Source organism: Flavobacterium amniphilum, assembly GCF_023634845.1.
Classification (GTDB): domain Bacteria; phylum Bacteroidota; class Bacteroidia; order Flavobacteriales; family Flavobacteriaceae; genus Flavobacterium; species Flavobacterium amniphilum.
In genome coordinates this window covers 346,027-403,697 of the sequence record NZ_JAMLJL010000001.1, presented here as the reverse complement: position 1 = coordinate 403,697, position 57,671 = coordinate 346,027, and the positions used below count along the sequence as shown (strand labels likewise).

52 protein-coding genes (2 of these 52 only partly in view) are annotated in these 57,671 nt (G+C 38.4%); 18 read left to right on the top strand and 34 right to left on the bottom strand.

The genetic code is table 11. The annotated features are described in order from the left end of the window. The 3 genes in view from NAT51_RS01755 to NAT51_RS01745 are tightly spaced (at most 56 nt apart) and all read right to left on the bottom strand, a layout consistent with a single transcriptional unit that may run on beyond the window. Positions 1-1,193, bottom strand: partial view of an OmpA family protein gene (locus NAT51_RS01755; protein ID WP_250594462.1) — the 5' portion only. It extends 679 nt beyond the left edge of the window; the window shows 1,193 of its 1,872 coding nt (coding positions 1-1,193); it begins with the start codon at positions 1,191-1,193; its stop codon lies off the left edge, out of view. Positions 1,194-1,204: 11 nt separating this feature from the next. Beyond that, positions 1,205-2,125, bottom strand: a complete 921-nt coding sequence (locus NAT51_RS01750; RefSeq protein WP_250594460.1) for a PorP/SprF family type IX secretion system membrane protein — start codon at positions 2,123-2,125, stop codon at positions 1,205-1,207. 56 nt (positions 2,126-2,181) lie between these two features. Then, positions 2,182-7,641, bottom strand: coding sequence for a T9SS type B sorting domain-containing protein (locus tag NAT51_RS01745; protein WP_250594458.1), 5,460 nt, complete (start codon positions 7,639-7,641; stop codon positions 2,182-2,184). Positions 7,642-7,813: 172 nt separating this feature from the next. On the opposite strand from NAT51_RS01745, the gene hflX reads away from it, so the two are divergent. Beyond that, positions 7,814-9,037 carry a GTPase HflX gene (gene hflX, locus NAT51_RS01740; RefSeq protein ID WP_250594456.1) on the top strand — a complete coding sequence of 408 codons (1,224 nt, stop codon included), beginning with the start codon at positions 7,814-7,816 and terminating at the stop codon, positions 9,035-9,037. A gap of 44 nt (positions 9,038-9,081) precedes the next feature. Here the strand turns inward: hflX and NAT51_RS01735 are convergent, their stop codons facing one another. From NAT51_RS01735 to NAT51_RS01710, 6 genes are all read right to left on the bottom strand, one after another. Further along, on the bottom strand, positions 9,082-9,975 hold the full coding sequence (locus NAT51_RS01735; protein WP_250594454.1) for a DUF3078 domain-containing protein: 894 nt from the start codon (positions 9,973-9,975) through the stop codon (positions 9,082-9,084). A gap of 46 nt (positions 9,976-10,021) precedes the next feature. Further along, on the bottom strand, positions 10,022-10,528 hold the full coding sequence (locus NAT51_RS01730) for a DUF2480 family protein (RefSeq protein ID WP_250594452.1): 507 nt from the start codon (positions 10,526-10,528) through the stop codon (positions 10,022-10,024). Between the two features lie 74 nt (positions 10,529-10,602). Next, positions 10,603-10,926 (bottom strand): SUF system Fe-S cluster assembly protein, encoded by a 324-nt coding sequence (locus NAT51_RS01725; RefSeq protein ID WP_250594450.1) that lies wholly within the window; start codon positions 10,924-10,926, stop codon positions 10,603-10,605. A gap of 8 nt (positions 10,927-10,934) precedes the next feature. Further along, a complete protein-coding gene (locus NAT51_RS01720) occupies positions 10,935-11,354 on the bottom strand; it encodes a SufE family protein (protein ID WP_250594448.1) in 420 nt (139 codons plus the stop codon). Positions 11,355-11,364: 10 nt separating this feature from the next. Then, positions 11,365-11,910 (bottom strand): hypothetical protein, encoded by a 546-nt coding sequence (locus NAT51_RS01715; protein ID WP_250594446.1) that lies wholly within the window; start codon positions 11,908-11,910, stop codon positions 11,365-11,367. Positions 11,911-11,928: 18 nt separating this feature from the next. Beyond that, positions 11,929-13,143 (bottom strand): aminotransferase class V-fold PLP-dependent enzyme, encoded by a 1,215-nt coding sequence (locus NAT51_RS01710; protein ID WP_317245435.1) that lies wholly within the window; start codon positions 13,141-13,143, stop codon positions 11,929-11,931. Between the two features lie 148 nt (positions 13,144-13,291). Here NAT51_RS01710 and NAT51_RS01705 point away from each other — a divergent pair, with 148 nt between their 5' ends. Further along, positions 13,292-14,635: a serine hydrolase domain-containing protein gene (locus NAT51_RS01705; RefSeq protein ID WP_250594444.1), complete on the top strand. Its 1,344-nt coding sequence runs from the start codon at positions 13,292-13,294 to the stop codon at positions 14,633-14,635. Positions 14,636-14,700: 65 nt separating this feature from the next. Here NAT51_RS01705 and NAT51_RS01700 read toward each other — a convergent pair whose 3' ends face one another. The 7 genes from NAT51_RS01700 to NAT51_RS01670 form a co-directional block, all read right to left on the bottom strand. Then, on the bottom strand, positions 14,701-15,438 hold the full coding sequence (locus tag NAT51_RS01700; protein ID WP_250594442.1) for an RloB family protein: 738 nt from the start codon (positions 15,436-15,438) through the stop codon (positions 14,701-14,703). Next, positions 15,431-16,714, bottom strand: a complete 1,284-nt coding sequence (locus tag NAT51_RS01695) for an AAA family ATPase (protein WP_250594440.1) — start codon at positions 16,712-16,714, stop codon at positions 15,431-15,433. Before NAT51_RS01695 ends, NAT51_RS01700 begins: the two co-directional genes overlap by 8 nt. Before the next feature lie 88 nt (positions 16,715-16,802). Then, positions 16,803-18,119 (bottom strand): Fe-S cluster assembly protein SufD, encoded by a 1,317-nt coding sequence (gene sufD, locus NAT51_RS01690; protein WP_250594438.1) that lies wholly within the window; start codon positions 18,117-18,119, stop codon positions 16,803-16,805. A gap of 75 nt (positions 18,120-18,194) precedes the next feature. Continuing rightward, positions 18,195-18,932, bottom strand: a complete 738-nt coding sequence (sufC, locus tag NAT51_RS01685; protein WP_250594436.1) for a Fe-S cluster assembly ATPase SufC — start codon at positions 18,930-18,932, stop codon at positions 18,195-18,197. Between the two features lie 24 nt (positions 18,933-18,956). Continuing rightward, positions 18,957-19,340: a hypothetical protein gene (locus NAT51_RS01680; RefSeq protein WP_250594434.1), complete on the bottom strand. Its 384-nt coding sequence runs from the start codon at positions 19,338-19,340 to the stop codon at positions 18,957-18,959. An 11-nt stretch (positions 19,341-19,351) separates the two neighbouring features. Then, a complete protein-coding gene (gene sufB / locus NAT51_RS01675; RefSeq protein ID WP_250594432.1) occupies positions 19,352-20,800 on the bottom strand; it encodes a Fe-S cluster assembly protein SufB in 1,449 nt (482 codons plus the stop codon). 63 nt (positions 20,801-20,863) lie between these two features. Next, a complete protein-coding gene (locus NAT51_RS01670) occupies positions 20,864-21,193 on the bottom strand; it encodes a HesB/IscA family protein (protein ID WP_250594430.1) in 330 nt (109 codons plus the stop codon). Between the two features lie 188 nt (positions 21,194-21,381). Between NAT51_RS01670 and NAT51_RS01665 the strand changes: the two genes are divergently transcribed. Then, positions 21,382-22,644 carry a hypothetical protein gene (locus NAT51_RS01665; RefSeq protein ID WP_250594428.1) on the top strand — a complete coding sequence of 421 codons (1,263 nt, stop codon included), beginning with the start codon at positions 21,382-21,384 and terminating at the stop codon, positions 22,642-22,644. 50 nt (positions 22,645-22,694) lie between these two features. Here the strand turns inward: NAT51_RS01665 and NAT51_RS01660 are convergent, their stop codons facing one another. The 8 genes from NAT51_RS01660 to NAT51_RS01625 form a co-directional block, all read right to left on the bottom strand. Next, positions 22,695-23,477 carry a hypothetical protein gene (locus NAT51_RS01660; protein WP_250594426.1) on the bottom strand — a complete coding sequence of 261 codons (783 nt, stop codon included), beginning with the start codon at positions 23,475-23,477 and terminating at the stop codon, positions 22,695-22,697. A gap of 3 nt (positions 23,478-23,480) precedes the next feature. Beyond that, a complete protein-coding gene (locus tag NAT51_RS01655; protein WP_250594424.1) occupies positions 23,481-24,017 on the bottom strand; it encodes a hypothetical protein in 537 nt (178 codons plus the stop codon). Between the two features lie 14 nt (positions 24,018-24,031). Then, complete coding sequence (locus tag NAT51_RS01650) at positions 24,032-24,592, bottom strand: HEAT repeat domain-containing protein (RefSeq protein WP_250594422.1); 561 nt, start codon at positions 24,590-24,592, stop codon at positions 24,032-24,034. Continuing rightward, positions 24,593-26,056, bottom strand: a complete 1,464-nt coding sequence (locus NAT51_RS01645; protein WP_250594420.1) for an FAD-binding oxidoreductase — start codon at positions 26,054-26,056, stop codon at positions 24,593-24,595. Between the two features lie 98 nt (positions 26,057-26,154). Beyond that, positions 26,155-26,877 (bottom strand): phytanoyl-CoA dioxygenase family protein, encoded by a 723-nt coding sequence (locus tag NAT51_RS01640; protein WP_250594418.1) that lies wholly within the window; start codon positions 26,875-26,877, stop codon positions 26,155-26,157. 96 nt (positions 26,878-26,973) lie between these two features. Further along, positions 26,974-27,453 (bottom strand): hypothetical protein, encoded by a 480-nt coding sequence (locus NAT51_RS01635; RefSeq protein WP_250594416.1) that lies wholly within the window; start codon positions 27,451-27,453, stop codon positions 26,974-26,976. Between the two features lie 5 nt (positions 27,454-27,458). Next, positions 27,459-28,223 (bottom strand): alpha/beta hydrolase, encoded by a 765-nt coding sequence (locus NAT51_RS01630; RefSeq protein ID WP_250594414.1) that lies wholly within the window; start codon positions 28,221-28,223, stop codon positions 27,459-27,461. Positions 28,224-28,277: 54 nt separating this feature from the next. Further along, positions 28,278-29,183 (bottom strand): fatty acid desaturase family protein, encoded by a 906-nt coding sequence (locus NAT51_RS01625; protein WP_250594412.1) that lies wholly within the window; start codon positions 29,181-29,183, stop codon positions 28,278-28,280. Positions 29,184-29,215: 32 nt separating this feature from the next. On the opposite strand from NAT51_RS01625, the gene NAT51_RS01620 reads away from it, so the two are divergent. Beyond that, the gene (locus NAT51_RS01620) at positions 29,216-30,088 is read left to right on the top strand and encodes a CPBP family intramembrane glutamic endopeptidase (RefSeq protein ID WP_250594410.1); all 873 of its coding nucleotides are present in this window, start codon (positions 29,216-29,218) and stop codon (positions 30,086-30,088) included. Between the two features lie 58 nt (positions 30,089-30,146). Here the strand turns inward: NAT51_RS01620 and NAT51_RS01615 are convergent, their stop codons facing one another. Together NAT51_RS01615 and NAT51_RS01610 are read right to left on the bottom strand one after the other, a co-directional pair. Then, positions 30,147-30,719 (bottom strand): DKNYY domain-containing protein, encoded by a 573-nt coding sequence (locus tag NAT51_RS01615; RefSeq protein ID WP_250594408.1) that lies wholly within the window; start codon positions 30,717-30,719, stop codon positions 30,147-30,149. A gap of 41 nt (positions 30,720-30,760) precedes the next feature. Continuing rightward, a complete protein-coding gene (locus NAT51_RS01610) occupies positions 30,761-31,021 on the bottom strand; it encodes a hypothetical protein (protein WP_250594406.1) in 261 nt (86 codons plus the stop codon). 505 nt (positions 31,022-31,526) lie between these two features. On the opposite strand from NAT51_RS01610, the gene NAT51_RS01605 reads away from it, so the two are divergent. The 3 genes from NAT51_RS01605 to NAT51_RS01595 all read left to right on the top strand — a co-directional run bounded on the left by NAT51_RS01605 (position 31,527) and on the right by NAT51_RS01595 (position 35,985). Next, positions 31,527-32,387, top strand: a complete 861-nt coding sequence (locus tag NAT51_RS01605) for an MBL fold metallo-hydrolase (protein WP_250594501.1) — start codon at positions 31,527-31,529, stop codon at positions 32,385-32,387. A gap of 62 nt (positions 32,388-32,449) precedes the next feature. Continuing rightward, positions 32,450-34,057, top strand: a complete 1,608-nt coding sequence (locus NAT51_RS01600; RefSeq protein WP_250594404.1) for a S8 family peptidase — start codon at positions 32,450-32,452, stop codon at positions 34,055-34,057. Positions 34,058-34,116: 59 nt separating this feature from the next. Beyond that, complete coding sequence (locus NAT51_RS01595; RefSeq protein ID WP_250594402.1) at positions 34,117-35,985, top strand: M1 family metallopeptidase; 1,869 nt, start codon at positions 34,117-34,119, stop codon at positions 35,983-35,985. A 58-nt stretch (positions 35,986-36,043) separates the two neighbouring features. On the opposite strand, the gene NAT51_RS01590 is transcribed toward NAT51_RS01595, so the two are convergent. From NAT51_RS01590 to NAT51_RS01580, 3 genes are all read right to left on the bottom strand, one after another. Then, positions 36,044-36,940: a CPBP family intramembrane glutamic endopeptidase gene (locus NAT51_RS01590; RefSeq protein WP_250594400.1), complete on the bottom strand. Its 897-nt coding sequence runs from the start codon at positions 36,938-36,940 to the stop codon at positions 36,044-36,046. Between the two features lie 88 nt (positions 36,941-37,028). Then, positions 37,029-37,826 carry an AraC family transcriptional regulator gene (locus NAT51_RS01585; RefSeq protein WP_250594398.1) on the bottom strand — a complete coding sequence of 266 codons (798 nt, stop codon included), beginning with the start codon at positions 37,824-37,826 and terminating at the stop codon, positions 37,029-37,031. A 148-nt stretch (positions 37,827-37,974) separates the two neighbouring features. Further along, a complete protein-coding gene (locus NAT51_RS01580; RefSeq protein ID WP_250594396.1) occupies positions 37,975-38,673 on the bottom strand; it encodes a S24 family peptidase in 699 nt (232 codons plus the stop codon). A gap of 253 nt (positions 38,674-38,926) precedes the next feature. Between NAT51_RS01580 and NAT51_RS01575 the strand changes: the two genes are divergently transcribed. From NAT51_RS01575 to NAT51_RS01555, 5 genes are all read left to right on the top strand, one after another. Continuing rightward, the gene (locus tag NAT51_RS01575; RefSeq protein WP_250594394.1) at positions 38,927-42,628 is read left to right on the top strand and encodes a hypothetical protein; all 3,702 of its coding nucleotides are present in this window, start codon (positions 38,927-38,929) and stop codon (positions 42,626-42,628) included. A 378-nt stretch (positions 42,629-43,006) separates the two neighbouring features. Continuing rightward, positions 43,007-46,678 carry a hypothetical protein gene (locus NAT51_RS01570; RefSeq protein ID WP_250594392.1) on the top strand — a complete coding sequence of 1,224 codons (3,672 nt, stop codon included), beginning with the start codon at positions 43,007-43,009 and terminating at the stop codon, positions 46,676-46,678. Between the two features lie 54 nt (positions 46,679-46,732). Continuing rightward, positions 46,733-49,366 carry a hypothetical protein gene (locus tag NAT51_RS01565; protein WP_250594390.1) on the top strand — a complete coding sequence of 878 codons (2,634 nt, stop codon included), beginning with the start codon at positions 46,733-46,735 and terminating at the stop codon, positions 49,364-49,366. A 2-nt stretch (positions 49,367-49,368) separates the two neighbouring features. Beyond that, positions 49,369-49,791, top strand: a complete 423-nt coding sequence (locus tag NAT51_RS01560; RefSeq protein WP_250594388.1) for a hypothetical protein — start codon at positions 49,369-49,371, stop codon at positions 49,789-49,791. Positions 49,792-50,144: 353 nt separating this feature from the next. Next, positions 50,145-50,576, top strand: coding sequence for a hypothetical protein (locus NAT51_RS01555; RefSeq protein ID WP_250594386.1), 432 nt, complete (start codon positions 50,145-50,147; stop codon positions 50,574-50,576). A 132-nt stretch (positions 50,577-50,708) separates the two neighbouring features. On the opposite strand, the gene NAT51_RS01550 is transcribed toward NAT51_RS01555, so the two are convergent. Together NAT51_RS01550 and NAT51_RS01545 are read right to left on the bottom strand one after the other, a co-directional pair. Then, positions 50,709-51,005 carry a hypothetical protein gene (locus NAT51_RS01550; protein ID WP_250594384.1) on the bottom strand — a complete coding sequence of 99 codons (297 nt, stop codon included), beginning with the start codon at positions 51,003-51,005 and terminating at the stop codon, positions 50,709-50,711. Positions 51,006-51,044: 39 nt separating this feature from the next. Next, a complete protein-coding gene (locus NAT51_RS01545) occupies positions 51,045-51,407 on the bottom strand; it encodes a hypothetical protein (protein ID WP_250594382.1) in 363 nt (120 codons plus the stop codon). Between the two features lie 148 nt (positions 51,408-51,555). Between NAT51_RS01545 and NAT51_RS01540 the strand changes: the two genes are divergently transcribed. From NAT51_RS01540 to NAT51_RS01525, 4 genes are read left to right on the top strand one after another with little or no spacing between them, the layout of a single operon-like run. Continuing rightward, on the top strand, positions 51,556-52,032 hold the full coding sequence (locus NAT51_RS01540; protein ID WP_250594380.1) for a M15 family metallopeptidase: 477 nt from the start codon (positions 51,556-51,558) through the stop codon (positions 52,030-52,032). 15 nt (positions 52,033-52,047) lie between these two features. After that, the gene (locus NAT51_RS01535) at positions 52,048-52,461 is read left to right on the top strand and encodes a hypothetical protein (protein WP_250594378.1); all 414 of its coding nucleotides are present in this window, start codon (positions 52,048-52,050) and stop codon (positions 52,459-52,461) included. A gap of 3 nt (positions 52,462-52,464) precedes the next feature. After that, positions 52,465-52,785, top strand: coding sequence for a hypothetical protein (locus tag NAT51_RS01530; protein WP_250594376.1), 321 nt, complete (start codon positions 52,465-52,467; stop codon positions 52,783-52,785). Between the two features lie 2 nt (positions 52,786-52,787). After that, a complete protein-coding gene (locus tag NAT51_RS01525) occupies positions 52,788-53,828 on the top strand; it encodes a patatin-like phospholipase family protein (protein WP_250594374.1) in 1,041 nt (346 codons plus the stop codon). A 24-nt stretch (positions 53,829-53,852) separates the two neighbouring features. Here the strand turns inward: NAT51_RS01525 and NAT51_RS01520 are convergent, their stop codons facing one another. Next, the gene (locus tag NAT51_RS01520; protein WP_250594372.1) at positions 53,853-54,458 is read right to left on the bottom strand and encodes a hypothetical protein; all 606 of its coding nucleotides are present in this window, start codon (positions 54,456-54,458) and stop codon (positions 53,853-53,855) included. 98 nt (positions 54,459-54,556) lie between these two features. Between NAT51_RS01520 and rnpA the strand changes: the two genes are divergently transcribed. Next, positions 54,557-54,934 (top strand): ribonuclease P protein component, encoded by a 378-nt coding sequence (rnpA, locus tag NAT51_RS01515; protein ID WP_250594370.1) that lies wholly within the window; start codon positions 54,557-54,559, stop codon positions 54,932-54,934. Positions 54,935-54,983: 49 nt separating this feature from the next. Here the strand turns inward: rnpA and pckA are convergent, their stop codons facing one another. Together pckA and NAT51_RS01505 are read right to left on the bottom strand one after the other, a co-directional pair. After that, positions 54,984-56,609, bottom strand: coding sequence for a phosphoenolpyruvate carboxykinase (ATP) (gene pckA / locus NAT51_RS01510; protein WP_250594368.1), 1,626 nt, complete (start codon positions 56,607-56,609; stop codon positions 54,984-54,986). A gap of 68 nt (positions 56,610-56,677) precedes the next feature. Continuing rightward, positions 56,678-57,064 (bottom strand): DUF423 domain-containing protein, encoded by a 387-nt coding sequence (locus tag NAT51_RS01505; protein ID WP_250594366.1) that lies wholly within the window; start codon positions 57,062-57,064, stop codon positions 56,678-56,680. 116 nt (positions 57,065-57,180) lie between these two features. On the opposite strand from NAT51_RS01505, the gene NAT51_RS01500 reads away from it, so the two are divergent. Beyond that, a protein-coding gene (locus tag NAT51_RS01500; protein WP_250594364.1) for a saccharopine dehydrogenase family protein crosses the window boundary here: on the top strand, positions 57,181-57,671 show its beginning. The gene runs 862 nt beyond the window's last position; the window shows 491 of its 1,353 coding nt (coding positions 1-491); it begins with the start codon at positions 57,181-57,183; its stop codon lies off the right edge, out of view.

Sequence of the window (57,671 nt, the reverse complement as noted above, 5' to 3'; positions counted from 1 at the left end):
CTGGAAACAAAAGCTGTTTTCTTCGATTCATTATAAGCAAAAGCAAAGTCATCTTTTTCAGTATTCACCGGAGCACCTAAATTAGATGGTTGTCCCGATCCGTTTAAATCAGCTGCAAATACATCCAATCCACCAAGTCCTTTGTGTCCGTTTGAAGCAAAATAAAGTGTATTGCTTTCCGTTACCGAAGGAAATTGCTCATTCCCTTCCGTATTGATCCGTCTGCCTAAGTTTTCAGGTGTACCGAAAGTTCCGTCTGTATTCACGGCAACTTTCCAGATATCGCTTTTACCGATACCTCCAGGACGGTCAGATGTAAAATATAACGTGTTACCGTCTGCACTTAACGACGGAGATGAACTGTTAAAGTCTTTTCCGTTAAAAGGAAGAGCAGTTACATTTGTCCATTTTCCGTTGTCATTAGTTGCTTTGAAAAGGAACATTTTACCCATTTTAATTTTCTTGTCTGAAGATTTCACAAATTGTTTTTCTGCAAAACTTTCTCTTGAAAAATAAATAGTGTTTCCATCTGCCGAAACCGTAACCGGCCCTTCGTGGTATTGTGTGTTCAATCCCGCTACCTCAACCGGTGTCTGTCCCAATGTACCATCAGTAAAATCAACACTGTACAAATCCAGAAAAGGCTGATCATTCCATTCATACGTTTTACGTGACTTATTGCGGGCGCTTGAGAAGTAAACTTTGTCATTGTTCAGGTAAGCCCCGAAATCAGAATATTTGGAATTGACCGATACAGTCTTTACTTCCCACTTTTTTGAATCACGCTGTAAATTAGACAAAGTTCCTTCATCCAAAACTTTCGCACGCTCATCATTTGGCGCCATGGAAGCAAATTTTTCCATCACCTTTTTGGCCTCATCATACTTCTTGTTAGCCTTTAACATTTGGGCATAGTTGAAGTATGTTTCCGCGTCCTGATCTTTGGATTCAATTGCTTTAGCATACCATTTCTCCGCTTCAACCGTATTGAAAATATTATAATAACAATCACCCAACTGTTTGTATACGTAAGCATCTGCCTTACCCTTATCTTCTAGCTTTAAATACTCCTTTGAAGCATTTACATACTCATAGCTTTTAAACAGTTTATCGGCATTCTTAGTATCTTTAGTTTGTGCTATACCAGCTGAAACAGCTAATAATAAACTTATATTCAAGTATATCTTTTTCATCTTTTAACCTATTAGAAATAACGCGGTGAACTTGATACCTTTTTAGGGAAGTTCAAGTCAAATAATACCATAAACTCGTGTGATGAAGGTGTAGCAACATTCAAGTCGGAAACAATGTGGTCATAAGCATAACCCAAACGTATTCCGTCCGAAATTTTATAGTTCACCATAGCACCGAATGAATCTTCGAATCGATAAGTAGCCCCAACCTCAAATTTTTCAAAAAACAGGAAGTTAGTGGAGATATCGAAAGAAGTTGGCGCGTTAAATGCCGATTTCATCATGAAGAAAGGCTTGAATTTTGTGGTTTCAGATAACTGGAACACATACCCTCCCGTTAAAAAATAGTGCTGTACTTCAGATCCGTATTGTACTCCGTTATAATCCAAATGTGCTGATTTAAGCATATTCGGAACCGAAAATGCCAAATAGTATTTGTCTGTATAATAGAATAATCCGGAACCGATATTCAGTTTTGCATTTGAAGTGTTTTCAGCAAAAGCACCGTCAGTTGGAACCGGTAAGCTGGAAGCGATTTCACTGTTAAGACCGATGTTCAGTAATGACACCCCGGCCTTAATTCCCATAGCTAATCTGTGCTCTCCGCCAAGATTTAAAGTATAGGAGAAATCCCCGTAAATGTTATTTTCTTCAACCGGACCAATTTTATCACTGATAACTGACAAACCCAAACCTACATTCTTACCTACAGGAGAGTGTCCCGAAGCAGTAAAAGTGGTTGGTGAATCTTCAATTTCAACCCATTGCTTTCTGAATAATAACCCAATAGACAAGTTTTCTTTTGAACCGGCATAAGCGGGGTTCATTACATTCATGTTATACATGTATTGGGTGTAGTGTGGATCTTGTTGCGCATGTACATCGGTAAATGATGCAAATGCAAGTATTACTGTAAGAAATATTTTCTTCATTTTACGTTTTAGTTTAGTACAAAAGCATGGCCCATTTTCCATGGGCCAAAGCCTTTTTATCTGTTAATGTAAACCCAGCCGGATTTGGTTTCACCACTATCCTGTTCAATCACATAGTAGTAAGTTCCATCAGGTAATTCTTCTCCTGAATCAGACTGACCTTCCCATTGGTTAGTATAATTGGTTTTACCATATACTTTATTACCGTATCTGTTGAAGATAGACAACTTCTTAACACCTAAACTGCTTAGGTCAAAGTTATCATTATCACCGTCACCGTTTGGAGAAAGTCCTCTAGGGATTACACAAACTGCGCTTTCCACAACAAAACTCTGTGTATCAGTACAACCTTCAGGATTAGTAGTAATCTTAACCGTGAAAGTTAATGGGAAATTAGACTGTGGTATTCCATTATCTGAAACATATTGGGATACATTAAATGTATTTTGGTTACTGCCTACAACCGTACCCGATCCGTTTGTCCATTCATACGTTACGGTAGTACCGTCAAACGAACCGTTAACCGGAGAAGCTGTAATCACATATTGTGCACCCTGACATTCCCCAACCGTACCGATTGGAATATCTGCCATATCCATTGTAACTTCAATTTGATGCGACGTAATACAACCTTGGTTGTTAACCGTTACTTCATACATACCGTAATCAGTCACACTGATTGAGCTCGTTGTATTAGGTAACGCTCCAGTATTTCTGGTCCAAGTATAAGTAATTGAAGGATCAGTCAGGCTAAAGTTAGTCGGTACAACTGACAATACAGCTGTTTCATTCGGACATTTAACCAGGTTAGTTCCTGACAATGCGAAATCTGGCTTAACATTAACCGTAAATGTAGCCGTGATCGGAGTTGTATTCGTACAACCGTTCAATGTAATCACAACCTCATAAGTACCGCTCGCTGTCGGGCTAACTGAGCTTGAAGTTCCTACCGGTGTCGTTCCGTTCAAAGTCCATGCATAAGTAGCATCGCCCAATACGAAATTACCAGGAACAACTGTCAATGTCGCCGAATCATTAGAACAGATTGTATTATCTGCATCTGATGAACTGATGGTTGCAGTAGGATTAGGTCTTACTGAAATGGTAGCATCAGCAGAATTTGCCGAACAACCATTAGCCGCCGCAACAGTATTCGTCACGGTATAATCACCCGGTGTACTGTTTGTTAAATCAACAACTCCCGTAGCAGGGTCGATAATCAATCCTGTTGGAGGGTTAACTGTAAATGTTCCTGCAGATCCGCCTCCCGTGAAGGTTGGCGTTGCTGTTCCCGTAACCTGACAGTATGGAGTACCCGCGTAAGTAAATGTTACAACAGGTAAAGCTGTAATGCTAATAGTTGTATTTGCTGTTACTTCTGCACAACCTCCGGCTGCAGCGATTGTATTGGTAACTGTATAAGTTCCCACAGCACTTGCCGCTAAATCAATTGCACCGGTTGCAGGATCGATAATTAATCCTGACGGGGTTGCACTAAATACTCCGGCAACACCACCACCACTGTAAGTTGGATTGATTGAACCAGCATTCTGACAGTAAGGAGTTCCGGTATAAGCAAAAGTAGCAACCGGTAAAGCTGTAATGGTAACTGTAGTTTCAAAAGGTACTGAAGTACATCCCGGAACTACAACATTATATCTTACTGTATAAGTTCCAGCTAAACTGGTACTTGGTGTAATTGCTCCTGTTGTAGGATTAACTGAAAGACCTGCCGGTACAGCATAATAATAACCTCCCGGTGTTCCCGTTTGTGTTACTGGCTGTGCAGCCGTCACGGTTCTACAAAATGCAGGCGCACTGTATGCAATAGTAGCAGTAGCCGGATCTGATATTGTTAAACTCCACGTTGCAGTAGAAGTAGCACAATCATTAGCCGCCGCTATAGTACTTGTAACTGTATAGGTTCCTACCGGACTTGCCGCGATATCAATTACTCCTGTTGTTGGATTAATTACTAATCCCGCAGTTGAAGTATAAGTACCTGCAGTTGATCCTGGAGACAATGTTGGCGTTATGTTTGCTCCTCCTTTACAGAAGAAGTTACCCGGATAAGAGAAACTTGCAAAAGGACAACAATCAATTGGTGCCGGTCCTGAAGTACGCTTAATACGGATGTATCCTCTCTTACCAGGAAGTGTATTTGCCGTATAGTTCGTAATCATAATTACATAAACCTGTCCAGCCAATGCTCCGTTAAGAGTAAATGTTTCTGTTGCTGCTGCAGAGAAACTACAACCTTGAGGTGCAGGTCTTGTATTATTTACATTTATGGAAGTACACGCTGTAGCCACACTTGGGTAGGGTCCCCAAGTCACGTAATCAACGTCCAAATCAACAGTTGCAAAAGTCGGATCTGTACTTTGTTCCATGAAATAAGTATAGTTTCCGTCTTGTTGGATAGTCAAATAATAGAATGTTGGAGAAGGTGCAGAACCTAAACATCCTACTGTAGTAGTGGTTGTACCACTGATCGGGTTTGGATTTGGTGGCACACCTACGTCATTTCTCAAAATAACGTCGTTAACCGCACAAACCGGTACCGAGTTCTCACAGTAAATTACTTTAGTACCCACACAAACTTCAAAACGTTTTGTTGAAACGGCAGTACCTCTGGAATATACACGTATTTTATATGTTTGTCCAATTACCAGACCGGTTTCCATTGCACCATTAGCAGCACTTCTACAACTGATTTGAGTCAGGTTAGCACAGTCATTACCTCTGTATAATGTATAACCTAATCCACCTGGTGCTGCTGTTGGGTATCTTGGCGGTACTGAAGTGTCAGTTACCGGCTCTAATAATGAAATATAATGTGTTGTAGCTGTTGCCACGAAATGGAACCAAACATCATCATTATCATCATTCGGTGCACAATTTGTTGCCTGTGTCGATGCAGTAGCACCTGCTACTGTTCCAAAAACAGTTTGCTCACAATGTGTATTTTGGTTAACCGGAACTAATTTCGAGTTAACACACTCATCATTCACGTCAGGCGTATTGAACGTTCCTTTAACAGACCAAGGGCTGTTATCTGTACTTGAACATACTGCTCTTACATAAAAATCATAACAGGTAACCGGTGTTAGACCACCCACTGTATAACCTCTGATAGATGTAATTATACCTCCTGGATATGGTGATGGTGTACCTTCTGTTGGGGCAGGAGATCCACAAGGCAATACGATGATTTCCCATGTTGTGGCATTGCTTCCGTCAGGGTTAACCGGTTGTGTCCAGCCTAATGTAGCTGTATATGGTGTTACTCCTGTAGCAGTAGGCACAGTCGGTCTTGAACAGGTAGGCAATGTTGTAAAATCACCTGATGGAGTCCAAACGCTGGTTTGGCCCGGTCCACAAACTGTTCTTATATAATACAAATAAGTTGTATTCGGATTCAATCCTGTTACCACGAACGATGTTCCGGTTACCCCTGGAAATGTTGGCACAGTTGAAGCGTTTGGCGCTGGAGAAGGCGGGTTTGCCGGTACTACATAAATATCAAATACAGTACCTCCATTTGGAGTCCAAGTCAATGTAGCTCCCTGTGTTGTAGGTGTAGTATCGTTTATTGCTGTAGGCGCTAAACAAGCCGGTGTATCACAATCAAAAGTTGCAGTATAAATTGGTGTAGTATTACTCACGGCAATAGTACCGTTTGCAATTGTAGCAATTGTCTGACCGAAGTTATTGATTACCTGAACTCCAATTTCACCCGGACTTGCTCCCGGTACTGTGAAATAAATTTCCAAAGGTAATGTTTCACATAATGCAATTGGCGGGCTGTTTAAAGCCGTACCGGTTGTAAATGTAGAACCGATTGTCGCCACTACAATTCCATTTTGACGGATTTCCATTCTTCCGCCGCCGTCCCATCCGTCTCCGAATGAATCGGTCATTCTGAAAACGTAGTTACATTTTTGGGCCGCCTCACATGTTTCGGTATTGAAACGGTATGGTCCCGCCCATGGACTGAATTGTCCACCTCCACAATCTGATCTTACCCAGTATTGATAAGCATGTGCAGCTGTTAATCCTGTTAAAGCAGCATTTGGTGTTCCCGCTGGAGTCCCTGCTCCTGCCGGAACCCCCATACCAGCATCCTGAAGCACATACTGCCAAGCAGTTGCTCCTGCAGGACCGGTCCAGTTAATGGTAGCTGTCGTAGTAGTAATTCCCGTAGTTGGAGCTCCAACCGGCGGATCACAGAATTTCTCCTGGATAATTAATGTGTATGGTATTCCACCTGCAGGTGTCGTACTTGAAGAAATTACAAAAATGTACGTTTGTCCGGTTACAACCGGTAATGTTGCAATATTTCTCGGATTGGTAGTTGTATCGGCAACACCTGCCAAACAGCTAACCCCAACATTTCCACATCCGTTGTAAACATACAAACTCGAGCTTGCAGCGCCCGGTGTCATTGAAACCGTAAGGTTACCCGTAAAAGTAGCTGTATAAGAGTAGAAAACTTCTGCTCCCTGCATGTAGTTGGTCGCACCTCCGGCACAACCTGCTCCTTGTGCTGTATCTACCTCATCACCGTAAACATTTGTATTATCGGTATGGCTGTACGGTAAAGTTGTAACTAAAATTGGAGAACTACATATCGAACCTGCCGGTGATGTCGTAAAATTAAATGGTCCGACCCAGTTGCTTAAATTGGTTGCACTACATTGAGCACGTACCCAGTATTTATAAGAAGTCCCCGGTGTAAGTCCAGTTGCCTGAAAATTATTCGTCGTAACATCGTTAAAAGTCGGAGTGGTATTAACATCCGGAACGGTTGCATCGGGCTGTAGGTTATGGTAAACATCCCATGTAGTTACACCCCCGTTATTTTGCCAGGTTAAAAATGCCGTGGTTGGCGTAATAACTCCAGTACCTAAAATAGACGGATCAAGACATTGCTGAACAACCTGTACATTATCAATTAACCATCGGTCTCCTGTAGTAGTTGAAGTTCCCACTGGCTGAGTATTTAACTTTACGAAAGCGATATAAACCTGTTGTCCGGCAAAAGCGGATAGGCTCACTTTTTTCTCTTCGTAAATGTTGTAAGTCGCATTCAAAGTGGACTCTGTCCATGTTTGCGGAATGTTCGTAAATCCAGCCTGATTGGTCTGAACCGGATCTGTGGAAACACGGATTTCATAAGTTGATCCGTTGTTCCCTACCAAAGTCTGTCTGGTAAAAAACTTAAGTTGTCCATTTGTTGGCACGGTAAACCTCGGGGATACCAACCAATCTATGGAAGTATTTCCCGCCCCGACATTTTCTCTGTCCATGATGGCGGCTTTTAATCCTGCATAAACCCTCGTTGGATCGGTAGTTTCGGCCCAACTCACTGCAGTTCCAACACCATTATCCATGGTAATCCAGTTACCCGGTGTTGTTGGAGGAAAAGTGGCTCCTTCAAATCCTTCATCTATTACTTGGGCAAAGCCCAAATAGGGGAGGATCATCATGAAAAAACCAAAAGTAATTTTCTTCATGCTTTGTGTGTTTTTTGGTTAATCTTGTTTGTATAACTTCCAAAAGTAAATAATTTTAATAATCATTTAACAATAAATTTTAAAATATTTAAATCTTTAACATATATCACACAAGTATATTTCAATCGTTAACCCGAGGAAATTTCATACCTTTGCGCCACAATTGGACATTATGTTAGAGATAGAAAAAATAGATTTTGAGAAAACCATAATTGTTGGAATCGTCACTCAACTTCAAAATGAAGAGAAATTAAATGAATATTTGGACGAATTGGAATTCCTGACATATACTGCCGGAGGTGAGGTGGTTAAACGTTTTACCCAAAAAATGGACAAACCCAATCCCAAAACATTCGTAGGTACGGGAAAACTGGAAGATATTAAGTATTATATTAAAGACAACGACATCAAAACGGTTATATTTGATGACGAACTGACGCCGGCACAGCAAAAAAATATCACTCGTGAATTAGATTGCAAGGTACTGGACCGTACAAACCTTATTCTGGATATTTTTGCACAACGAGCCGAAACATCTTATGCACGTACACAGGTTGAATTAGCACAATGCCAATATTTACTACCGCGTTTAACCGGTATGTGGACACACTTGGAACGTCAGCGTGGAGGTATCGGTATGCGTGGACCCGGGGAAACCGAAATTGAAACTGACCGCCGTATCGTACGTGACCGTATTGCCCTTTTGAAAGAAAAAATCAGGGTAATCGATAAACAAATGGCCATTCAGCGTAGCAACCGTGGCGCAATGGTACGTGTTGCACTAGTTGGATACACCAATGTTGGGAAATCAACCTTGATGAATGCCATCGGGAAAAGCGAAGTTTTTGTGGAAAACAAACTTTTCGCTACTCTTGATACCACAGTAAGAAAAGTGGTCATCAAAAACCTTCCTTTCTTATTATCAGACACGGTTGGTTTCATCAGAAAGTTACCTACCCAACTGGTAGAATCTTTTAAAAGTACACTGGACGAAGTACGCGAAGCCGATTTATTATTGCATGTAGTGGATATTTCACATCCGGAATTCGAAGACCATATTGAATCGGTTAACCAGATTTTGCATGATATCAAAAGTGCTGACAAACCAACATTGATGGTTTTCAATAAAATTGATGCTTACAAACACCTGACTATCGAACCGGATGATTTAATGACCGAAAAAACAACCAAACATTACACGCTTGATGAATGGAAACAAACCTGGATGAGTAAATTGGGGAAAAACAACACTTTGTTCATTTCCGCAACTGAAAAAGCCAACTTCGAAGAATTCAGGGAAAAAGTCTACGAAGCTGTAAGACAAATCCACATAACACGATTCCCTTACAATAATTTCCTGTATCCTGATTATAAGGATGCCGTGGAAAAAGAATAAAAAAGAGACCTCAATTGAGGTCTTTTCTTTTATAAATACTTCTTTTAAAACGAATAATTAACCCCCAACCCGAATACTTCCCTGATCTGGAAAGCCCCAACGGCATTATCATCATAAATTGCCTGAAAAGCAATGTTAGTTGAAATATACTTATTCACTTTCATGACTATATTGGCCTGGTAATCCATATCTGCATTTTTAGGTTCATCCAAATAATTAGTATATACCATCAGTATGTTCTCCCACGATATGTTTTCCATAATATTGAATTTATAATAACCGCTTAAAGCAGCTCCAAATTCAAACCGGGATGAATCGCCCTGCTCTACACCAAAAGAAGCTCCTGTTTCGGTAAAATGTGGGTGGACAAATATAACTCTTGAGGTGGCCGGCGCTATATTAAATTTCAGGTTATCACTTTTTTTCCAAAGCATCCCGGGACCTGCCTGTAAATAAGCCGGTGAAAAGAAATGGGATATTTTGGTCATCGTCGCTGTATCAAGTCCGGAATCCATCTGAGTCCTGAAATCAAGGAATCCAGAATAAAACCAATAACCTGAAGCTTTTTTACCAACCAGTGAAGTGAATATAAAACGGTCGTCTGATTTTTGGGTATCAGCATCTTTCAGTTTGGTCAGACCATACGACACAATTAACTTATTATCCCAGATTAAAGAAGGTGTTTTGTAGTTGAAATCATAATTCAGCCCAATGTTACCGGCCATATTCGAAACACCTCCGCCTCTCCAGTCATTATTGAAAGCCGACTGGTTGAATAAAAAAACAATATTTCCTGTTTTTTTCCAACCCATATTCAACGTATCCTTGGCTTTGGTTTCGGCAGCAGATGTTTTACCGATTGTCTCCTTTTCATTACCTTGAGCAAAAGAGAAAAGTGTCATCATCAATAATGACAAGAGTATGATTTTACGTTTCATAATAGTTTGTGTTTACTGATTTACACAAACTTATGAAATCTTTTTCTTATTTTTTGGATTTGAAAATAGGCACAGCCGAACAAGCCTCTCCATACATAACGCTCTTGGCTACTTGTTGCAAATTCTGGATTGCCATGACATAAGCTGAATCCGGTACCGGCTTTTTCGAACAGCCTTTCAGAATAACAGGTTTGCCCCGGTAAAACGAATAATCTATTCCGGACAGCATTTCCTGGTATATTGAAGTTTCCAGATCGGTAAGACTGCCCAAAACCGTTTTTTTGGCATAAGAAGAAACATAAGAAGCAACTAAAATAGAAGCCCAAGCAGGCAAAATAGCATCTGTAGCACAATGAATGGCTACAAACTGATTGGTATATTGCTCCCAATCGTGGTTTTTAAGTGCCTCGCGGAAGTCTTTTTCCTTTAGTAAAAAACCTTCGTAAAGCCATTGTGAAATATCAATCTGCACACGGCTTCCGCTTTGATAATAATCTTCAAGATCAAAAACTTCAAGCGAACTCGCCGCAACTTTATTTACAATTTCTTCCATTTTTGAAGTTAATGGTTATTTGTTTATGGTTTGTAGTTAACAAATCATAAACTACAAACCACAAACTTTAAACTTTAAAGCATTCCTAATTCCAATTTAGCTTCTTCACTCATCAAATCTTTGCTCCATGGCGGATCAAAAGTGATTTCCACCTCACAGGTTTTCACCTCACCTATCTTTTTGATTTTCTCTTCCACTTCCTGTGGCAACGTTTCGGCAACCGGACAGTTAGGTGATGTTAAAGTCATCAGGATTTTCACATCCATTCCTTCATTCACAAAAACATCATAAATCAATCCTAATTCATAAATATCCACAGGAATCTCCGGGTCATAAATTGTTTTTAAAACTTTTACAACTTGTTCTCCTAAATTAATTGTATCGTTAAATTCTTCCATTCTATTAATTAATTTTTAGCCTGAAAGGCCAAAGCATACATTTTTATTTGTTTAATCATTGAAACCAGTCCGTTTGCCCTTGTAGGCGACAAATGCTCCTTTAACCCAATCTCATCAATAAATTCGGTATTGGCATCCAAAATAGCCTGTGGCGACTGGTTTGAAAAGGTACGGATCAGAATCCCGATGATACCCTTAGTCAGAATAGCATCACTGTCGGCCGTGAAAACAATATTTCCGTTTTGTTCTTCCGCATGAACCCAAACCTTTGACTGACATCCTTTAATGATGTTATCATCGGTTTTGTACTGCTCGTCTATTAACGGAAGTGATTTCCCTAATTCGATGATGTATTCATACCGTTGCATCCAATCGTCAAACATTGAAAACTCGTCAACGATTTCATTTTGTATTTCCGTTATTGTCATTTTGTATTCTTTATTTCGCTTCAGTGTAAGAAAGCAACTTCTTCACAAATTTTTCAATCGGTGCCGGTGGGAATCCGTGATCAAAAGTCTCAGAACTGTAAGTCGTACCTTTTTTGGTGATATGTATATTGGCCATTGCGGCTCCGTCATAAAATCTTTTCTCTGTAGGCGCTTTCAATTCAGGAAGTTTCGCAGCTTCCACTCCATCCAGCAATGCATTCAATTCATCAGCCTGTGCTTTTGTCAATTGAACCGTTTCCATTTTATCCGAATCTCTTTCCTTTGTATAAGCCAGTTGGCCATTCGCATATTTTACTTTCAGAAAATATCCTCTGGTATTGGCTTCGTACTCCACACCATCCGTTACCTGAACTGCTGCAGTTTCAGCTGTTTTTGTAGCATTGGTAGCAGACGTATTTTCCTGAGGCATGGTTTCCCCGGGTTTTACTTCCGTTGCCGCTGTTTCATTAGAAGCAGCTTCAGCCACTGCTTTTTTGCACTTACATGAAACTAACATTGTCACTACTGAGAATCCGATTAATACCAGGTTTTTCATAATTTCTGTCTTTTAAAGTTAAGAAAGCATCATTTTAGCTTTTTTAACGGCTTCCACAAAGATATCAATTTCTTCTTTGGTATTATAAAACGAGAAACTCGCTCTTACCGTACCCGGAATCCCAAAATAATTCATGATGGGCTGGGCACAATGATGTCCTGTTCTGACCGCTATACCTAGTTTATCTATAATCGTGCCAATGTCATACGGATGTATCCCTTCAATATTGAAAGACACTACAGAAGTCTTGTGTTCAGAGGTTCCGTAAATTTTCAGTCCTTCAATTTCCAGCAATTTTTCGGTTGCATGTGCCAAAAGCTCTTTTTCCTGTTGCTGGATATTGTCAAATCCTATCTCATTCAGGTAATCAATGGCAGTTCCCAAGACTATTCCGTCAGCAATATTAGGCGTACCTGCTTCAAATTTATGAGGTAATTCGGCATAAGTGGTTTTTTCGAACGTCACTTCTTTAATCATCTCACCACCTCCCATATAAGGCGGGAGTTTATTCAGCCATTCTTCTTTTCCGTACAAAATCCCAACTCCTGTTGGCCCGCAGATTTTATGTCCCGAAAACACATAAAAATCACAATCCAAAGCCTGAACATCGGGTTTTAAATGTGGTGTTGCCTGTGCACCGTCAATTAAAACTGCTGCACCGGCTTCATGGGCTTTTTTAATGATATACTCAATCGGATTTAAGGTTCCCAATGCATTTGAGATATGGTTTACAGCCACAATTTTAGTTCTTCCGGAAAGCAAACGGTCATACTCAGTCATATCCAATTCTCCCTTATCGTTCATCGGAATCACTACTAATTTTGCTCCGGTACGTTCACATAAAAACTGCCACGGCACTATATTGCTATGGTGTTCCAGTGCCGAAACCATTACCTCATCGCCTTCTTTCACAAAAGAGGCCATTCCGTTAGCAACCAGGTTAATTCCCTGTGTTGTTCCGGAGGTAAAAATAACCTCATGCAAATGAATTGCATTCACATGGTTCCGGATTTTCTCACGGGAAAGCTCATACGCATCTGTTGCCAACTGGCTCAAGGTATGCACACCGCGATGGATATTAGCATTGATTTCTTCGTAATATTTTGTAATCGCGTCGATGACAACTTTTGGTTTTTGTGCCGTTGCACCGTTGTCAAAATATATTAAAGGTTTTCCGTTAACTGTCTGATTCAGAATTGGAAAATCGGTTCTTATTTTTTGGATATCCAACATTTTTTATTTAGAATTTTTCTAAATACAAAAGTAGTGAATTGCCCACGAAATGACCAACATTTAGCAAAAGATTAATTTCCTGTCTAATCTCTAAAAAAACAATTTAATTTCAGTGTAAATAGCTAAATTGCAGTAAATTAATCTATCTATGAAAAAAGTGTTCCGCTTTCTGGGATTGGTACTGCTCGCTGCATTAATTTATTATGGATTTGACACCTATCCAAAATTGGATCTGATTTCCGGATTTTCATCCAAAAGTGTGGCCTCTGGGTATTTTTTGGACAACAGGTCTCTGGAAGTTATTGAAAAGGGCGACAATGATATCGATATGATCGATTTAGCCGAAAACAATATCAATGAAAAAGAAAAGTTTGCCGAAGCATCGGTTTACGGACTCAAAACACGGAAAGCCATTTTCCGCGAAGGCTTAGGTGCTGTTTTGGTCAATGATGATTATGATGCCACAAAACCGTATCTGGTTCCGAAAAGAAGCAAACCGGACAACATCACTCCTTTTCCATACGGAAATGCCGACCCTAAAGACACGGTTTTCAGCACGGTTGATTATAAAAAACTGAATACAACCGTAGCCAATGCCTTTGACAGAAAAGGAGAAAAAAAACTACGCACAAGATCAGTAGTCGTAATTTATAAAAATAAAATCATTGCCGAAAAATACGCCGATGGCTTTACCAAAAACTCGCGGATTTTAGGTTGGTCAATGACCAAAAGCCTCACCGCAACGTATTTCGGGATATTAGAAAAACAAGGCAAATTTGACATCAATAAACCGGCTCCTATCCCCGAATGGCAAAACGACGAACGCAGAAACATCACCACAAGCGACTTACTGCATATGAATTCCGGACTGGAATGGGAAGAGGATTATGAAAAAATTTCGGATGTGACGCGCATGCTGTTTCTGGATGAAGACATGACGCGTTCCCAACTGGTAAAACCCGCCGCTTTCAAACCAAATACACATTGGAACTATTCTTCGGGAACCACAAACCTCTTATCGGGTATTTTGAGAAAGCAATTCAAAACACATCAGGAATATTTAGACTTTTGGTACAGTGCACTAATAGACAAAATAGGCATGAATTCCATGTTGGTTGAAGCAGACATGAAAGGCAACTACGTAGGCTCTTCCTATGCCTGGGCAACACCGCGCGACTGGGCAAAATTCGGATTACTGTACCTGCACAAAGGAAACTGGAACGGCGAACAGATTCTGGATGAAAAATGGATTACCTATGCTTCTACTCCCACTAACACTTCAAACGGCCGCTATGGTGCACAATTCTGGCTTAACACAAGCGGTCATTTCCCTGATGCATCAAAAGACATGATCTATTGCAACGGATACCAAGGACAAATGGTCGCAATTTTCCCTTCAAAAGATTTAGTGATTGTCCGTATGGGATTAACGGAAGAACCGGAATTTGATTTTAACGGTTTCCTGAGGGATATTACAAATAGTGTAAAATAAAGCTCTTATAAACATAAAAAAACCGCCTCGTTTATAACGAGACGGTTTTTTTATAAGTTTTCCATTTACCTTTCTTCTAAAATCCTTTCAACTAATCTATAAGCAAGTGTACAAGGAGCCTTTTGAGAAAAATCATCTTCATCTTCAACCCTCATTTCCAATAATTTTGCCCTTCTAATAGCATCAAAAATGAGTGGCTTAATTTCAGGCATAACAATATTTCTAAAATTATTAGCACTCTTTAAACTATGTTTGTAACCGAAAGAATATTGCAATGCTTTTTTCAAATCTTCGTTTGGATTGGGATGATTTTCAAAATATTCTTTCAATTTTGAATAATAATATTCCCTATTCTTAGCAATATTAAAATCAGCTTCAGGAATTTCCATTAAATGCAACAAAATCCATAATTCAAACGCATCATTGCTCCAGGCAATATTCAATCCTTGAGATATAGATGTATTTATAGCTAAATCAAAAGCAACATCACCATTATCTACATCTTCTCCATTAGCTCCCCTATCTCTATCAAAAACACACCAAACTTCAATCCCTTCTCTCGTCACAACATATCTATTTTCATATTTTTTCAAAAACCCATCTTTCTTACATTTTGAAATAGTATTTATTAGGTTTTTAAACATACTACCTTGCTCAATATGTGTTATAATTTTCACATTCCCACTTTCAAGATTTTTAAAATAAATAGGTTCTGAATTTGTATCTTCACAAAAAAGATGAAAAGTAAAAAGTGTTTCAGAACTTCTTTCAGAAGATGTTTTTAATTCCCATGGTTTATTCATCTGTCGATCTATTTACATTATCACTATCACAGTATTCGTGCAAAATTGGTAATCCACCATAATGTCCTGCCAAATACTCTTTAGCAAAATCAGCGGTATTTCTTACACCTCTTAAATCTGCTAATGAATATATTTTAGTAGCATTATCAATTGCTTTTTCTGCAAAGTAAAACTGATCTCTTCTCATCAGTTTAGGAGATAACAAATTAGTATCATGACTTGTAAACAAAAGTTGAGATTTGCTTTTATTAATTTCAGGATTATTAAACATTCTAACTAAGTTAATCAATAATGCTGGATGGAAATGACTATCGATTTCATCTAAAATTACAAATGCTGGTTTATCAAATGAAAATGTTAATAGTAGTAAGCCGATTAAATCAAACATTTTCTGAGTTCCTGCTGATTCATTATACTTCAAATTCAATTTGATCTTTTTATTATTAAAATATTTAATAAAATTTATTTTTTCTTGAGGGAATATATCTTTTTCAGTATAATCTTCTAATTCGATATCAGAAATATTTATATTGAATGAAGACAACATTTTTATAAATTTCTCCTTTTTCTTAATATCTCTTAACATAAGAATTGACATCCATCTAAACTTAGCATTATCAAATTCTAATTCTGAAATAGTAAACGCACTGAAATAATCAGTAATTTTTTTACATTCCCCAGTAAAATCAAAAGCAGCAGCATGTACTAAAAATAAATTATGACGATATAAATTATCAGTAGGAATCTTGGATTGATTTTGAAGATTATTTGTTAAAATTCTATTACCTTCTCTTACAAATAATGAAACCATATTTTTCTCAACATCAGAAAAAAGCCATTCATTTGTAATTATTTCCTCACTATTATAATTCTTAATTTCATCTAAGCCAATATCTTGATTACTTTTTACAGTAAAACCGTAGCGATATTTTTTTTTATTTAAAACAAATATCAATTGAAAAAAGCTTTCCGAATTATTTAAATCATCTTGAAAAAGATGTGGTTGATTCAAATCTGAAAGTTCTGATTTTGAAGTACTAGGTTTTGACATTAAATCAATAAAATATTGAAATGCTTTTATCAAGTTACTTTTACCGCTGGCATTAGCTCCATATAACCCAATAACATTAAAACACTTTTGACTATGCTCTTCAGAAATATTATTTAAATCAACATATTTATACTGCTTAGCACTTTTTAAACCAGTTATGGCAAAACTAATAGTTTGCAGATCTTTAATAGATCTGAAATTCTTAACACTAAACTCTACAATCATTTTATTAAAATTTGCATTAATTGTTCAAATTTACAAAAAACATCAATATACAAGCACAAAAAAACCGCTCTCTTAAGCGGTTTTTATTTTATAAGTCAAATCCCATATTCACACCCAGTTTCATGGCGATGATTTTGGCAATTTTCTGTTTTAATTCGGGTATTTTGATACTCGAGGTTACTTCACTGGTAAACGCATACATCAATAAAGCTTTTGCCTCTTTTTTTGGAATACCACGCTGCTGCATGTAGAACATAGCGCTGTCATCCAATTGTCCGATGGTACATCCGTGCGAACATTTTACATCATCGGCAAAGATTTCCAATTGCGGTTTCGCATTGATCGTCGCTTTATCACTTAATAAGATATTATTGTTTTGCTGGAAAGCATCTGTTTTTTGTGCTTCCTTCTCCACATAAATCTTCCCGTTGAATACTCCCGTTGATTGTCCGTCAAGAATCGTTTTATAGTTCTGGTGGCTTTCACAGTTCGGTTGTTCATGGTTCACTAATGTATAGTGGTCTACGTGCTGTTTGTTACCAATAATTGTAATTCCTTTCAAAGTCGAATCAATTCGTTCACCGTGGTGATAGAAATTCAGGTTGTTACGGGTAATGTTTCCGCCAAAAGAGAATGTATGTACCGAAACGCGGCTTTCCTGCTTTTGGGAAATATAAGTATTGTCAATCAAATTAGCGGTTAGTTCGTCATTCTGGATTTTGTAGTAATCCACAATGGCACGTTTTTGGGCAAAAATCTCGGTAACCGAATTGGTCAGTACAGGGTTTTCATTCAAACTCTGGTGACGCTCCACAATCTGCACGTGTGCATTTTCACCAACAATCACTAAATTTCTGGGTTGTACCATTAAAGCATCTTCTTTTCCGGTTGAAAAATAGATGATCTCGATTGGCTTATCCACCACTTTGCTTTTCGGAACATTGATATATGCACCTTCAAAAGCAAAAGCCGTATTTAGTGAAGTCAGACTTTCTTCTTTACTCGCAACCTGATTGAAATAGGTATCAATCACCATTTTGTATTTCGGTTTGGTCAATGCCGAAGACATCAAACAAACATCAAGTCCGTCATGGGTGGTAGACGATAAAAAAGTACTGAATATTCCGTCGATAAAGATTACTTTATACGTATCAAGGTCGTTAAGAAAATATTTCTTTACGTCTTTGATGTCGATATTGTTTTCTTTTTTCGGGAAAATACTGAAGTCATTCTTTAAAATGGCATTCAGCGATGTATATTTCCAGGCTTCTTCCTTTTTGGTAGGAAACCCTTTTGCTTCAAAATTCTTTAAGGCTTCGGTACGGATATCATGCAACTCTGCAGCTACATCAACCTTTTCTTCAAAAGCCATGAAAGATGATAGTAATTTTTCTTTTAAATCCATTTTCAATGTTTATGGTTCATTGTTTTTTGTTTAGGGTTGCAGGAACAATAAACTAAAAACTAAAAACCAACTAATTTATTTAAGCCAATCGTATCCTTTTTCTTCTAATTCAAGTGCTAATTCCTTACCACCTGATTTGATGATTTTTCCGTCCATCAAAACGTGTACGAAGTCAGGAACGATATAATCCAGTAAACGTTGGTAGTGCGTAATCACCACTACAGCATTGTCCTGGCTTTTCAATTTATTCACACCGTTAGCTACAATACGCAACGCGTCGATATCCAAACCTGAATCGGTTTCGTCAAGGATAGCCAGTTTTGGGTTTAACATCGCCATTTGGAAAATTTCATTACGCTTCTTCTCTCCTCCTGAAAATCCTTCATTCAAAGAACGGGAAAGGAATTTACGGTCAATTTCCAGCAAATCCGACTTCTCACGGATCAACTTCAGCATTTCATTTGCCGGCATTTCTTCTTCTCCTTTAGCTTTACGGCTTTCATTGATAGCCGTTTTCATAAAGTTGGTTACCGAAACACCCGGGATTTCTACCGGATACTGAAAAGAAAGGAAAACACCTTTGTGCGCTCTCTCCTCAGGAGCCAATTCAGAAATATCTTCACCGTCCAAAAGGATTTCACCTTCTGAAACTTCATAATTCTCATTTCCTGCAATAATCGAAGACAAAGTACTCTTCCCGGCACCGTTTGGCCCCATGATCGCATGTACTTCTCCTGCTTTTACTTCAAGATTAATCCCTCTTAATATTTCTTTGTCTTCTACCGAAGCGTGTAAGTTCTTAATGCTTAACATTGTATTCTAATGATTTAAAATGTATTATAAACTATCGTTGTCATTCATTTTTTCAGGCAGAATCTCCATAAAATAATAGACGATTTCTGCAATAACCCCAACAAAAACAAATAGCAAAACCCACATCAGGATTTTATTGTTGGTATCATTTTTATTCGAACGGGTCAAATGGATGATGTCAAAAATCTTAACTCCAATGGTTACCAGAATAGTCAGGATTATAATCACAAACGCCCCGATAAAACCTTGGAAAACCTCAACTGGTGGCGGTTCGTTATGGTGGTTATCAAATCTTTCAATATTTCCGAAAATGAAGGAAAAAATGAAAATGAAATACGCAATTATACCTATTACAGGTACAAAATGCAGTATGCCCACTAATACTTTTTGACTTTTGGTTAAATTCATGGTGCCGGTTTTTATCCTACAGACCCTTCTAAGGAAATTTCTAATAATTTTTGGGCTTCCACCGCAAATTCCATTGGCAACTTATTCAACACCTCTCTACTAAAACCGTTAACAATCAAGGCAATCGCTTTTTCAGTCGGAATACCTCTCTGGTTACAATAAAACACTTGGTCTTCACCAATTTTAGAAGTCGTTGCCTCGTGCTCGATTTTTGCCGTTGAATTATTGGATTCGATATAAGGGAAGGTATGTGCACCACAATTGTTACCCATTAACAGGGAATCACATTGTGAAAAGTTACGTGCATTCTCGGCACGCGAACTGATTTGCACCAATCCTCTGTAGCTGTTTTGTGATTTTCCGGCCGAAATACCTTTGGAAATAATAGTCGATTTGGTGTTTTTACCCAAATGCACCATTTTGGTACCGGTATCGGCCTGTTGGTAGTTATTGGTTACGGCGATAGAATAGAACTCACCGATTGAATTGTCTCCTTTTAAGATACATGAAGGATATTTCCAGGTTACTGCTGAACCGGTTTCCACCTGTGTCCACGAGATTTTGGCGTTTTTCTCGCACAAACCTCTTTTGGTCACAAAATTGAAAACCCCGCCTTTTCCTTCTTTATTACCCGGATACCAGTTTTGCACTGTTGAATATTTGATTTCAGCATCGTCTAAAGCAATCAACTCAACCACTGCGGCATGCAATTGGTTTTCGTCACGACTTGGTGCCGTACAGCCTTCCAGATACGAAACATAACTTCCTTCATCGGCAATAACCAGTGTTCTTTCAAACTGTCCGGTTCCTCCCTGATTGATACGGAAATAAGTTGATAACTCCATCGGACATCTTACGCCTTTCGGAATATAACAGAATGAACCGTCTGAGAATACAGCCGAATTCAACGCCGCATAAAAATTATCTTTTTGGGGAACTACGCTTCCGATGTATTTCTGAACCAATTGAGGATGCTCCTGGATTGCTTCGGAAATCGAACAGAAAATAATCCCTTTCTCTGCCAATGTCTTTTTGAAAGTCGTGGCAACCGAAACCGAATCCATTACGATATCCACCGCAACTCCTGCCAGTTTCTTTTGCTCATCGATTGAAATACCCAGTTTTTTGAAAGTTTCCAGTAATTCCGGATCTACCTCATCAAGACTTTCGTATTTGTCTTTTTTCTTCGGCGCCGAATAATACGAAACAGCCTGAAAATCAGGTTTCTCATATTTCACATTCGCCCATTCCGGCTCGATCATCTCTTCCCAGGCACGGAAAGCTTCCAAACGCCATTCGGTCATCCACTCCGGTTCATTTTTCTTTTTGGAAATCGCACGCACGATATCTTCGTTTAACCCGGGAGGAAACGTTTCTGATTCGATATCGGTGTAAAAACCGTATTCGTATTCTTTATTCTCGAGTTCGACTTTTAAGTCGTCTTCTGTATATTTTGACATTTTTATTATTTAAATATTTTAAAGCCAGCCTTTACTTGCTGACTTTCAGCTTTTGACTTTCGGTTAGAGAGAGAAACTCTCGCCGCACCCACAGGTACGCTGTGCATTCGGATTGTTAAAAACAAACCCTTTACCGTTTAAACCGCCTGAATACTCCAAAATAGTTCCGGCCAAGTATAAAAATGATTTCTTTTCAACAGCAATTTTTACATTATTGTCTTCAAAAACCTTGTCGTTTTCACCTATTTCCTTGTCAAATTTTAATTCATATGACAGACCTGAACATCCTCCGCTTTTAACCCCAACACGAACAAAGTCATTGGCAGGATCAAAACCGTCGTCCTTCATCATGTCGACAATTTTCTTACTTGCTGATTCTGAAACTTTTATCATCGCTTATTTTGATTTTGTCTAAATTAAACCGTTTTAAACCGCAAAGATATAACATAAAAAACCTTTTTCATAATTAGTAACATTTTTATAACTAATTCATTGATAAATAATCTTTATCAAAAAAGGGTATTGTGGGTAATTTCTTGTTTTCTTATATTTGAAAGGAAGACAAACAAACAACTAAGCCCATGACTAAAAAACCACAATTTGCAATGGTAACAGGACTGTTATTGTTGCTCACCGGATGCTCACCCACGGCTTTACTCCTGGAAAAAAACCCAAAATCCGGAACCGATTTTGAAATCAAAAAGCAACAGGGACTTGTTTTTTACAAACAAACGGAAGACAGCAGCGCAATCGCTAAACACGACGAAATACAAAAAAGGTTTACGGCTCACTTCGGTAAAACCAGCGAACTGAAGGTTATCGTAACCAAAACCGATCAGGTCGTAAAATTCACCAACACCAAAGACTACTACTTCCGCAACAAAAAAACCAATCCACCCGTAGGATTATTGCTATGCAACGGAAAAGACAAACCCCAACTGGTAAAAAACCCGGCACGGTACATCGAAGAATTTGAGAAATACTTCGAAATCCCCTTCAAAGATGCCGTTTACTACAAAGAAAGAAAGGAAAAAATCAAACAACTGAACAAACAGAAAGCACAGGACATCCTGGACGATAAATTCACCATGAATGAAAAACTGGCCGCTAAAATCCAGAAAAGCCCTTATGCGCTGTATGTTCCGAAAACAAGGTTCAGTCCCAAATGCAAAAACAATAAGATCGTAATCACGGTTTACAAAGATGTAGCCAAAAAGAAAAAAACCGGCATACAAATCACCGAACTGTACGACCAGAACAACCAGATTACCAAATACACCAAAATGCAGGGCAAAACAGTAAAAGAGGAAATCAATTACTACCGCGACAAATTCAGCATTGTTGACAGCATCGTAAGTATTGACGAAAAAGGCAATAAAACCAAGGAAATATACAAATACAACAAAAACCAGTTTGCCATCATCTCGGTGGGTAAAAAAAGCATTTCGCTTTCAGCCATCTATTACCTGGATTCCAAAACGTCTCTTCCTACTAAAGGGGAACGCTACGACAGCGACGGCGAAATGGTGGGTTTCCCGAAATCTTATAAATATGATGACAAAGACCGCATCATAGAAGAAGACGAAGGGGTGTACAAAGTAGTCTACGAATACAAAAACCCATCCGACCTCAACTATTCGAATTACAAAAAGATTGAAAACAAAACGGTAGTACTCGAAAATATCGTTACCACCAATAAAAAGAAACAAAAAGTGGAAACACGCAGCGAAGGTAAAACCATTTCGAAAACCATCACCAAAACACTGGCTTCAAAATGCAAAGAGACCAAAAGTGAATACAACAACGGTAAACTGACTAATTTTTACGAATACAGCTACCAGTAAAAACAAAAAGCCCATATCATCTATGGGCTTTTATATTTTAAATCATCTCATCAACCCTTCTTCCGTTCCAGTTTCCACATCCCATAGGGGTTTTCAAATAATTCATCGTCTTTATTAGGCTGCTCCTCTACTTCGGCAATCACAAAAACAGGCGCATCTTCAGCAACAGCAAATGTCTGGTTAGTTCTGATTTCGGGTTTATCAACAAGCTGGTAATAACCAAATACCGAAATCGTCTCAACCGCATCCTGCAATTCTTCACCACAAATCATGCAGTCTTTCAACCCCAGATTATGCATCCCGCAGGAATATAAATTTCCTTCGGCATCCCGTATCGAATCCAGCACAAACATCTCATACAAATTGGACTCTTCAAAATCCTCCACAAGATCCATCCAGTGTTCTTTTGTAAAGGCTTTACCTGCTGTTTCAACCTTAATCCCTAATCCTCCGGCTTTCAAAAGGGCCTGTCCGGCTTCGGCTATAGCCTTTGCACTCTCTAAATCTCCGGTTTCATACGAAAGATAAAGTACTTGGTGGTGTTCGTCAATTTCTTCTAAAAATTCTTCTGAAACCCTGTTCACCATACCGGCATACCGGAACGCTTCTTTCATTCTGTCATCCCGCTCACAAACTTCCAGTTCAAATCCCACATGGGTCTTAAGGTTTAAAAGAATCATCCCGGCAAAAATGAATTCACCATCATTGCTTTCGATAATAGCCCCAAGGATTTCTTCATGGCTTTTCCAGTTTCCGGGAATGCACAAAACGGTCATTGGTCTGGCCTTCGGCTGATTGATTGTCTTTTCTTTCTTCTTGAATATATTGAACATAATTTACTCTTTAACTAATAACTCCCATTCATAAAGATCATTCGCGGGAATTTCATTTCTTTTCTTAATCCTGCCGTCACAGTGCCGGTAATAACTGTCGCTTTCATCAACTTCTGTCATTTCGACCGAGCACGGTGCAACATTTAATTGCTGCAGGATATACATTTTATCATCGATGGTTCGATATTTAGTTTCCCCGTCTTCTAACTGGATTTTGAACATTGCATCTGAACTTACAGTATACTCCTTCCTAAATACCTTACACCTCATCCCAAAAACGTTAACAGTAATTTTCCCGTCTGTTATTTTTTTCGAACAAATCCTGATTCTGGCAATACCGTCATAATTAGTCTCTGTCCACCCAATCCTTTTTTTATCAGATAAAACCTCAATTATACTTCCGGGAATAGTCCCATTAGTCTTTTCTCCAACCGTTTGAAATCCAATTGTAATCATCTTACCGGAATCCGCTACCTGGGCATCCAGACGGAAACCAACAAGAATTATTGCCAATAGGCTAATATAGTGGATGTTTTTCATAATAATACGCAACCTTACTTCTGTTTTATACCGGTGATTTTTTTAATCGAATCAAGATAGATTTTCCGGATACTGTTCTTTTCTTCTTTTTCTAAAATACGTTCTATTACAGAAAACAAAGTGTCAGCTTCAGGGGTTTTCAATTTTAAAATTTCTCCTAAAGCATATGCCGAACTCCAGCGCACAACCGTTCCCTCATGTTTTGTGTTCACCAATAGGTTTTGGATGGCTGTATCTAATTGTTCCGGAAAGAGATGGGCAATGTTTCCGATTACTTTGGCACTCTCCCACTTTATCCTGGGTGCTTTTTCCGTTAATGCTTCTGTTACAAATTGCAAAATGTTTTCATCTGCGCTACTTGGATTTTCTTTTGTAGCATATTCAACTGCTTCTATACAGCTTGCTTTTACGGTATCTTTTGATTGTCCGGCAAATGAAATCAATTCATCAACAGGCAATGAATTATCCAAAAGCCAACCACTCAAAACAATTGTCTTGTCTTTTGGTTTTAGGGTTTTGTCTTTAAAAAGTGTTTCTATTGTCATTTCAAAAAACGGAAGTAACTTAACTTTCAATTATTTATAATGCTCGTAAAACTTATTATTGAACAACTCACCCGGATCATACTTCCGCTTTAATTGAAAAAATGAATCCGCCTGCAGATAGGACTTTCTCATTTTTGCACGGTCTATGTGCAGTCGGTACGGTAAATAAAAAGTCCCGTTATTTTTCAGGGCAACAGTAACGAGTTGGTTGGTCAGTTTTTTCATTTCCTGTTCCTGTTCTTCTGTTTTCTTTTGGTTAAACAACAATACAAAACCAAAAACATTTTCTCTTGCATAATTTAAATAACTATCCTTGTCCTGATGAACTCCCCTGATGGTAATATTCAGTAAGTCAATTTTGGACTCTTTCAGGATTGGTTTCATCCCTTCAATAAATTGATTGAAATTACGCTCAGGGATAAAATACTCCTGTAGCAAATCTGTCGACGAATTATCCTTGTTCTCAATAAGGGAAACATCATCATTCAAAAGATCATTCCGGGAATAAATAGTATTCCGGGAAACTTTATTCATTCCGGTTTCCAGATCCAATCTGAGTCTTTTCCCATATTCACTGTTCACACTTCCCCTAAAAACCAACCGTTGGGTTTCGGTACTTTTTTGATTCGGTAATGGCGGAATCGGTGCGTCTGTTTTAACAAAGAAATTTAAGGTGGCTTCTTCTAAAAATTCTTTATCGGATATCTTCAGTCTTCCAAAAACAAGGTTTACGTCCGGATTGCCGGATATGTATTTTTTATAATAACTAACATAGTTTTTCGTACTTAATCTCAGGTATTTGAACTGTAAAGGCAAATTATCCACTACTTTGAGCTTGACATCCAGAATGACACCAAACAGTCCGTAACCGCCAATTGCCAATTTAAAAAGTTCCTGATTTTCTGTCCGGCTGCAATTCACGATTGCACCATTTTCTTTCATCAGGGTAAATGAAACCACACTGGAAGAAATTGGCGGTAAATCTTTCTGCCAGCCATGACCGTTGACACTAATCGAACCTCCTATGGAAAATGAACTGAACGCTTGCATAACTGCTATTGACTTTCCATACTTGTCCAGGTATTTAATAGCATCTTCCCATTTGGCTCCTGAACCGATGGTTAAAATATTATTAGCGGCATCCAGTTCCATATGTTTGTAAGGAAGCATGTTCAGTACAATTCCATCCGGGTAAATGGTATGCCCGCCCATACTGTGCTTTGCACCGGCTATTGATATCTTAAGTTTGTTTTCTTTGGCATACTTTAAAACACTTTTCAACTGACTTTCAATAGCTTGTTTTCCTGTTGGCACCTGTATTATGGTGTCTACTTTAGTGAGGTTTAATTCACTGGCATCATTGGTATAGCCTTGTTTTATTGCTTCTTCCTGATCATTCTCTCCTAACTTGGTCTTCAGTAAATGAAATGTAGGCACCAAAAGAAACAGTACTACGGAAAGAATTCCAATGACCCAAAAGTGTTTTTTCTTCATATTTTGTTATATCTCTGTCAGACAAATACTTGCATTTATCATACTTTGCTCCAACTCAAACGGCATTCGCAAAATACCGTTTAATAATGATTCTTACTTCAATCCAAATCAATCCGCTCGGCCCACAGTAACGCCTCCGGCAATTCAACACTTGAAAATTCAATATGGATAACTCTTCTTTTTTTGTTGTTAGTGGTTCTCCCCGAACTATGCAATGTTAACGGTTTCATGAACATCAATCCGCCCCGCTTCACTGAACAGCTGACTTCGGTTTCTTCATCCCAATTGATCGTTTCGGGCCGGTATATCTTCTTCAGATGGGATTCCGGCACTACTCGTAACGCCCCATTATGTTCATCGGTATCATCCAGATGGATTCTGATGGTTGTAATGTTTTCCAAAACTTCCAAAGGCGGCTGCACGGCAAACTGGTTTTGCTTTACCGTCCAGGGACCAAAGTTTTCAATAGCAACTTTTTTATCTACCGAAATGGTCAAATCCTGATGGTACGCCACATACCAGTTGGAGGCTTCCGGTTTGTCAAAATAAATGCTCTTGACCACAAAGAAACCGTCTCCCATGACTTCCCGGATTACCGTCCTCAATCTTGCATTGAAAACCAATTCAAAAGTATCGGGTACTTCTTTTAAGAATTGGCGTATGGCGAACAAACCGGAAGATTTTCTAAAAGTATCTTTCGAGGTATCGGCTGTATTAATTACTGTCAAAATCTGCCGCACCTCATCTTTTGTATAAATATTTTCAATAACTGAAAATCCATTATCCAAAAGCTCCTGCTTGCTTATTACAATATCTTCCATAGGGTTCCTACTCACATCAGGCTTTTACTGATGTTTACAAATGTACCGAAAGTTAAGAATTTCTCCGGCCTGAAATTTAGGCCTTAATTGCAAATCTTATTCATTACCCGTTAGCCGGTAAGGACATCTTTCAATCAGCACCTTATTTTTTCCGGTCATAATCCAAACATCATAATTATCAACAATATAGCAGCCTGCCTTTTCAATTCCGCATATTTCAATTATTCTGATAAAGTCTTCATATTTGGTTTTGGTGTTAAACTTAACATGAATACCTTTTTGACTGTTATCGGTTGCAACAATGTTCCGTATTGACGATTGGATTTGCTCAAATAATAACCGGTCAGTAGCTTCCACATTCGTCAGACTATAAGTACTGAAATGCCGGAAACTTAACATAAAATCAAATGAACAACCAGTGTATTTTTCATAAAACCCCGGTTCAGCCATTCCTAAATCCATACAGCCTTCTTCCCGGTTATCTCTGCTCAAAATAGTACCGATGCAAAAAAGAAACAACAAAAATGTTACGGTCAGGGCAATTATATCAAAGGTTATTTTTCTTCCGGGATTCATCTTTTTTAATTCTCTGCTATGTTATCACGACTGGCAGGCGAAGGTATTTTATCCAGAAAACCAAGAATATCATTAAATGTCTGTCGCTGCTGTTCTTCCAAAGAAATAGCAGCCTCATTATCCATTAACAAGGTACCCAAATACCCAAACTGGGAATGATTACCGCCCCTGATTAAAACCAGTTCGGTATCCTTGGGCAGTTTATCTCTGTTTTCCATCACTTCTGCAACACTGGCCAGTCCGTCATTTTCTGCATACAATTTTAGTGCCGGAATAATCATTTCAGATAAATTTATATCCCTCGGGTGTGAGGTTCCCATTATAAAAAGTCCTTTAAATAAGTCCGGATGTTCATATACAATCTGGGCAGCCATCTTCGCTCCCTGGGAATGCCCGCCTATAACATAATTCCCTTTCTTTAAATCAAACAACCGGAGTACTTTTTGATAATCATACTGGGGAAGACGCCAATTCATTTTCACAAGATGGCAGCAAAAACCATTTTCCGCCAGCTTCCTGCATAAAGGGGCATAGGCCTTCGGATCGGTCAAACCACCCTGAAAGAAAATAACCTCAGACTTTTTATTGGTGGTGTTTGGACGGAAAGTGATCACATCATCTGATTCCGTAACGGTTACACCTCCTGCATTTTCAAAGGTATCATCAGGCAGGTTTCTGGATTGAAAAGTGGTCCAGTTCCAAATAAAGAAAACGGTTATAAAACTAAACCACACGGTTTTAAAAATCTTCCATTTGCTCCACTTTTTCATAAGCTGTTCCGGAATATAATTAGTATATCGTCTGTTTGTTTTCCAACTGTCACATCAAAAAGTCTGCTTCTTGTCTATTTCAGGCAGCACCTCATCAATACGCTTGGCCAGTTCCGGAAGTTTAATCGTAGGCACTGCCGGAAACAAATGGTGCTCCAAATGATAAAACATACTGAAGGTTATTTTGTTTTTCCAGCCTGTACGCTGTGTTCTTGCTAATTCCGGAGAATCATGGGTGTCATGGTGAACGGTCCAAACAGCAAAAAAAGCCATTAAAAATTCACCGGCAACCATCACAATGATATGGTAAATCAAAAAATCAATTCTGAAATAGAAAACCAAAGCAGCCACAACTGCAATGGAAATGAGTTCCAACATCACATTCTTTCTGTATTTGCTGTTGCCCAACTGAAGTGTTATTTTATGGATCAGAAACATATGCACCGGTCCGTACAGGATGGCTCCATACCAGGTCATGCCCGCCGACTTCCCTTCATAATCTTCTTCCGACAAGCAGTATTTATGGTGGCGGATATGATTGAACTTAACGGCATGAATGGAAACCATCATCAGAATACTGTTGATATACAACGAAAGCCACGTCAGGAATTTATTGGTACCCAATGAGTTGTGAAATCCGTTGTGCACCTGCCGCAAACCGGTTAAAAAGAAAAAAGCCGAGAAAGGCAACGCCAGTATGTAATATCCAAAATAAGCCAAAGTAATGGACAGCACAAACCAGGGAATGGTCAGGTTGTTTTCAATCAGCATTTCTGTAAAGCTCAGACTTTTTAAGTCTTTCCATTCTACTTTCCGTAGTATCTCCTGATGTGTCATAAGAGTAGGATTATTATTAAAGGGATCCCACAAATCCCCTGCCTTTTGCCAAATTGAAGTTTCTGTTGACCAAGCATACAAATATACCAAAAAACAAAATGTAACAATTGTAATTTTTTTCATACATATGTGATAATCAATCAAAAATCATCATCATGAATCCATCAATCAAAAAAATCGTACATTTTCCGGTCACGAAAATCATCATCGGTATCGCTTTCTGCTTCTCTTTATTTGTAGTCGTGCAGAATTTCATATCCAAACCGCTTTTGTACAGTATTTTTCCGGACAAAAACATTTCGGATCCCATCATTCACACGATTTCTGTCTTTGTACTGCTCTTCAGCTATTACTTTCTCTTCCGCTTTTATGACAAAAGGGAAGTCACCGAATTATCACCCAAAAATTTCACCAAAAACATGCTCGGCAGTATCCTGTTGGGTTTCGGGGCTATTTCCCTCACAATTCTCATCCTGTATCTTTCGGGTTATTACCAGATACTGTCCGTTTCTACGGAATACTATTCATTAAGGCTCTTCGGAATGCTGGTCATGGCGGCTCTTATCGAAGATTTATTTCACCGCGCATTGATCGCACGCATACTGGAAAACTGGTTGGGGACTAACATTGCCATCATCATTATCATGCTCTTAGAAACCATGCACATGTTCAACCCGAATGCCAATCTGTTTAGTCTCTTCGTCGATTTGGTATGGGGATTCACCATGACGGTGTTGTTTGTATACTCTAAAAAGCTGTGGCTTCCACTGTTCTTTCATTTAGGATGGAATTTTGCCCAACTCTTTTACGGTTCAAGTCTTACGGGACTCAACGATATGGGGCGCATCATCACGGCTAAATTCGGCGGACCGGAAATTTTTAACGGGGGTGCAGTCGGGGTCGAAAACTCCATTTTCACCGTGACAACTCTATTGGGCATCGGTATCTATTTCTATTACCGGGCCAAAAAAGAAGGTAAAATCGTTCCAGGGAGAAAATTCAGAACAGAAACAACACAAACAGCTTAAAATTAAAACCCGATAAATTGTATAATCTATCGGGTTTTAATTACAATCGGATAGGAATTCAATACGTAAACTCAACTGTTTCTTTTCCACTCGTAATCTTTACGGTTCGTCCATCATCAGTTTCATTCTTGCAGACTTTATAATTCCGCACATCAATTTCCTTCACAATATCGGTTTCGTTATAAAGATAGTTCTTGTCAATGCCCAAAATATAAATCCCTTCAAAGATCCGGAAGGTTTTGGTATCGGCTTTTTCCAGTTTGACAATTTGCATTCCGCCACTCACCGGCCTGAAGTAATACACATTGTTCCGGTCCTTGGCAAACCACCCGTCAAGTTCAACAAAACTGAACGGGTCGACTTCCTGCGAAATACAACCGGCAAAATAAGCGATAAAATCCTTCCCATCCCGGGTAGCAGCATCCGTTTTCTCATATAAATGGCCGGAACTGCTTCTGTAAAACTGATTTTTAATATGGGTCAATTGCACACTGTCCTTCAACGCGTACTCAACCACACAGGCACATCGGTTTTCTTTACTGCCACAGGAAGAATAATGTTTTTCAGTTGTCTGTCCAAGTACGGTCAGGGAAACTAAAAACAGTAATATGATCAGGCTTATGTTTTTCATGGACTTCATTTTGATGATATCACAATAATTTGCTGTACAATTTATTCAGTAAGATTGGAATTCTCAGTCACCAAATATTTCCCGGCAAATAATCCCGTTACCAACGTAAGCAATACAAGCAATGCAGACAAAACCCCATAAACCGATACCGATTGCTCCTGATAGGTTACCCCTGAACTTTCATCAAAATAATGCCCTTCCGCATTAAACGGCATCCCCAAACGGTCAATAAAAACACAGATAGAAAAGATTGCCATTACAATCAATACAGTCAGAAAAAATGCAACTATCATTTTCTTCATTCAAATGGTTCTGCTTACAATTAACTTTACTCCTCACCAAACTTAGTGAAAATTAATGCTAAAACCCAAAGAACCTAAGGTCTGACTATTTAATAAGTCAGAGATATAGTACCGATATAGTACTGATATAGTACTCTTTTAGCACATTAACCTGCAACAGGATTGTTAGATCATCCTATTATCAGACTCTATATTGTTATACTCACTTCATAAAGAACTTTACAACTTTCAACATCACTACTCTTCAACTATTTATATATAGCGCATATATAGCGCATATATAGCGTATATATAGCGTGTATATAGCGTGTATATGTCGTGTATACTACATTAAAAACCGTAATTAGATTAATACATCATTTAACTGTTATACTTCTTAGAACTTTAGCTCACTCATAAAGAACTAAAAACAATCCAACTATCTAATAATCGGATAATCGAACAATCTTTTTAATCTTTCAATCTTTCAATAATAATCCTAAATTTGTGTACCATTATAAAAACTATGAAACTATATCCTATCGAAGCCGGGAACTTTAAACTGGACGGGGGCGCCATGTTTGGCGTAGTACCCAGAACCATTTGGAGCAAAACCAATCCCCCTGACAACAACAACCTCATCGACATCGCAGCCCGATGCATGCTTATCGAAGAAGGCAACCGCCTCATCCTGATTGATACCGGAATGGGCGACAAACAATCCGATAAATTCTTTGGATACTACTCCCTTTGGGGCGACAACTCTCTCGATAAGTCACTGGCTAAATACGGTTTCCACCGCAATGACATCACCGATGTCTTCATGACCCACCTGCACTTTGACCACTGTGGAGGAAGTGTGATATGGAACAAAGACCGCACCGGTTACGAGACTGCTTTCCCAAAGGCAACTTTCTGGACCAATGACAACCACTGGGATTGGGCCGTTAAACCCAATGCCCGTGAAAAGGCATCATTTCTGGCCGAAAACATCCTCCCGATGCAGGAAAGTGGCCAGTTAAAGTTTATAAACCGCCCTCAAAGTGACTTTGGAATTTCAACCGAATTGGATTTTGGCATTTTCTACGTCGACGGCCACACCGAAAAAATGATGATCCCACACATCGAATACCAAGACAAAACCATCGTCTTCATGGCTGATTTACTGCCTACCGCCGGACATCTTCCGTTGCCGTACGTGATGGGGTACGACACCAGACCGCTTTTAACCCTTCCGGAAAAAGCTAAATTCCTGGATGCTGCTGCTGCCAATAATTACTATTTATGGCTGGAACACGATGCCCACAACCAGATCATCACCGTCGAACAAACCGAAAACGGCGTACGCCTCAAAGAAGTTTTCCGCTGTGAGGATATATTAATCTAATGTTAAATTCATTACATTTACTCGAAAAATTCAGACTTTTATCAAAATTTTAATTTCATATCATGAAAAACTTTAAACCATTTTATATCTCAGGTCTTTTCGCTTTGGCTTTGGTAGGCTGTGGAGCACCAAAAGCAATTGTTAGCGTTGACCCTGCGAAAATAGATGCAATGCCTTTAAAAACAACCAAACTGACAGAGAAACAATTGGAGCGTTGGAGTCATTTGGATTTGGGTAAAGATACTGTACCGGGGATGAGTGTTGATTTGGCCTACAACTTCCTGAAAGGAAAGAAAGCCAACAAAATAATCGTTGGTGTTGTGGATAGCGGTATCGATATCGAACACGAAGATTTAAAAGCCAACATCTGGGTAAACCCAAAAGAAATAGCAGGCAACAAAAAAGATGACGATAACAATGGTTATATCGATGATATCAACGGATGGAACTTTCTTGGGGATTCTGACAACGAACAGTTGGAATTAACCCGCATCGTTAAAAAAGGAAACGACGGTTCTGTTCAATACGAAAATGCATTGGCCGAATTAAAATCCAAAGAGGCTGAACTGGCTCCGCAAAAACAACAGTTGGACATGATCCTGGCTGCTGCCGATGCCGTAACCAAACTAATCGGTAAGGAAAACTATACCGTTGCCGAAGTGAAAGCCATCAAGACTACTGATCAGGGATTATTACAGGCGCAAAACATCATGACGCAGGTAATGTCAAACATTGGGGGTGACAAAGCGGCTTTCGACAAGGAAATCAACGAGTTCAAAGAATATGTGTACGACCAGGTTAACTACAACCTCAACCTTGAATTCGACGGAAGAAAGGTAGTAGGCGACAACCCTAATGACCTGAACGATACAAAATACGGGAACAACAATGTAATAGGCCCTAAAAAAGAAAGTGCTAAACACGGTACACACGTAGCAGGTATCATCGCACAGGTGCGCAACAACAATTTAGGTGGTGACGGTGTTGCTTCCGACTTGGTTAAAATCATGTCATGCCGCGCTGTACCAAACGGTGACGAGTATGATAAGGATATCGCATTAGCAATCCGTTATGCGGTTGACAACGGTGCAAAAGTAATCAACGGTAGTTTCGGTAAAAGCTACTCTCCTAACAAACAATGGGTTCAGGACGCCATCAAATATGCCGCTTCAAAAGATGTATTGTTCATCCATGCTGCCGGTAACGATGCTAAAGACATCGATGTAGCACCTAATTTCCCTAACGATGCTGACGGTAAAAACCCGGAATATGCTGATAACGTATTAACAATCGGTGCATTGAACTATGAATATGGTTCTTCTTTAATGGCCAACTTCTCTAACTTCGGTAAGGAAAATGTGGATATTTTCGCTCCGGGTGTGAAGATTTACGCTACAACGCCTAAAAATACATATGAATATTTACAGGGAACTTCAATGGCAGCTCCTAACGTTGCCGGTGTGGCTGCTTTAATCAGAGCATACTACCCGTCATTGACAGCTTCTCAGGTAAAACACATCATAATGGATTCAGGAACTCCGTTAACAACTTCATTTACACTGGCAGGTGAAAACGGCGGACAAACAACGTTACCGCAAATCAGTAAAACAGGTAAAATCGTTAACGCTTTGAATGCTTTACAAATGGCTGATAAAATGGCCAAGAAATAATTAAAGATTTATTGATATTGGGGAAGGGTAAAAATCCCTTCCTTTTTATTTTTATACGCATGAAAAAACTTTTATTACTACTACTGCCTCTCGGAATTTCTGCCCAAAACAACCCTAACCCGGGCTACTGGCAACAAGCCGCCGATTATAAAATGGAGGTGAACATGGATGTGAAAACCTACCAGTACAAAGGAAAACAAACGTTGGTCTACACCAATAACTCTCCTGACACACTAAAAAGGGTTTTCTTTCATCTATACAACAATGCTTTCCAGCCTAACAGCCCAATGGATGCAAGGCTAAAAGCCATTAAAGATCCTGATGGAAGAATGGTAAACCGCGTTAAAGTGGGTGACAAAGAAGTTAAGGAAAGTAGGATTTCGGCTTTAAAACCAAATGAAATCGGTTATCTGTATGTGGCCAATTTAAAACAGGATGGCGTGGCTGTTACAAACAAGAGAGTCAGCACCATCCTTGAAGTGGATCTGGCAACACCTCTGTTACCGAAAGCTTCCACAACTTTCACCATGGATTTTGACGGACAGGTTCCAGTTCAAATACGCCGCTCGGGAAGAAACAACAAAGAAGGCATCGAATTGTCAATGGCGCAATGGTACCCCAAAATGGCCGAATACGATATCGACGGTTGGCAAGCTGACCCTTATATCGCACGTGAATTCCACGGTGTATGGGGCAATTTTGACGTAAAGATCACCATCGATAAGAACTATATTTTAGGTGGTACGGGTTATCTTCAAAACGGTAACCAAATTGGATACAACTACCAGGATGAAGGAACTAAAGTTATCATCCCAAAGAAACAGAAAACCTTAACATGGCACTTCGTAGCACCGAAAGTACATGATTTCACATGGGCTGCTGACAAAGAATACATCCACGATGTGTACAAAACCAATTTCGGGACAACCCTGCATTTCTTATACCAGAACGAACCGGCAATCATCGAAAACTGGAAAAAACTACAACCTAAAACAGCCCAGCTGATGGAGTTATACAACAGAACAGTAGGTAAATATCCTTACGACCAGTATTCTGTGATTCAGGGAGGTGACGGCGGTATGGAATATGCCATGTGTACTCTTATTGTAGGTACCGGTGAATTCGAAGGATTATTGGGTGTAACAGCACATGAAATGGCACACTCATGGTTCCAGCATGTATTGGCAACCAATGAAGCAAAACACAGCTGGATGGACGAAGGTTTCACCACTTGGCTGGAGAATTACGGAATGAACGAAATCGCCGAAAAGAAAGTCGCTAACCCACATGCTGATTCTTATGCCGGTTATTTAAGCTTGGTAAAATCAGGGAAGGAACAACCACAAGGCACACACGCAGACCGCTACGACGAAAACCGTCCGTACAGTATTCAGGCCTACAGCAAAGGGAATTTATTCCTGACGCAGTTGGAATACCTCATCGGTACCGAAAACTTAATGAAGACTTTAAAACGTTACTTCAGTGAGTTTAAATTCACCCACCCAAACCCTAACGACATCAGAAACGTCGCAGAAAGGGTTTCCGGAGCTAATTTAGACTGGTTTTTAACTGAGTGGACCAAAACCACCAACACTATCGATTATAACCTTAAAAGTGTTTATTCGGAAGCCGGAACCACCAAAGTGATTTTGGAAAGAATCGGAAGAACGCCAATGCCTTTGGATATTGCGGTAGTATATGAAGACGGCACAACCGAAAGCTTCTACATCCCGAACACGTTGATGCGCTGGACAAAACCTAATCCGTTTGCCAATATCAAAAGAACGGTTCTGGATGGATGGGATTGGGCGTATCCTACTTACGAATTTGTAATTGCGAAAGATAAAAACACTATCAAAGCAATTGTAATCGATCCTTTAGAAATAATGGCCGATGTAAACAGAACCAACAATGTCTATAAAAAATAAAACAAAAAGGCGAACCTTACGGTTCGCTTTTTTTAATCAACTGTTTAACCAAACAAATCTAAGCCGTAACCACTCCGGCTGTTTGCTCTTTTTGCTTTTTCCAATAGGGTTTTACCAACTTATTTTGTCTATGGTTCAAGATCATCAAAATTAACCCTGCAGTCAAGCAAAATACAAATGCCTGAATGGTACCTTCCGGACCAAACTGTCCGCCCGTGATCAACTCTGCTCCTTCAATTTTAGAATTCAACAAACTGGTTGTATTTTCATTTCCTGATGTAGCCGCTCCAAAAACACCCGACTGCATGAAGTTCCAGGCAAAATGGATCGCTATCGGGAACCATAAGTTTCTTTTGTATATATAGGCAGCTCCCAATAAAATACCTGCTTCAACAGCAATACATAATGCTGATACGAATGTACTTCCCGGATTCGGCAAATGAAGCGCACCAAACAATAAAGCTGAAATAATCAAAGCGATATAACTGCCCAGCTTCTCTTCCATAATCCTGAAAATAATACCACGGACAAGGATTTCTTCAAAAACCCCAACCGTAAAAGCAACCGTCAACGGAATAATGATAAACGATACCGGATTAACCGAAAGGACTTTAAACCCACCGGCAATGTAAATAACCAAGATCGTTAAACTCTGGAGCGCCACACCAATCAATGTTCCAAAGAGAATATTTTTGGCCAGTCCGTTTAGCGACAATTCACTGATTTCTCTCTTTTCATAAAACCTAAAGAAGATTTTATAACTGCCGATGGCCAGAACCGAAACAATAATTCCTTTAATCAGGTTTCTATAGTCTTTTTCCAAAGGTGTCATTTCCAATAACTTTGCCGCAATCTCCTGTCCGATGACAACCGTTCCTACGCATACTACCAACCCCAGAATGATCTTCACAATAGGGTTATGGATGATTTTCTGTTTGTTACTTTTAGTTTCCATACTCTGTTCATTTAATGATTAATTGATAGAACAAAGTTATGACACCGGTTCATTAAAAAATAGAATGAAATTTGCCTTCAGGCATTCTTTACATTTTCTGGAACTGCTTCGGAAGGAATCCGGTTTGTTCCTTAAATATCCGGATAAAATGACTTTGATCAGCAAAACCACACTGCAAAGCCACTTCCGTCAGGCTCTGTCCGTGCTCTCGGATCAACCCAATGGAATGGTCAATCTTCAGACGTCTCATATATTCACCCAGTGTGCATCCGAAATACTTAGGGAAATGCTTGGAAATAGTAATATGATTTACATTGAGTTCACCGGCAAGATCATGAAGACCGGGATTTTCGTCCCAACAGTCATTAAGTAATTCATACAAATGCTTAATCCATTGCGGGAAATGCAACGCCCGTTCTTTACGGTCTAATTGCCCGGATAGCTGACTAAACAACATACTGATGGTATCATTGGTAAAATGATCATTCACCAAACATTCCTTATACATTTTCAAAATCAGGAACTTGGCTTTGTTGTTATCAATAACAGCCTGCTCAAACATGGATTCGGTAAAATTGTATTCAGTAAGGATAGCCGGTTCTATCTCAATATTGATATTATTGGAAGGAAATTGGGTTTCATAATTCAAATGCAGTTCATCACTATGGTAGAAAAGCAATTTCCCGGGTGAAACCGTATGATAGGTATTTTTCCTTTTTTCAAGGGTTCCGCCTTTCATAAAAAGGGTAATATGGGCATTTTCATGGGAATGCCAGCCTTCAAATACTTTTTGCTTATACTCGGTTTCAACCACGGAAATCCCTTGGGCGTTATGGTAACTCCGTTTGGTATTTCCTAAATATTCCTCTTTTACAAGCTCGTACATTTTTACAAGACAAACATTTTCAACATCTTAACTAACAGAATTGAAACCATCGGTAATTCCGGATGTGTAGGGTGAAGTTAGAATTAAATGTGGCAATAAACAAAGGCATTTATAAAATACTTCCTATAAAAAAAGAGCCTTGCGGCTCTTAGTTCATTGAATTTATTCTTATGCTGGCTTTCACCAAAGCCAACGCCCTTATTTTTGACATTTCAACGTCTTTATCCTGATGGTGTTTGTTCTGGCTCACAAGGCGTACATATCCATCTTTTTCCGATTTTTGAATGTATTTGACCGTCACATACTCTTCACCTCCCATATCAATACTCAACAAATACATTTCTCCCCAAAAAATCTCATTCTGCACATCATTCACTTGTTTATACAAAACAATATCACCGCTTTTCAGTAAAGGATACATACTGTCTCCCGTTACATAAACAGCTCCGTCACATTTCGGTAAATGGGGTATTGAAATATGATCCAACGGCTCTTGCGCTTTGGAATCCTTAAACAAGGGAACCAATCCGGCCACCGCTTCAATATCATACAAAGGAATTTGTTGGCTCTCCATATCATGATCGGTTTTAAGCCTGTAGGTATCCATACTCGCATTGGCAACCGGTTCATCTTCCGTTACAAACATTTGCCCTTCACCTGTCAACAACCAGGTTGGGTTTAAATCTGTATACATTGAAAGAATATTTTCCAACATATTGGACCCTATACTCTTTCCTTCTTTTACTGCTTTGGAGATACTACCCCTCCCGGCATTTAGACTATTTTCAAATGCATAATAGCTAAGTCCTTTTGCCTCCATATACAATCCTAATCGTTCAGAAACCATGATAATCAATTTAATAAGGCCAAAAGTATGAATATTTTCTTTATATACAAGCTTTATTTCTAATAAAATTAATTATTTGAGAATTATTTCTTCTTTTATTTGATTTTTTTCTTCATTTTATTTGTTTATTAGATTATATTCTTATATATTTGTATTGTAATTATTCAGAAAGCATTTTTACAAGAATATATTCTTCACTTTGATGTAGCCGCGCAACTCATCAATACAATAACATTTAAAAAATAAAAACTTTATGAGTACAGAAATTAAAAACACATTGTTTCGATTTGTTACAATGAGAACACCTGAAGTATTGGAAAAAGACCAGGTAGTAAAATCTTTTGTTAATTATCCAAATCTTCTAAGCACGGAAGGAAGCCCGTTAACCAATGTATTTTTAGAAATTGCAGAAAATGTTCCATCCGGAAAAACTAAAGCAAAAGCATTGGCAGATGCAGCCAACGGTTTCACACAGAATGCAATTAAAACAAAGGAAAACCTATACTTAGCAGAATACGTTTCGAAAGAATTTTATGATTTTGCAGTATGGTTGACCGCAAACCGTACAAGGCTAAAAAAAACCGATGTAGACATACGAATTACGAACGCTGATTTTCCATTAGAATCATTAACTCCAATTGAAAATCCTGAAATCTTAAACACTTTATGGGAAAACCTTTTTTACCAAATCATCACTTTCAAATCCAGTTATCTGCGTGATGCAATCCTTTCCGTTCTTGTTGCAAACTTCTTTCTGAGAAATTATTCAACCACAGCAAGCTTGACTCTTGAAGATGTAAGGAAGTTAGCTCAAGCAAGAGTGATCATCCCTAAAGTTCTCTTCGAAAAAGAGGATACTTCAGCAAAAAAAGAAGCTTTAAAAACAGCTTTATCCAATGTTCCGCTAAACACAAAAATGCTTGACAAAGAAATGGATTTAATACTTTGTGAGGACAAAATTGAAACTTATAACTCTATTATTGCAGAGCTAAAACAAACAGAAATTCAGTACAGACAACTTAATAAAAGTCAATATGATGACGCAAGAAGCACATATGATCAAGAAGTAGCCAACTTATACGAAGAAGCGGATTTCAAGGAAAAAACGATGACTGATCCTGTTACAAAGTTCGTAAGAACTATCAAAGAATATACAAATCTTGAAATTCCTCCTTTTGAATATGAGAGACCAAAAGAATTAGCGGTTTATACTGATACAATCAATAAAACAACTGCATCAGATTTAAATTCACAAATCACAGACACAATCACATCAAATGGGTATGAAACGTTCGGTGATGTTATCAGTCATTATCAGAAATTGGTAAAAACTGCTACACAGGCAGTTTTCGAAAACACAAATCTGACACAAACAATAACTAATGTCGGTGATGTTTTCCTTCCGACCGCAAATTCATCTCTTGGTAATATTTTTACCATAGGTTCAACCTATGCCACAACAAACACTAAAACCCAACTGACATTGTTGTTTGACAATGCTCAACAAGGATTTGATGTTGTAAGTGCACAATACAAATTGATTTTCCCAGATAACACAATAAAAACCGGAACTACGTATGCAGATGCCATGATTAGCAATAAGTTATCTGTAAAAATTTTCCGGGAAGGCCTGAATCTTTTCGATGTGTCAAATATGTCTATCGAAGGCAAATTAATGCTTCATGACGGAAGAACAATCGCATTTGCCGGAGAAATTTCAATCACAGAATCCCCTTTTACCGTAGGCAAAATTGCACTTACAGACAGCACAATCCCCACAATGATGTTAAGAGGAAAAGGTACATACCAAATAAAAATGATTGAGTTGGATCCTGAAGGTAATCTACCAGAAGACAACCAGGGATCTACACAAAGTACCGATGGCAATGTAATCACTTATATTCCATCAGGACACGGAATCAAAAGGTTAGGTATCGCAGATTACCGAAAAGTAGAACAGGAAGTATGTTGTTATGTCCCGGGTGAAGTTTCGCATATTGAAAACGTAATGGCAAGTGAATATAAAGAAAAGGCGACCCGCAGAATGAGACGCACTGAAAACACTACCACAACAAGTAATGAAAAGGAAATTGAAAAGCTTACTGATTCGACAACAACTGACCGTTTTGAGATGAACCAGGAAGTTAGCTCGGTATTAACAGAGGATATGCATGTAGGCGCCCAAGCATCGTTCGATTCGTCATGGGCAGATGGCGCATATAAGCTTAGCGTTTCAGGTGACTTTGCTTACAATACCTCATCAGAGGAATCAAACAATCAAGCAGTTACACATGCAAAAGATGTGACCGAAAGAGCTTTGGACCGTGTCGTTCAGAAGATAAAAGAAGAACGTGTTTCAAAAATCATTGAAGAGTTTGAAGAAAACAACAAACATGGTTACGACAATCGTAAAAATGCCAATCATGTTTCGGGTGTTTACCGTTGGGTTGATAAAATATACCGAAACAAAGTGATGAATTACGGTAAGCGTCTAATGTATGAATTCATGATTCCACAACCCGCAATGTTTCATAAACTGGCACAGTCTGAAAAGAAAGATGCTACCGGCTTTGAAAAACTAATCAAACCCGTTGACCCAAGAACGTTCAGCAATCCACTACTGGCAATTCCTGACTTTTCAAAATTAACCGAAACAAATTACACACATTGGGCATCCTTATACAACGCTGCCGTTGAGAAATACCCAACAACAATTGATGTTTCAAAAGTAAAAGCAGATTTCCAATGGGAAAACGACGGCCGATGGACAAAAATCAGCTCACTGGAAATTGAAATACCGGAAAATTACAAAGTCGATTCCTTAAAAGGAACCATCCGCCTGAAAAACGGTAGTCATTCAGCCACATGGAACAGCATGGGAGCCTCAATCCAGATTGGAACAAAAATCGAATACATTGGTCATCAGACCGAATGGAAGCACATTGATTTCAGTACATTTGATTACAACATTACCAAGAAACTTACCATGCTGTTAACCGGATGGGACATTGGTTTGTTCAACTATGATTTTGTAGCAAAATGCAGCTTAACAAAAGAGGCAAAACAACAATGGCAAATTGAAACTTTCAATACAATCATCCAAGCATATGAAGATAAGTTAGCCGAATACAACGCAAAAATGGCTGAAATCAAAGCAATGCAACAAGAAAAAATCAGAACTAATCCAATGTTCTTCCGTCAGATTGAAAATACCGTTTTACGTAAAAACTGTATCGAATATCTCGCAAGTCATGAAGCTGTTGGAGATGACACACTTAAGTTGCTAAAATTCAACACAGTGAAGGACTTCAGTATTGCTTATGACGATCCGAAACTTGAAGAATATGCTGCAAAAGTAAAGTTCTTCGAGCAGGCTTTCGAATGGAGCCTGATGAGTTATAACTTTTATCCGTTCTACTGGGCAAGCAAAGAAAAATGGTCAGAACTGTACAACGAAACAGAATCTGACGACCCAATTTTCCGTGCGTTCCTGCAAAGTGGTATGGCAAGGGTAATTGTAACCGCTAGGCCCGGTTTTGAAGAAGCGGTAAACTGGTATATGACCACAGGACAAATCTGGAATGGAGGTCAGGTACCCACTATTGACGACCCGTTATTTGTTTCCATTGTTGATGAATTACGCGAGACAGAAGGTGAAGTGGAAGAAACATGGGAAACCCGCGTCCCTACTTCGTTAACCATCATCCAGGCCGGAAGTGTTGGCCTGGAAGTCGTACAGGCTTTACCATGCGACGAAGACTGTGCAGATTACAAGCTTTTCGATTCTGACGGTCAACCGGTATTGGACGAAAATGGCAAACAGGTATCAACAAACCCTTTAAAACTGTACAACAATGTAAAGCTACAGGGATTGGACAATACCGATGATAATGAAAACGGGGACAACCCTATTATTCCTAATCCCGGGGACAATACTCCTTCAGGAGAATCGTAACAAATAAATAACCTGAAACCCCTGCCTGAAACGCAGGGGTTTTTTATTACTCACAATCAAAAGCTTTAAAATATTCCTGACAAACTACTGATAATAGTTCAAGTTTCACAAATCACCTCATGCCTTTTCTTCAGTCCAAAACAAAACACACAACCATTCTCTCTATACAAAAGACTTATTTCTTACAAAACCCAAAAAGAAGAAAAATTTCATCTTTTGAATGATTTTTTTCTTCATTATATTTGCTTATTAGATAATAATCTTATATATTTGCATTGTAATTATTCCGAAAGGCAATTTTACAAGAATATATTCTTCATATTGATGCAACCGCGCAACGCATCAAAACATTCAGTTAAAAAATAAAAAAATAAAAACATGAGTACAGAAATTAAAAACACGTTATTCAAGTTCGTAACCATGCGAGCTCCAGAATTAATCCATGAGGATAAAATTGAAAAATCATTTGTAGCTTATCCAGACCTAACAGTTGGTGTTGATCCAATTCACAATGTCTTCTTCGAAGCCGCAACTAACATCGCAATTGGTAAAACTAAAGCTAAAAGCTTAACAGATGCAGCGGCTACTTTTGCACTAAGTGCTATCAAAAAAAGAGAAGACTTATATACAACAACTGGACCAGTTTATAAAGCAAATTATGATTTTGCTGTTTGGTTAACTGCCAATCGCAATAGCATAACCGCCGAAAAATTAAGCCAATATAACGGTGGCAGTATCCCTATGGGAGTTTTGAGGGAAAGTAATGAAAGTTTGAACCAATTATGGGAAAACCTTTTCTATCAAATCATTACATACAAATCAGGTGAAGTAAGGGATGCTATTCTCTCCATTCTTGTTGCAAACAACTTCCTGAACATACTTGCTGATTATCCAACTCCAACAGATGAACTGGTGAAAGAGCTGGCTCTGGCCCGTGTAATAATCCCAAAGGAGCTGTTTGAAAAAGAAGACACCTCAGCTAAAAAAGAAATGCTCAAAATATTCACTAAGTCATTAAGAATCAAAACAGAAAAACTTGACAAACAACTTTATTCAGTACTGGGTAAGGATAAAATCAAGTATTTCAGAGATGTTATCGCTCAATTGAAAAAGGCTAAATCAACTTACAATAAAAATTACAAACTTGAATTAGACAATGCAAAAAAAACCTATGAGGAAGATATCGAAGAAGCATATTCCAATGCAACAAAAGAAATAAAGGCCTATACAGAAACCGATACCGGTGTTGAGAGAAGCTATATTGAATACAGCGATTTGGAAGTTCCAAAATTCGAATTTGAAAAACCAGCAGAATTAACTTCTACTGCTGCAAGCGACAAAATAAACGCAGATAACCTTGACGCCATAATGGTCATTGCTGAGGAAAATACTCTTGAGACTTTCGACGAGCTAATTGCATACTATGATAATCAAATAGCAATTGCAACAACAATAATATCCGAGACTACGCCAGCCGTGGAAGAGGTATTCAGTTCAGGAGGAATTGTATTGCCTCAGGAAAACACAACGTCTGAAGTAAATTTCTTCACCATTGGAGCCGTACACACTAACAACCCGGACCCCTTGACACTTGTTTTTGGAGATAGCTTCCAAGACGCAAATATTGTATGGGCAAAATACAGGGTACTCTATGATGATGACACAGAAGTAAACGGAGTAGATTATACACAATCAATTGAAAACAATAAACTATGTGTCAAAATATACAACGAAGGACTTGACCTAACCGACAGACCAGAACTTAACATTAGAGGCTCCTTAACATTGGATAACGGAAGACAAATCAATTTTGAAGGAAATGCATGGAAAAAATCAGAAAAATTCAAGGTTGGTGAAAACACTATATCAGATGGCCAAGTAACGTACATCATTAAAGGAAACGGTACCTACAAAAACGTTCCAATGAAAGATCTCTTCAACCCCATAGATTATGAACAGTTTGCAAACCAATCTGAAGACGGTAGTGTGATTGACTATATTCCAAGCGGCTTTGGTGTAAAACGAACAGGAATAGCAGATTACCGTAAGGTAGAACAGGAAATTTGCTGCTATGTCCCAGGTGAAGTATCCCATATCGAAAATGTGATGGCCAGCGAATACAAAGAAAAGTCAACCCGTCGTTTACGCCGTTCTGAAAACACACTCACAACCAGCTCTGAAAAAGAATCTGAAAAACTAACCGATACCACCTCAACAGACCGTTTTGAGATGAATCAGGAAGTAAACTCGATATTGAGCGCCCAAACTTCTTACGGCATGCATGGTCAACAAAATTGGTCAAACCAGCAAGCCGGAATAAGTGGCTCAGTAGGTTCTGAATTTGCATACAATACATCATCTGAAGAATCAGATCTGCAGGCAGTAACACATGCGAAAGACATTTCAGAAAGAGTCTTGGACCGTGTTGTTCAAAAAATAAAAGAAGAACGTGTTTCGAAAATCATCGAAGAATTCGAAGAAAACAGCAAACACGGATTTGACAACCGCAAAAACGCGAACCATGTTTCGGGTGTATACCGCTGGGTTGATAAAATTTACCGCAATAAAATCGTCAACTATGGCAAGCGTCTGATGTATGAATTCATGATTCCTCAACCAGCTTCCTTCCATAGCCAGGCAACAACATTGAAAAAAACAGACCCGGGAATGGAAGTGTTATTGAAACCAGTCGATCCAAGAACTGCAAAAGGTGAATTTGAATTAACCAACTATAAAAAAGTTAATGCCGACAATTCAAATTACTGGGCCAGTGCACTCAATGTTGAAATTGAAAGTATGCCTGCTGAAATAATCTATGCGGGAAAATCAATTGCAATTGAAAAAACAGGCACAACACATGAAAGTGCTACAAAAACAGATATCATAAAAATTGACGAACGTTATTATGCGAAAAGAGCCAAAGCTCTGGTTGGAGGTCATGAAGATACCGATGGAAGCCAGCCACACGGAATTGCAGTGCTCTTTGGAGACAAGTATATTTCATCAAGTGGAAGATTAAGAGGAATTCTTAATCCATATCAGGTTTACGAAGACATAGCGAATTATAGAAATGAAGTGCCGGTCTCTGTGTATTATTATAACTATCATGTTGGTAATGTAAACATCAGTGTGGAATGTGCGCTTACAGACGAAGCTAGAAATCAATGGAAATCACAGACTTTCAATGCAATCATCAGTGCGTATGAAGAAAAGCTGGCAGAATACAATGCAAAACTGGCAGAACAAAAAGCTATGGTAGAACAAAAGGTCAAAACCAATCCGCTTTTCTTCCGTCAGATTGAAAATACGGTATTACGTAAAAACTGCATCGAATACATGCTAAGCCACAACAAACTGGGCTATACATCCTTTTTAACAGGTAACAGTCTCCAGGATATTCATGCTTTATATGACGAAAAAGAGTTGGAAAAATATGCAGCCAAAGTAAAATTCTTTGAACAGGCATTCGAATGGAATTTAATGAGCTATATGTTCTATCCATTCTATTGGGGCGAAAGAAAAAACTGGGCAGAATTGTACAATGTATCTGAAACAGATGATCCAACCTTCCGTGCTTTCCTTCAAAGCGGAATGGCAAGAATAATCGTGACTGTACGTCCGGGGTTTGAAGAAGCCGTAAACTGGTACATGGCTACCGGTCAGGTCTGGAACGGCGGACAGGTACCTACCATGGATGACCCGATGTTCCTATCAATTGTCGAAGAATTGCGTGAAACGGAAGGTGAAGTGGAAGAAACATGGGAAAGCCGTGTGCCAACTTCCTTAACGATTATCCAGGCCGGAAGTATCGGTCTTGAAGTGGAACAAGCCCTGCCTTGCGATGAAGATTGTGCCGATTACAAGCTTTTCGATTCTGACGGACAACCCGTACTCGATGAAAACGGAAAACAAGTATCCACTAATCCGTTAAAAATGTACAGCAATGTAACATTAAAGGGATTGGACAATTCCGAAGATCAGGAAGGCGATGATGAAGGAACTTCTATCATTCCGGAACCGGGAGATGAAAACCCTCCGGTGGAATCCTAACAAATGTATAACCTTAAACCCCTGTTTATCGCAGGGGTTTTTAAAACATGAATTATGAGTACAAATTATAAATCTTTTGATGAGATTTCATATGATAGTCTATATGGAGAGGAAACCAAATGCCTCTCACATACAAATGACTTTCATAAAGAAGCTTTGAATGTTAAACTTCTACTGGAAGACATCAGGAATAATCTTGATTCAAATGATGTCTTCTATCATTATCAAAAATACACCCGTAACCTACCCATAAAAGTATTGGGAGGAGAAGGACCATTTTATCACGGCAATGACACAATTATAGGGAAGTTGAACGGAAGAGTTGAATTTAAGCCAAGTGTTCCTTTCACCTACATCGATGAAAAAACCAACAAAGAAAAAGCGGCTAACTTAGATGTCAAACTGAACAAAAGAGCCTGTCACGTTTCTTTTAAAAAACCGGGAATGACAATCCACATCGATCCGGTTCAAAAAAAAGCATACTACGCAATTGAATTCATCTATAAAGATGCTCTTGATATAAGAGACTTTAGCGGCACTCCTGAAATATCAAATGATTACACTCTTGAGGAAAAATACAGCGCAGTAATTATTAAAACTGAAAACGTAAATGACTTCATCGCAATGTTGAAGTTTTTAAAGCAAGATTATTTCTTAAACCATTTAAAAATGAAATTCCAGTCACTTCTGGAAAGCACAAAACAAATAGAAGCATTGGTCTTCCTTTATCAACAATTGCCTTCAAACTTGAGTTTCCTTAATGGCGGCAGGTTACAAATGGATACAATATTCAATCACATGAAGTTATTGGCTGAATATGACAACAACAGTGGCTTCTTTGGCATTTTCAATGACGAAAGCGGAGTATTAATCAAAGCGTTGGAGTTACTCACAAAATTCCCAAGTGCATTACAAATCCTACTCTCTGAAGACGTTTTGCTTAAAAGCATTTATAAAAGCCTTGATGGAAGTTCGGTAATTGAAAATCAGCTTATCGAAAACAAAATGCTGTTTGCTTCATTATTGAATGCGATCATGGTCCAGGATAAATTTTATGGTGCCAAAGACAAACGGGACAAGAAGTTTATTTATGGCAATGGCTATAAGTTCAACGGAGACCTCACAGCATTATTTTCCGATGAAAAAGACGATGAGTTCTATCTGCAGCAACTGAAAAAAACAACTTATTATACCACTTCACCAAACGTAATAGACGATGACAATGGAGTTAGCATCGGCACGGGAGAAGATGTTGAAACAGCACATACCGAAACTGAAGAAATAGATGATGGCGCCATGTACCATTCATTGGATTTGGTCACGCTCGAAATACGCAACGGCAAAGACAAAGAAACACTTCTCGTACCTGCCATTTACATCAAAGCCTTGTCTGATCAGGACGAGTGGATCGAAGTCGAAAAAATGATCCGCATCGGGTTTGACATACTTGCTGTGATTGGGGGAATAATAGTGCTTTACACAACAGCAAACCCTGGCGCCCTTGCACTGGCCATTGCCGATATTGGTTTAGCCACTACAGACATAGCCGTTCAAACGGTTGTTGAAGAGCTTGAAAAAACTAAAGAAGGAAAAGAATTACTGGAAACCTGGGAGAAAATCTATTTGATTGGCGGGATGGCAACGGCTATAGTAAGTGCACCGCAGCTTGTCCAATCCTTATACAGAACAGCAAATGGTGTCATAAAACTTGCTGTAAAAGTAAAAAATTACAATTACATCAACTTTACTCGGGCAATGCTGTTAAAAGCTTTTTTGGAAGTGAATATTTCCGGTTTTACCCAAAATACCGTTAAAGCATTACGGGATAATTCTGAAATTGTTTTGGCAACGGGTGGAAACTTAGACAAATTTAAAGTGGATGAACTTTTCAAAAAAAGTGTAATTTTAGTGAGTGGTGATGTTCAAACAGGTGACAAGATAGAAGAACAGGTAGCCTTAATCTATAAAGGAGAAGCGATTGTTCAGGCAAAGCCACAAAATTTTGGAAAAGCTGCTAAAGATTTGATTAAAAATTTATCTAATGAGAAACGTTTTGAAGAAGTTTGTGAAAACATACTAAATAGAAGAAAGAAAATTAGAATTGAGGATGTGAACACCTCAGGACTTCCTCCAACTAAAGGCGTTAAAATGTATTTCACTCTAATAGATGAATTTGGAAATAGAGTTGGAAAGCTGTCCAGAGTGCCAGATAGAAAAAAATTAATTTATAAGCTCTCAAGAGGTGTCAACGAAGAAGAAATCAATTGCTCAATCTCATTATTAGATGAATCATTTGGAAAAATCAGACGCCTTCCAATAGAAAAAGGAGAAAATCTACTTTATGCAGATTTCAACATTCCGAAATCTATAACGGATAAGCTTTCAGGTTTAGGTGAAATAATGTTAGATGATGCTCTGGCATATTTTAACAGAAATAAAAAATACGGAAATCCAGATGGAACATTGGATATTTGGCAAAAATCTGAATCCTATTCTGATTATGGAGGAAAATCATTACTTTTAAATCAATTTTGGGATGCTGTTGATATTAAAAAAATGACCTACGAAGAGGCTGCTTTTGAAACTTTTTCAGGAAAATGGGCAAAAAAAAATGGATATATTCGAGTTAGATTTAATCCTCTAAATATAACAAGGGACGAAATAATGTTAAATTATATAAAAAAATAAAGATGAAAAAACTATTAACAAGCAATACCCCATATTATGATAAATCTGCTGATGAGTGGATTAAAAATGAAACATTTAAAGCTTCAAGTTGGGAGGACATTGGCTTCACTGAAGGTTTTGGACTAGATTTTTTCAAAGAAAAATTAGATAATCTACCCATAAAAGATTTTCTTTTATCAAAAGAACAAATTTTATTATTAAAAGAAATGCTTGAAAATAAAATAAATGAACTTTTAATAGATAGGAAATCTGAACAACATGGAAGACCAACAATCATTTTCTTGGGTAAAGAAATAAAGTTAAATATTGTTGGAGAAAATTTACAAGATAACGTAATCAATAAACTATTTAAAGCTTATCAAGTTTGTGAAGAATGTTTAGAGGAAAACAAACCCCTTTATTTAAGTATTACAGAAGAAGAATAAACCTGTTGGCGAGAGTAGGACGCTCGTGCTTAAAAACATAATATTGATTTTAAACCACAACAATACCGTTGTGGTTTTATTTTTAAAAAGCAATTTTATTAGATTTGTTTACCTCTTTCAGCACGGATTGCACACGAGCGAAGCGAACTGACGAAGTAAATCCGCGCTATCGGGGTTAGAAGGTATACTAATCCTCTTAATCCCGAATATATCAATGTAAGCAATAAAAAAGTAATTTTAGTTTTTGAAGAGCTAACTGATGGCTTAGAAAAAACAAACCCAATTTTTCAAGAAATAAAAGAAATGGGGGTAACAATATTATCAGATTATAAACAATTAAAAAAATTAAAATAATGAAATATGCAGTTTATCTATTATCTAATCACTTTATAGAAAAAAAAGAACTAAACGATTCTTTTCTAAAAACCATAAAAACACTCAATCTTATTGAAGGCAGGGATAAAGATACAGTCACTGCCTCAGTTCAGGAAAATGATGGCTCTTACAAAACCATTTATCTACATAGCACAACTACTGATGAATACAAAAAACTCATTGGTGATCTAAAAGACGGATATAGCATTAATGGAATGATCTCTTGTTGGTCAGACGACATTCTAACTATCCCATTTTTAAAAGAATTTTTAAAAATTCATTCAGAAATTATTGTTTGCAATGTTGAAATACAAGCAGATGGTTGGTATTTATTCACAAAAGAAGACATAAATCTATTTCCAGATAATGATTATCACAATTTTAACACAAACCCAATAGCGCGGATTTGATACGCGGTTTTAATCGAACTGACGAAGAACCAGATAGCGCGGATTTGCACACGAGGCTTTAGCCGAACTGCCGTAGGAATACGTGCCCATAAAGAAAAAAAAACCTTCAACATCAATTGCAGGGTTTTTATATCAGGATATCTGCTTCAAAATCTCCCGTTCCGAATGCCGTACCAGCGGTTTGAATTTTTCATACCAATCCTTCCAGGCCGTTGCGCTCATTTCCTTTGTCAGATCGGTTTCGAAAGCCGCCAGCGTTTCATAAGGCATTTCCAGTATAAAACGATACCCTTCCCCAGTAAAATCGGTAAGGACTCTTCCGCCTGAAGGCAATGTGATCAATCCTGTTTTAGTGGCTTCATCCACTAAGGCTTTGGCATCTTTGAAACGGCCAAACTGCAAATAAAAAATTTCCCGGACTATAAACATGATGCAAAAAATTAAGTGAAACAAAAACGAATCATAAATTTACGCATAAAACACTGTAATTAAACCATTTACTTTACAAAAACAAAATAGTAAAAAGTAAATATCAACTATTGTGGAGCCTCTATGAACTATTGTGGAGCCAATATCATCTATTGTGGAGCCTCTGTAAACTATTGCAGAACCAATATCATCTATTGTGGAGCCTCTATGAACTATTGCAGAATGAATATCGTCTATTGTGGAGCCTCCATGAACTATTGCAGAACCAATATCATCTATTGTGGAGCCTCTATGAACTATTGCAGAATGAATATCATCTATTGTGGAGCCTCTATAAACTATTGTGGAGCCAATATATTTTATTGTGGAAGCTATATTTTTAAATATGAGCCCACTAAGCACTATGGGCTAAGAGCTAATCACTAATTACTCGTCACTAATCACTCATTACTAAGAATTAATTCACTTAATAGATGAATATAATCCAATAATTACTTGCAATTAAGATTATTTTCTTGTATATTTGTACCATACAAACAATACGAAGAAAATGGACAAATACACTACAGAACGAATCGCAAAACTTCATCCTTCCGTAAGGGATGAAGTAACCAAAATCATCTCAAAATGCAACCATGAGCTTACGGGAAAAGCACAGGTTCGCGTCACCGAAGGTCTCCGCACATTCAAAGAACAGGATGCACTTTATACCTTGGGAAGAACAAAACCGGGAAAGAAAGTTACCAATGCAAAAGGCGGCCAATCCGTTCATAATTACGGACTCGCAGTCGACATCTGCCTAATCATCAACGGTAAGGAAGCTTCCTGGGATACGGCTAAAGACTGGGACAATGATCAAATCGCCGACTGGTACGAATGTGTCCGGATATTCGCTTCCCACGGTTGGATCTGGGGAGGAAACTGGAAAACATTCAAAGATCTTTCGCACTTCGAAAAGAAGGGTTATTCCGATTGGAGGGTGTTAAAAAAACACCCCATCGGTAAAACAGGCTATATACAATTATAAGAAAAAAATCATACCATGAAAACACTATTCAAATTCACTGCGGTATTTTTACTGCTAACGTCTTGTCAGGTAATTAAAATCACAACCTATGACAGTTACTCACATCAAAAAGCCATCGAACTGAAAGCAAAGACAAATACTTTGGCTTTACTTTCCACAAACGCTTACACAAATCATCAGGAAGAAGCGAATCTCCTGATCAACGAACTCAACTCGCATCTTGACTATGAAAAGAACAAACCAAATAATGAAGTCACGGTCATGATGTGGTCCAAAATCGCCGGAAACGAACAAACATTACTTCCGAAGTTCCTTTCGCTCTGGAAACAAAACAACAAACTGAATCCTTCCTTTGCCGGAGAATCAGCGAAACAATTCAATGAAGCCTTTGACCAAATCATCATTCTCGAAACCGCTAAACAAAAATAAGCCATGCAGACACCTCCTTTTATTTCCGAAATTAAAACAAATATTATTGCGCTATTTGATGAAAATCATCTAACTTTTCCTCCAAAAATTGAAGAAGAAATCAATAATTATTTAAAACTTTCCGATGAAAAACTAAATAAATGGCACATTTTGTACCAGGAAGGAATGCTCTCTCTGGATGAGGTGGAATGGCTGGTCATCAGCCAGAGGGAATTAATAACACTCCAGGTATTGAAAGATGCCGGACTCAATCAAACTAAAATAAACGAATTGCAGAACAGTATCTTGAAAATCATACTGAAAACAATTCTCATACGAATTTAAACATGACTAAAAAAATCAGAATATTAAGCCTGGACGGCGGTGGTATCAGGGGAATTATCACATGCGTTATCCTTAAATACATTGAGGAACAACTCCAGAAAATTGACCATCCCGATGCTAAAATCGGTGACTATTTCGACCTGGTTGCAGGATCCAGCACAGGCGGACTCATAACTGCCCTGATCCTCTACCCGGGAAACGATCCCCAAAAAGCCAAGTACTCGGTACTGGAAGCTTTGGAACTCTACGCCGAAAAAGGCGACTCAATCTTTAATGTAAGCTTCTGGGAACGCCTGATTAATCCTTTTGGTTTATTCAACGAGAAAATCAGCCAAAAGAACCTCGAAAAACAACTGGATGAGGTATTCGGTAAACTGGAACTTAAAAACCTTATAAAACCGTGTTTAATCACGTCATACGACATCAGCTCACGCAAGGCTAAATTCTTTTGTAGCCACGAAGCACAGGCTCCGCTGGAAAACTTCTACATGAAGGATGTATGCCGGGCCACAAGTGCAGCACCCACGTTCTTTGAACCGGCTAAAGTCAAATCGCTATACAACCAGGAATACACCTTGGTTGACGGCGGTGTTTACGCTAATAATCCTGCCATGTGTGCTTATGCAGAAGCGCGTAAGATCCCGTTTTCCAAAAAGATCCAGGAAAGCCAGAAACCTGACTACCCCAGCATCAAAGACATGATTATCGTCTCCATAGGAACCGGCCAGGTTTTAAAACCTTACTCGTTCAAGGAGTTTGAAAATGCCGGAAAAATAAAATGGGTTTCGCCTTTAATCGATATTTTGCTCACCGCAAATGCCGAAACGGTCGATTATTACCTGGACAAGATGTACCACACCCTTGGCCCACGGAACAGAAAGAATTATTACCGCATCATGCCCCAACTCAAGAATGCTTCTTCCGAAATGGACGACACTTCAAAAAAGAATATCTATGAGCTGATCCAGGCTGGTCTTTTCTACATCGACAACAACAGGGAACAACTCAATGAAATTGCCCGCAAACTGGTTAAAAACAAATAAGAGGTTCATATGAACCTCTTATTTTTATAATAATTTTATAGACTTGATAATATTAAAAGCCTTGTAAGCATTGGTCTTGGCATCAAAAAATTGCTCTTCGGTAAAAACAACTTCAATCTTGTCTCCTTTCACCACTTTTCCGTTGATCAATAAAGAATCTCCTTCAAATTGGGTTAACCAGATAAACTCCTGAACCGTATTACTGGCATCTTTTATCTTAATACTCTTGAATTCATTAACAGTCAGTCCTTCAACAACACCTGAATTCGTAAATGTTTCTTTAGCAGCTCCGCCATTTTGCAAAGCGGCTTCATCTTTGGCCATCATTCCTTCAAAAACCTTTGGACAGGTCAATGCCATTTGGATTCCGATAGGCTCGGCAATAGTTTCAAGTGACTCCATGATGTTATCCTTATTGACACCAAGTACTTTCATTTCTTTGGCATCCAATGTATTGATAGCTTCAAACAAACAAAGTCCTAATTCTGCTTCTCCAATATTCGGAGCACCTTTTTTCATCGCGCAATCACAAGATTTTTCAGCTAACTTCTTATAGATAGCTTCCTTCTTTTGTGCAGAAACTGTCGTTGACATAAAAATTACCAACACTCCAAGTACTATTTTTTTCATAATTTCCATTTTTTTGTGCTACGAAAATAAAAATTTAAAGTTTGGTATTACTTTTTTTGAATGAAAAAGTTTTCAAATGAATATTTACCTTTGCCCTGATGAAGAACACCTATCCCAAACATGAAAAGCTGAAAAGCAAAACAACGATCGATTTACTTTTTTCGGAAGGGAAATCAGTATCAAAGTATCCGTTGCGTTTGGTTTTTGTCCCAACAACACTTGAAGAAGGCGAAAAAATCAAAATAGGGGTTTCTGTGTCCAAAAAACACTTCAAGAAGGCTGTCGACCGGAATTATTACAAACGCGTCTTACGCGAAACATACAGACTCAATAAACACCTTCTGCTGGATCATTTAGACCAACCCTATGCCATCATGTTCTTTTACCAGACTAAAGACCGTTTGGCGTATAAAGAAATCGAAGAGAAAACAGTACAACTATTTGAAAAGTTCGTAAAGGCAATTCAGGAGAAATAAAAAAGGGTTATCTGTTCAGATAACCCTTTTTAAAATAATTATAACCGTATTATAATTGTGGCCCAGCTTTTACTAAGCTTTGACCTTCTTCATTGTCAGTATATTGAACGAAGTTTTTAATAAATCTTCCAGCTAAGTCTTCTGCTTTGGTTGCCCATTCTGAAGCATCTGCATATGTATTTCTCGGATCTAAAATGTTGGTGTCAACATTTGGCAATGCAGTTGGCACATTGAAATTGAATACCGGCACCACAGTAGTTTCTGCATTCTCAATAGAACCATCTAAAATAGCATCGATAATAGCTCTTGTATCTTTGATGGAAATACGCTTACCTGTACCATTCCAACCTGTATTAACCATATAAGCCGTAGCTTTATGCTCTTCCATTTTCTTTACTAACTCCTCACCGTATTTCGTAGGATGTAATGATAAGAATGCTTTTCCGAAACAAGCTGAAAATGTAGGTTCCGGCTGCGTTACTCCTCTTTCTGTTCCGGCTAATTTAGCCGTGAATCCTGACAAGAAGTAATATTTAGTCTGTTCTGGAGTCAGTTTGGAAACCGGAGGCATCACTCCAAAAGCATCTGCTGTTAAGAAGATCACTTTAGTAGCATGTCCTGCTTTAGAAACCGGAGTTACAATGTTTTTAATATGGTTGATTGGATAAGAAACACGAGTATTTTGTGTTACCGAACCATCTTTGAAATCAATTTTACCGTTAGCATCAACAGTTACATTTTCTAATAATGCATCTTTTTTGATAGCTCCGAAAATATCCGGCTCGTTTTCTTTGCTTAAATCAATTGTTTTAGCATAACATCCGCCTTCAAAGTTGAAAACACCGTCATTGTCCCATCCGTGCTCATCATCACCAATCAATTCACGCTTAGGATCAGTTGATAAAGTGGTTTTTCCTGTTCCTGATAATCCGAAGAATACAGCCACATCACCGTCTTTTCCTTTATTGGCAGAACAGTGCATGGAAGCCATTCCCTGTAACGGTAAGTAATAGTTCATCATTGAGAACAATCCTTTTTTCATCTCTCCACCGTACCAAGTACCGCCAATCAACTGGATTTTCTCAGTTAAGTTGAACGCAATGTATACTTCCGAATTTAATCCGTGATTTTTAAAATCTGCAAATCCTTTCTTCGAAGCATTCATAACCACGAAATCAGGTTCACCATAAGTTGCCAATTCAGCATCTGTAGGACGGATGAACATGTTTTTCACGAAGTGCGCCTGCCAGGCAACCTCAACAATGAAACGGACTTTCAAACGGGTATTTTCATTAGCTCCACAGAAGGTATCAACCACAAAAAGTCTTTTGTCTGATAATTGTGAAACTGTATTTTCTTTTAAGGCATTCCACGTATCAGTGGAAATTGGCTTGTTATCGTTTACTGCTTTTTCAGAAGTCCACCAGATTGTGTTTTCTGTCACAGCATCTTTAACAATGTATTTATCTTTTGGGGAACGACCTGTAAATTCTCCGGTCATAACATTCACAGCACCAAGCTCGGTTAACTGTCCTTTTTCAAATCCTTCCAAGTTAGGATTTAGCTCTTCCTGATATAATAGCTCGTATGAAGGATTATATACAATTTCTTTAACGCCTTTGATTCCGTACTTTTCTAACGAAATCGTTTTCGTAGTTGGGGTGTATGTTTCCATAAATTTCTAGTTGTGTTGCACTATAATATTTGCGCAAAAGTATAAATTTATTTTTAATGCTTAACAGATTACGCCTTTTTTGTGATAATGTAATAGAAAAGCATTGACCACGAAATAATTAGCAATAATCCGCCAATCGGGGTGATCGGACCTAAAAATCTGAAATTCAATCCTGTTGCCGAACTTGTTGAAAGTAAGAAAATAGAAACAGAAAAAAACAAAACTCCAAATACCGTCAGGTAATAAATTATTCCCTTTTGCTCGGGTAAAATATAATGGGTAGTACTTAAAAATAATAAAAACAACGCGTGATACATCATATACCGCACGCCTACTTCAAAAGAGTTCAATTGATCTGCATTCAGTACTTTCTTTAAAGCATGCGCCCCGAAGGCACCCAGGACAATCGAAACAAATCCAAAAACCAAAGCGGTTAAAACAATCTTTTTTTCCATTGAAATTTTTCTTCAAAAATACGACACGATCGTTAATTTTTTTGCATTTCCTCCCATAATCCTTTCATAAATATAACATTTTGCTACTTTTGTGTGATTTTTTACCGCAACCAACCATGAAAAACATATTAATTATTGGAGCAGGCCGCTCGGCTTCTTCACTTATAAAATATCTTTTAGAGAAATCTGAAACCGAAAACCTGCACCTGACCATTGGTGATTTATCACAGGAATTGGCTTTAAGAAAAACAAACGGCCATAAAAATTCGACTGCAATTGCTTTGGATATTAATAACGAAGTAAAACGTCAGGCTGAAATCCAAAAAGCCGATATCGTTATTTCAATGCTTCCGGCTCATATGCATGTTGAGGTTGCCAAAGATTGCATCACATTCAAAAAACATATGGTAACAGCTTCTTACATCAGTGAAGCTATGCAAAATCTGGATGCGGCAGCAAAAGAAAACGGATTGGTGTTCATGAATGAAGTGGGACTGGATCCGGGAATCGACCACATGAGTGCCATGAAAGTATTGGATGAAATCCGCGAACAGGGAGGTGAAGTAATTTTATTTGAATCGTTCTGTGGCGGATTAGTTGCTCCGGA

Excerpts from the sequence above, each read along its gene's own strand:
- NAT51_RS01750 (WP_250594460.1), bottom strand. The coding sequence starts at position 2,125 with ATGAAGAAAATATTTCTTACAGTAATACTTGCATTTGCATCATTTACC.
- NAT51_RS01745 (WP_250594458.1), bottom strand. The coding sequence starts at position 7,641 with ATGAAGAAAATTACTTTTGGTTTTTTCATGATGATCCTCCCCTATTTG.
- hflX (WP_250594456.1), top strand. The coding sequence starts at position 7,814 with ATGTTAGAGATAGAAAAAATAGATTTTGAGAAAACCATAATTGTTGGA.
- NAT51_RS01735 (WP_250594454.1), bottom strand. The coding sequence starts at position 9,975 with ATGAAACGTAAAATCATACTCTTGTCATTATTGATGATGACACTTTTC.
- NAT51_RS01730 (WP_250594452.1), bottom strand. The coding sequence starts at position 10,528 with ATGGAAGAAATTGTAAATAAAGTTGCGGCGAGTTCGCTTGAAGTTTTT.
- NAT51_RS01725 (WP_250594450.1), bottom strand. The coding sequence starts at position 10,926 with ATGGAAGAATTTAACGATACAATTAATTTAGGAGAACAAGTTGTAAAA.
- NAT51_RS01720 (WP_250594448.1), bottom strand. The coding sequence starts at position 11,354 with ATGACAATAACGGAAATACAAAATGAAATCGTTGACGAGTTTTCAATG.
- NAT51_RS01715 (WP_250594446.1), bottom strand. The coding sequence starts at position 11,910 with ATGAAAAACCTGGTATTAATCGGATTCTCAGTAGTGACAATGTTAGTT.
- NAT51_RS01710 (WP_317245435.1), bottom strand. The coding sequence starts at position 13,143 with ATGTTGGATATCCAAAAAATAAGAACCGATTTTCCAATTCTGAATCAG.
- NAT51_RS01705 (WP_250594444.1), top strand. The coding sequence starts at position 13,292 with ATGAAAAAAGTGTTCCGCTTTCTGGGATTGGTACTGCTCGCTGCATTA.
- NAT51_RS01700 (WP_250594442.1), bottom strand. The coding sequence starts at position 15,438 with ATGAATAAACCATGGGAATTAAAAACATCTTCTGAAAGAAGTTCTGAA.
- NAT51_RS01695 (WP_250594440.1), bottom strand. The coding sequence starts at position 16,714 with ATGATTGTAGAGTTTAGTGTTAAGAATTTCAGATCTATTAAAGATCTG.
- sufD (WP_250594438.1), bottom strand. The coding sequence starts at position 18,119 with ATGGATTTAAAAGAAAAATTACTATCATCTTTCATGGCTTTTGAAGAA.
- sufC (WP_250594436.1), bottom strand. The coding sequence starts at position 18,932 with ATGTTAAGCATTAAGAACTTACACGCTTCGGTAGAAGACAAAGAAATA.
- NAT51_RS01680 (WP_250594434.1), bottom strand. The coding sequence starts at position 19,340 with ATGAATTTAACCAAAAGTCAAAAAGTATTAGTGGGCATACTGCATTTT.
- sufB (WP_250594432.1), bottom strand. The coding sequence starts at position 20,800 with ATGTCAAAATATACAGAAGACGACTTAAAAGTCGAACTCGAGAATAAA.
- NAT51_RS01670 (WP_250594430.1), bottom strand. The coding sequence starts at position 21,193 with ATGATAAAAGTTTCAGAATCAGCAAGTAAGAAAATTGTCGACATGATG.
- NAT51_RS01665 (WP_250594428.1), top strand. The coding sequence starts at position 21,382 with ATGACTAAAAAACCACAATTTGCAATGGTAACAGGACTGTTATTGTTG.
- NAT51_RS01660 (WP_250594426.1), bottom strand. The coding sequence starts at position 23,477 with ATGTTCAATATATTCAAGAAGAAAGAAAAGACAATCAATCAGCCGAAG.
- NAT51_RS01655 (WP_250594424.1), bottom strand. The coding sequence starts at position 24,017 with ATGAAAAACATCCACTATATTAGCCTATTGGCAATAATTCTTGTTGGT.
- NAT51_RS01645 (WP_250594420.1), bottom strand. The coding sequence starts at position 26,056 with ATGAAGAAAAAACACTTTTGGGTCATTGGAATTCTTTCCGTAGTACTG.
- NAT51_RS01640 (WP_250594418.1), bottom strand. The coding sequence starts at position 26,877 with ATGGAAGATATTGTAATAAGCAAGCAGGAGCTTTTGGATAATGGATTT.
- NAT51_RS01635 (WP_250594416.1), bottom strand. The coding sequence starts at position 27,453 with ATGAATCCCGGAAGAAAAATAACCTTTGATATAATTGCCCTGACCGTA.
- NAT51_RS01630 (WP_250594414.1), bottom strand. The coding sequence starts at position 28,223 with ATGAAAAAGTGGAGCAAATGGAAGATTTTTAAAACCGTGTGGTTTAGT.
- NAT51_RS01625 (WP_250594412.1), bottom strand. The coding sequence starts at position 29,183 with ATGAAAAAAATTACAATTGTTACATTTTGTTTTTTGGTATATTTGTAT.
- NAT51_RS01620 (WP_250594410.1), top strand. The coding sequence starts at position 29,216 with ATGAATCCATCAATCAAAAAAATCGTACATTTTCCGGTCACGAAAATC.
- NAT51_RS01615 (WP_250594408.1), bottom strand. The coding sequence starts at position 30,719 with ATGAAAAACATAAGCCTGATCATATTACTGTTTTTAGTTTCCCTGACC.
- NAT51_RS01610 (WP_250594406.1), bottom strand. The coding sequence starts at position 31,021 with ATGAAGAAAATGATAGTTGCATTTTTTCTGACTGTATTGATTGTAATG.
- NAT51_RS01605 (WP_250594501.1), top strand. The coding sequence starts at position 31,527 with ATGAAACTATATCCTATCGAAGCCGGGAACTTTAAACTGGACGGGGGC.
- NAT51_RS01600 (WP_250594404.1), top strand. The coding sequence starts at position 32,450 with ATGAAAAACTTTAAACCATTTTATATCTCAGGTCTTTTCGCTTTGGCT.
- NAT51_RS01595 (WP_250594402.1), top strand. The coding sequence starts at position 34,117 with ATGAAAAAACTTTTATTACTACTACTGCCTCTCGGAATTTCTGCCCAA.
- NAT51_RS01590 (WP_250594400.1), bottom strand. The coding sequence starts at position 36,940 with ATGGAAACTAAAAGTAACAAACAGAAAATCATCCATAACCCTATTGTG.
- NAT51_RS01585 (WP_250594398.1), bottom strand. The coding sequence starts at position 37,826 with ATGTACGAGCTTGTAAAAGAGGAATATTTAGGAAATACCAAACGGAGT.
- NAT51_RS01580 (WP_250594396.1), bottom strand. The coding sequence starts at position 38,673 with ATGGTTTCTGAACGATTAGGATTGTATATGGAGGCAAAAGGACTTAGC.
- NAT51_RS01575 (WP_250594394.1), top strand. The coding sequence starts at position 38,927 with ATGAGTACAGAAATTAAAAACACATTGTTTCGATTTGTTACAATGAGA.
- NAT51_RS01570 (WP_250594392.1), top strand. The coding sequence starts at position 43,007 with ATGAGTACAGAAATTAAAAACACGTTATTCAAGTTCGTAACCATGCGA.
- NAT51_RS01565 (WP_250594390.1), top strand. The coding sequence starts at position 46,733 with ATGAGTACAAATTATAAATCTTTTGATGAGATTTCATATGATAGTCTA.
- NAT51_RS01560 (WP_250594388.1), top strand. The coding sequence starts at position 49,369 with ATGAAAAAACTATTAACAAGCAATACCCCATATTATGATAAATCTGCT.
- NAT51_RS01555 (WP_250594386.1), top strand. The coding sequence starts at position 50,145 with ATGAAATATGCAGTTTATCTATTATCTAATCACTTTATAGAAAAAAAA.
- NAT51_RS01550 (WP_250594384.1), bottom strand. The coding sequence starts at position 51,005 with ATGTTTATAGTCCGGGAAATTTTTTATTTGCAGTTTGGCCGTTTCAAA.
- NAT51_RS01540 (WP_250594380.1), top strand. The coding sequence starts at position 51,556 with ATGGACAAATACACTACAGAACGAATCGCAAAACTTCATCCTTCCGTA.
- NAT51_RS01535 (WP_250594378.1), top strand. The coding sequence starts at position 52,048 with ATGAAAACACTATTCAAATTCACTGCGGTATTTTTACTGCTAACGTCT.
- NAT51_RS01530 (WP_250594376.1), top strand. The coding sequence starts at position 52,465 with ATGCAGACACCTCCTTTTATTTCCGAAATTAAAACAAATATTATTGCG.
- NAT51_RS01525 (WP_250594374.1), top strand. The coding sequence starts at position 52,788 with ATGACTAAAAAAATCAGAATATTAAGCCTGGACGGCGGTGGTATCAGG.
- NAT51_RS01520 (WP_250594372.1), bottom strand. The coding sequence starts at position 54,458 with ATGAAAAAAATAGTACTTGGAGTGTTGGTAATTTTTATGTCAACGACA.
- rnpA (WP_250594370.1), top strand. The coding sequence starts at position 54,557 with ATGAAGAACACCTATCCCAAACATGAAAAGCTGAAAAGCAAAACAACG.
- pckA (WP_250594368.1), bottom strand. The coding sequence starts at position 56,609 with ATGGAAACATACACCCCAACTACGAAAACGATTTCGTTAGAAAAGTAC.
- NAT51_RS01505 (WP_250594366.1), bottom strand. The coding sequence starts at position 57,064 with ATGGAAAAAAAGATTGTTTTAACCGCTTTGGTTTTTGGATTTGTTTCG.